A 57,671-nucleotide genomic window follows, 5' to 3' on the forward strand; every position below is an offset into this window, starting at 1 on the left:
TCGTTGAAACCCAAAGTATCGCCGAGGCCTCCCGTCGGCTGCACATTGCCCAGCCGTCTATATCTATCGCCATCAAGAACCTTGAAGACACCTTCGACCAGCAGCTGTTGATACGGCATCATGCCCAAGGGGTGTCGCTGACACCAGGAGGTCGCCGCTTTTATGAAAAAGCCAAAGAGCTCCTGCGCCTCTCCTATGAATTTGAGCAAAATTCACTGGCCAGCAGTGACCAGACCTCAGGCAAAATCACGGTTGGCAGCTTTGAATCCGTTGCACCGCTGTATATTCCCCGGCTGATTGCCGGATTCAAGAAAGTGTACCCGGGCATCGATGTACAACTGCATGATGGCGAGCAGCACGAACTGATGATCGGTTTGCACCGGGGCCAGTTTGACCTGGCGTTTCTGTACGACCTGGAGCTGGACAACTCCATCCGACGGGAAGCCCTGAATGCGCCCCATCGCCCCTATGCCCTGCTGCCCATCGGCCATCCGCTGGCCCAGCAGCCGTCAGTGACCCTGACCGAACTGAGCCGGGAGCCTATGGTGTTGCTGGATGTCATTCCCAGCAGAAACTATTTTTTAAGCCTGTTTACCGAAAAAGGACTCCACCCGGAAGTCGCCTACGCTTCGCCGTCTATTGAAATGGTCCGTTGTATGGTGGGTCAGGGACAAGGGTTTTCAATACTGGTTACCCGGCCACTGACCAATACAACCTACGACGGCCAGGAGCTGGCTCATGTGGAAATTGAAGATGAAATGGAAAGCTCTACCCTGATTATGGCTTATCTTAAAAACAATGAACCCACTCACCCTGCCCGCTTGTTTATGGACTATTGCCGTAATTACAATCTGGGCGAATCCACCATAAAAAAAGCTAATAATTATTAGCCTGAGTGATCACTACTGGTGCGAGATATTTTTTCTATCGAGATCGTATATTTATAATAATTTACTGAATTTATTGTCTGCCATAACCTAGCTTTATTCATCCCAAGGTAATAAAGCCTGGCATTTAGAAGGCATGCAGACATGACAGAAAATATGACAAACATCGATACCCTTATCGTTGGGGCTGGTCAGGCAGGCATCGCCATGAGTGAGCATCTGACGCGCCTGGAGGTACCTCATCTGGTTCTGGAAAAGAATCGTATTGCTGAAGCCTGGCGCAGCGTTCGCTGGGATTCTCTGGTCGCCAATGGCCCAGCCTGGCATGACCGTTTCCCGGGCATGACCTTTCCCGGAGCCGATGCTGACAGCTTTGTCCCCAAAGACAAGGTGGCTGATTATTTTGTCTCCTATGCAGAAAAATTCAACGCGCCGATTCGTACCGGCGTCGAAGTCCTGAGCGTCGTGCGCAACGAAGGCGCTGGCGGTTTTACCGTCACGACATCCGACGGCATTATCCAGGCCCAGCGGGTGGTATCGTCCACTGGCCCCTTCCAGATTCCGGTGATTCCTGCCGCGGCCCCGCAAGACCCGGAATTATTGCAGATTCATTCCGCCCACTACCGTAACCCGGAACAGCTGCCAGAAGGTGGGGTACTGGTAATTGGTGCCGGTTCGTCCGGCGTACAGATTGCCGACGAGCTGCAACGGTCAGGCAAAAAAGTATATCTGTCGGTCGGACCTCACGACCGTCCACCCCGCAGCTACCGCGACCGCGACTTTGTGTGGTGGCTGGGTGTGCTGGGTTTGTGGGATGCCGCTGCCAACGAACCCGGTAAGGAACACGTTACCATTGCGGTCAGTGGTGCCCACGGTGGCCAAACCATCGACTTCCGCCAGCTGGCACAACAGGGCCTGAACCTGGTTGGCCGTACTGAGTCTTTCGACAACGGTGTTGCCTGCTTCCGCAACGACCTGGCCGACAATATCAAGGCCGGTGACGCCAATTATCTATCGTTACTCGACCGCGCCGATGCCTACGTCAGCCGTCACGGACTGGATTTGCCCGAAGAACCACAGGCTCGGGAATTCCTTGCCGACCCGGAGTGCATGACCCGACCGACGCTGGAGCTGGATCTCAAGCAAGCAGGTATCACCGCCATTATCTGGGCGACCGGTTATGCCACCGATTACAGCTGGCTGCAGGTCGATGCCTTTGATGACAAGGGACAACCCAAACATCATCGCGGCGTATCCAGCGAGCCTGGTGTCTACTTCCTCGGCTTGCCATGGCTCTCCCGCCGCGGCTCAACCTTTATCTGGGGCGTATGGCATGACGCCAAATACATCGCTGACCAGATCGTTATCCAACGTCAATACCAGTACTACCGTCACAGCTGAAACAGGAATCATCATGGTAACGCATACCCGTATCCGCATGTTCAACACCAAAGAAACCTACCCGAACCAGACGCTGGATAACGATCTATGCCAGGCGGTACGAGCGGGTAATACCGTCTATGTTCGTGGTCAGGTCGGTACCGACTTCGAAGGTAATCTGGTTGGCCTGGGAGACCCGCAAGCCCAGGCCGAGCAGGCAATGAAAAACGTTAAACAGCTACTGGCAGAAGCCGGTAGCGACCTGAGTCATATCGTCAAAACCACGACCTACATTACCGACCCGCGTTACCGTGAGCCGGTGTACCGGGAAGTGGGCCGCTGGCTCAAAGGGGTTTACCCTATCTCTACCGGACTGGTAGTGGCCGGTCTGGCACAGCCTCAGTGGTTGATGGAAATCGACGTCATCGCCGTGATTCCAGACCAGCCATCCAGCCAACCAGCAGACAAGGAGCCAGCATGACCGTCTCCCTGTCCGCCTATTGCCCGGAAACCGGCCAACTGGGCGTAGCAATCAGTTCATCCAGTATTGCCGTTGGCGCCCGCTGCCCCTGGTTGCAAGCAGGCATTGGCGCGGTTTCCAGCCAGAACATCACCTTGCCCGCACTGGGGCCAGCCATTCTCGCCCGACTGGAGCAAAACCAGTCGTCCGAACAGGCCTTGAAAGCTGCTCTGGCCGACGACCGTTTCAGTGCCTATCGCCAGGTGACAGTAATCGACAACAAAGGGGTCAGCGCCTGTTTCAGTGGTACCGAAACCCTCGGCACATCCGCCATGAAACAAGGCCTGCACTGTGTTGCAGCGGGAAACATGCTCGCGAATGACGGTGTTATCGATGCCATGATCAGTGCCTTTGAAGCCTCCTCCGGTGAGCTGACCGGCCGCCTGATCCAGGCGCTGGCGGCCGGGATTGCCCAGGGTGGCGAAGCCGGGCCGGTGCATTCTGCGGCCGTCAAGGTTGTCGATGATTATATCTGGCCGCTGGTCGACTTGCGTGTCGACTGGGCAGACGAGAACCCCATTGGCGTACTCGAACAACTGTGGCAAGACTATGAACCACAAATGCAGGCTTATGTAACTCGGGCACTGGACCCCCGCGACGCCCCCAGCTATGGCGTTCCCGGCGATGAATAACCCGACCACCAGCCAAGCCAGGCCAACACTGAGCGAAGAACTTCGCCATTTGTTGGCCATGCTACTGGCCCACGACACCACCAGCCGCGAGTCCAATCTGGCGCTGATTGAATCAATCCGGGACTACCTCGATCAACAGGGTATCCCATCAGAGTTGATCTTCAACCCAGAGCGCACCAAGGCCAACCTGTATGCCCGGCTTGGCCCGGCTGGGGACGGCGGCGTCATGTTATCCGGCCATACGGATGTGGTGCCGGTGGATGGCCAGTCATGGTCTTACCCACCCTTCCAGCTGACCGAAGACGAGGGCCGTTGTTACGGCCGTGGCAGCGCCGATATGAAAGGCTTTATTGCCTGTGTACTGGAGGCGGTTCCCCGCTTTCAGCAATCCGCCCTGACCATGCCTTTGCATCTGGCTTTCTCATACGACGAGGAAGTCGGCTGCCTTGGCGTACCCGGTTTGATTGACCATATCCAGTCATCACCCGACCATCCTGCCATGTGCATTATTGGCGAGCCAACCAGCATGCAGCCGGTTTATGGTCACAAGGGCAAGGTCGGTATGCGCTGCAAGGTCAAGGGCCATGCCTGCCATTCGGCCTACGCGCCCGAGGGAGTCAATGCCATTGAGTATGCAGCCAGGCTGATCGGCAAGCTGACGGATCTGGCCGAGCCGCTGAAGCAGCAACAGGATCGCCGTTTTGATCCCCCTTACAGCACGCTGCAAACGGGCAAGATCCAGGGTGGCGTGGCGCTCAATATCGTACCGGAAGCCTGCCAGTTTGATTTTGAAATGCGCTATCTGCCCGATACCGATGTCAACGCAACACTGGACAAACTGAAGGACTTTGCCGCTTCAACCCTGCAGCCGGCAATGCAAACCGTGCACCCGGACGCAGGGATTCATTTTGAGATGTTGGCATCCTACCCGCCGTTGCTCACTGATCCGCAATCCCGCTTTGCCCAATGGCTCAGCGAATGGAGCGGCAGCCATGACTTCACCACCGTCGCTTTTGGTACCGAAGGTGGACTGTTCGATCAGGCTGGTGTGGCCACGCTGGTCTGTGGCCCTGGCAGTATGGATCAAGGACACAAGCCGGATGAGTTCGTCACGATCGGGCAGCTTGGGCGCTGTTGCGACATGCTGGAAAACTTGCGTAACTGGATGGTCAGCCACTGAGCCACCCGGATAACGAGGCACCGGCAGCCATTGTGCAGCCGGTGCATTGACTCTGGCCAGAATCACCGCTGGCCGACGCTTGCGCTTCCTGCAGCCAGCACGGAGAATGACGCCCGAACCGACACTCTGAGTAATGCATGGCCAAACGAAAACTCACCAAAAAACAATCCTGGCGTATTGCCAAGATTCAGGAAGAAAAAGCCCAGCGCGCCCAGCAAAAAGAGGCGGTGATTTCCGACCAGCTCAACGCCGGTGAACTCGGCGACGAGATGCACGGCCAGGTGATCGCCCACTTTGGTGCCCAGGTAGAAGTGGAAGACAACGACCGCAATACCTACCGCTGTTTTTTGCGGGCCAACCTTGGCTCTCTGGTCACTGGCGACAAAATTGTCTTCCGCCCGGCACCGGCCAATGCCCAGGGAGTCAACCAGGGCGTCGTTGAAATGGTGCAGCCACGTGACTCCGAGCTGTCACGCCCCAACCCGTACAACGAGATCAAGCCGGTAGCCGCCAATATCGACTTTATTGTGCTGGTGATTGCCCCCGAACCACACGCGCACGCCAATCTGATTGACCGTTATCTGGTGGCCGCCGAAAACTGCCACATCGAACCCATTATTCTGCTCAACAAAACCGATCTGCTGGACGACCTCAGTCTGTTCCATCTGGAGCCACTGCTACAGCGTTATGCCGATCTGGGGTATCGCATACTGCAGGTCTGTGCCAATGAACCGGAGAGCCTTGGGGAATTAAAAGAATTCCTTAACGATCGCGTCAGCGTCTTTGTTGGTCAATCCGGGGTCGGCAAGTCATCCCTGATTGGCACCCTGTTACCCGGTGAAGAACTCAAGGTCGGGCCGCTGTCGGAAAATACCCGCAAAGGCAAACACACCACCACCACCGCCCGGCTGTATCATTTTCCCGCCGGTGGCGACCTGATTGACTCCCCGGGAATCCGTGAGTTTGGTCTCTGGCATATGAGCGAAGACGACGTGCTGTACGGTTTCCGCGAGTTACGGGCACTGACGGGGCATTGTCGCTTCCGTGATTGCCATCATGAATCCGAACCCGGTTGTGCCTTGCTGCAAGCCGTCGATGAAGAACTGATCAGTCAGGAACGCTTTATCAGCTACAAACGGATTGTCGAGACCCTGTCGGAGCTCTGAACGCCTGACAGCGGTCTCCGGCTTGGATACACTGCTTCTTTGCGACCTGTTTATCCGGAGTATTATTCATGAGTCCACTGCCACTGCTGCTGGAAGCTCAAACGCTTGCTGAGCAATTGCCGCTGAATAACGTGCTGATCATTGATCAAAGCAAACTCGACAGCTATCTCCAGCATCATATTCCTGGAGCCGTACACCTGGACTTCAAGCGCCTGCAGCTGGGCATTGCTCCAACACCCGGTGCCCTGCCCTCGTTACCACAACTGTCTGAAGTCTTCAGCGCCTTGGGGTTAACCCCGGACACCCACGTTATTGCTTATGACGATGAGGGTGGCGGTTGGGCTGGTCGCTTGATCTGGGTACTCGATATGATTGGCCATCGTCATTACAGCTATCTGAATGGTGGTATCAAGGCCTGGCTGCAGGACGGTCTGCCCACAGAAGCCGGTAATGTAGCCCCTGTACCTTCCAGCTATCAGGTCGAACAGCTGTGCGATGGTTTCTCGCTGAGCAAAGACGATATCCTCGCCCGTATTGGCCAGCCAGACTTCGCCATCTGGGATGCCCGTTCCCAGGCGGAGTACTGCGGCGACAAGGTTATTTCCAGCCGAGGTGGCCATATTCCCGGTGCCGTCAACTACGAATGGACGCGGGGAATGGACCCGGAAAATGGTTTGCGTATCAACCCGTTGGAACCCTTCCGTGTACTGCTGTCAGACATGGGACTGACTGCCGACAAGGAAATTGCCACCCATTGCCAGACTCATCACCGCTCTGGCTATACCTACTTGGTGGGCAAGATTCTGGGGCTGAATATCAAAGCCTACCCTGGTTCCTGGTCTGAGTGGGGCAATGACCCCAACACCCCGGTGACCACTGGCGATCAGCCCTGAGTCGACACACGAGTAATGATCACCCATTCCGGCCAAGGACGTGCCTGGCCTAATAAAAGAGAGTCCCCCTTTGTTAAAAGATGATCTGTTTATTGCCAGCCAATACGTGCTGCCTCACCACTGGCTGTCTCGTCTGGTTGGCAAATTGGCTGCCTGTGAAAGCCGCTGGCTCAAAAACCAGCTGATCACCCGCTTTATCCGTCAGTACGACGTACGCCTGGATGAAGCCCAGCGTCAGCACCCGCAGGACTTTCGCAGTTTTAACGACTTTTTTACCCGTGAACTGCTGCCCGAAGCCCGACCCCAGGATCAAGCCGTTGACAGCCTGTTGTCACCGGTTGACGGCACGGTTTCCCAATTGGGCCGGATTCAGCACGGGCGTATTTTCCAGGCCAAGGGTCAGGCTTTTTCCCTGACTGAATTACTGGGTGGCTCGCGTCAGCGCGCTGAAGACTTTGCCGGTGGCCAGTTTGCCACCCTGTATCTGTCGCCACGGGATTATCATCGTGTCCATATGCCGATGCCCGGCAAACTGCGAGAAATGATCTACGTCCCCGGAGCACTGTTTTCGGTCAATCAGACCACTGCTGAACGGGTTCCCGGTCTGTTTGCCCGTAACGAACGACTGGTCTGTATTTTTGATACCGAACACGGCCCCATGGCCATGGTGCTGGTGGGTGCCATGATTGTGGCGGCCATTGAAACCGTCTGGGCTGGCCAGATCACCCCGGCCTCGCGCAAGATCAAGGTAACGGATTATCGTGATCCGCAACCGGTGGAACTGGATAAGGGTGAAGAAATGGGCCGCTTCTGCCTTGGCTCCACTGTGGTGCTGTGTTTCCCGGATGGCATGGTCGACTGGAGCAAGGAGCTGGAGGCCGGTAGCCCGATTCGAATGGGTAGCCGACTGGGCTCAATCAGTGCACTGCGCCCTGATGAACCGGAAACAACAGAGCCAGAGCCAGAAACAGAACAAGCTGAAGCAGAAACAGACACTCACAGCAGCCCAAGCAGCACTTCAGCAGCACAGGAAACCCTGACACCGGCAACAGAGCAGCCGGTAACGGATACGGTTGAAGCTGTTGAAGCTGTTGAAGCAGAAGAGATCAAAAAAGAAGAAACACAGGCTCCCGACGGTACCGACCAACCGTCACCTGTTGATGAACACACCCCGGAATCAGACACCGACAAACCCCGTACCTGATAACGTCAGCGTCTATTTATCGGTATCTCTTTATCAGTGCCGACTGGCCACAAGGCAACCACCGGGCATATCCGGCAAGCTGCCTTGTGGCCGGATACGCAAGACCAGCCACTGCTGACTACCATCCAGATGCATATCAGCAAAACGCCATTGCTCGCTCTGTTGCTCATGACCCGGCCAGATAACCCGGCTGAGTGACGTCATCAAATGGGCAATCTGTTCGGCGTCAGCCGACTTCAGGTGTTGCAGGGTTTGCTGATCCTCAGCCACCATACGGGTTAATGGCACCCGGACTTGCAAACCACCGCCAACGCCCACCCGGGCAATCATCAGTTCACAATCAATTCCTGCAGCTGCCACCAGCGGTGAATGCATGGCCATCACCGCGCCCGTCACAATCCCCACCATCAACAGCAACCGGCTTAACGCCTGCTTTCCAGTCATCCTATCTACCCTCACTACGTGAGGGGAAATCTGACCATAACCTTCTGTCAATCAGGTCTGGCAAGCGGTAAGTTACTGAAAATGTTTGCGCGAAAATGTCAGGCCTGCAGCCAATCGAAGCTTAATACCTCAGCAATTGTGGAGACCTGTAACCGCTGCATCAATAACCGATCCAGTCCCATGGCTACCCCGGCACATGGCGGCAAGCCGGAACCCAGTGCCGCCAGTAGCCGCTTATCAATTGGACGACCGTTAGCTTCCTGCTCAAAACGGCGCGTCTGTTCAGCAACATCCGTCAATTCATGATAACCATTGGCCAACTCTGCACCGTTCCAGAACAGCTCAAAACGCTCAGCCACATCATGACCATCGACCGTCCGGCGGGTTTTAGCCAGTGCCGCCTGGGATGCCGGAAAGTCGTAAACAAATACCAGGGTATCCCGTGGCAAGGCAGGCTCAACCGCATGACTCATGATAACGTCGAGCCAGCCATCCCGATCCAGCGACAGATCTTGCCCAGCCAGCTGCTGGCCACACTCAGCAATCGTCACATCACGGCACTGCAACGGGTCCAGACCGGCGTACTGCAACAATGCCTGCTGATAAGTCAGCATCACCCGGGGCGGTGTTGATGGCAGTCCCAGCATCAGGACGGCAATATCCGCTACTTCATCCATCAACTGATGCTCGTTCCAGTCCAACCGGTACCATTCCAGCATGGAGAATTCCGGGTTATGGCGGCGACCGGCTTCACCCCGGCGGAAAACTTTACAGATCTGGTAGATATCACCACTACCGGCACATAACAGCCGTTTCATCGCATACTCCGGCGAGGTATGCAAATAACGGCCATCGGCTGTGGCCATGGGTTCAATATTCGGATCACTCACCGGAGCCTGGGCCAACAGCGGTGTTTCTACTTCCAGCACCTGCCGCTCGGCGAAAAACTGACGGATCTGTTGATACATCAAGGCTCTGGCTTGAAGCGCGGCAAGGGAAGCCGTCGGGGTCCAGCATTTGGTCATAAGATTCTCTACGCATGTATCCAGTCATGAAATGATAAAGTCAGGTCAGACTATCGGCCAGCCGCACCAGACGCCGACAAAAAAAGGAGCCGTCAGGCTCCTTTTGGATCAGTCACGGTTATCGATCAGGCACGGCTGACGTATTCACCTGAGCGGGTATCAATCCGCAAGATGTCGCCGATATTGATAAACAGTGGGACTTTCACGACCGCACCGGTCACCAGCGTCGCCGGCTTGCTGCCACCCTGTGCCGTATCCCCTTTCATGCCCGGGTCGGTTTCTGCCACTTCCAGCTCAACAAAGTTGGCTGGCGCAACGGTCAGGATGGCACCGTTAAACAGAGTGACGACATACTGGTCTTGCTCTTTCAGCCATTTGACGGTATCGCCAACCGCTTCAGCAGAGGCACCGTGTTGTTCAAAAGAACCATCGGTGGCCATGAAGTGCCAGAATTCGCCATCGTTGTAGAGGTATTCCATGTCGACTTCCATCACGTCGGCACCTTCGAGTGATTCGCCGGACTTGAAGGTTTTTTCAATCACCCGGCCAATACGCAAGTTGCGCAGTTTGACGCGGTTAAATGCCTGACCTTTGCCGGGTTTTACATATTCGTTCTCAATAATGGAGCACGGCTCTCCATCCATCATGACTTTAAGACCGGGTTTAAATTCGTTGGTAGAATAGTTCGCCATTTCGCAATCCAATTAGAGTAGGACATTGTTATAAAGTGCACATCATAACGCGATCTGCTGCCATTGAGCAGCAAGACTGGCAACAGATTCTGGCCAGCGCCATTCGTAGCCCCGAACAATTGTTCTCGGCACTGCATCTTGCTCCGACTCATTTGAGCGACCGACAGCTGGCTGCCAGTACGTTTCCGGTGCTCGTTCCTGCGCCATATCTGCAAAAAATGGAACCTGGCAACCCCCACGATCCCTTGCTGCGCCAGGTACTGCCAGACGCTGAAGAGCTTATCGCCATGCCGGGTTATGTCAGTGATCCACTGGATGAGCAACACGCCAATATCACCCCCGGTATCGTTCACAAATATCAGGGTCGGCTCTTGTTACTGGCGGCGACGGGCTGTGCAGTTAACTGTCGCTACTGCTTTCGCCGTCATTTTGACTATGCCGACAATCGTCTCAGCCGCCGGCAATGGCAAAGTGCGCTGGATTATGTTCGTGATGACCCATCCATCAGTGAGGTGATTTTGAGTGGTGGCGACCCATTAATGCTGAAAGACGAGGCGCTGGCAGAGTTGGTTGATACCATCGGGCAGATACCTCACGTGCGACGCTTGCGTATTCATACCCGTTTGCCGGTGGTGATTCCCCAGCGCCTGACCCCGGCCCTGGCGCAGTTGCTCGGCCACAGCCGCCTGTCGATCAGTGTGGTATTACATATTAACCATACCCATGAGATCGACGAGCTGTTTCGTCAACACCTCCAGACACTGCGCCAGGCGGGCATCACCTTGCTGAACCAGTCGGTACTGCTGCAAGGCGTCAACAACCAGGCCGCTACCCTGATCGAACTGAGCCAGTCGTTATTTGATGCCGGCATCCTGCCTTACTACCTGCATCTGCTCGACCCGGTCACAGGCACACACCAGTTTGATACTCCGACTGCCGAGGCGCTGGCTATTTACCAGCAACTGCATCAGCAATTGCCCGGCTACCTGCTTCCCAGGCTGGTACGGGAGGAGGCTGGCAAAGCTGGCAAGTCTCTAATTATGACTAATGACAAATTTTGACAGACATTTCCCTCTTTAATGGTCATATACCGCTACAATCATGATTGTGACAATATCTGTCTGTTATTATTGTTTATTGTCACAAAATGCGCACAAACAGCTATTTGTACTGCCTTCGCCGGTTTTTGATCAAAACCGGCTTTGATAACCCATTTGGGCAAAACTGACAGGAAGGTCGGACCCGAACAATAAGACTGAGTGACCCGAGTCATGGCGACCAACCAAGAGACACTACACCTGCTGATTCATACCCAATCCCAGAATGATGCAGAGGGTATTGTCAGCCTGCTACGAAATTCAGGCAATGCCACTCGCGCGCACCAGATCAGCTCGCTGGAAGACCTTGACGAACAGCTGGAACAAAAATCCTGGGATCTGCTGATTGCCGAGGATGGCGCCAACGGCGTTCATTACCCATCCCTGCAAGAGCGCATTCGCCGCCTAAACAAAGACTTACCCATTATTCTGATCAGTAAAGAGATTGATCTGATTGCCATGGAAAACGCGCTCAGACACGGTGTCTGCAGTGTTGTCCCCCGGGATGAAAGCAACCTGATGGTACTGGCCATTCAGCGTGAACTGCGTCATCTGAAACATCGCCGGGAATTACGATCCATCGAAGTGCGCCTGCGTGACGCCGAAAAACGCGCCCAGGCCCTGCTGGAAAGCTCTCGCGATGCCGTTGCCTATGTCCATGACGGCATGCATATTTTTGCCAACCCGTCTTATCTGTCCATGTTTGGCTATTCATCCGTCGATGAGCTGGAAGGCATGCCCTTGATGGATATGGTCGATAGCTCTGGTCAGAGTGACTTCAAACGCTTCTTCAAAAAATACCTCAACGCCCCTCATAAAGAGTCCGAGCTCAGCACGCTTGGGGTCGACGGCGATGGGCAGCTGTTTCCGATGCAAATGAATTTTTCACCTGCGAGCTATGCCGAAGAACGTTGCACCATGGTCACGATTCACTCCCACGCCAAGAATACAGCTCTCGAAGACAAGCTGCGCAAAGTCAGCAATATCGACATGATGACGGGCCTGTACAACAAGCCCTACTTTATCGCCCAGCTGGAAATTGCCGTCGATAATGCCGTACTTGGAGGCAGCAACGGCGCCATTATTTATATGAACATCGATGGTTTTGGCAAAATCAAAAGTGAGGTCGGCATCAGTCGTGCCGATACCGTACTGTCCGAACTGTCCCAATCACTCAAGAAAACCATTGGCTCCGATCACAGTCTGGCCCGCATCAGCGAAGATATTTTTGCCACCATCCTCACTGGCTACAGCTCTGACCAGGCGATGAAACTGGCAGAACAACTGCGCAGCCATGTAGAAGGCCTGCTTATCGATCTTGGCGATCGTACCATCACCGTCACCACCAGTATCGGTGTCGCCTTGATCAACGACACCTGTTCACGCCCGGAAGATGTGCTGCAAAATGCCCACACCGCCAGTGAACAAGTACATCAACAGCCAGATCATCACAATGGCAATGGTGTCATGTTATTTGTACCGGACATCCCTGAAGATGTCGTCGTCGCGGATGTCAGTATCGAAGAAGCCGTGACCGACGCTCTGCGCCAGAACAGCTTCCAGCTCTTGTTTCAGCCCAAAATCAGCCTGCGTGGTGAGGACGTTGAACATTACGAAGCGCTGATGCAACTGCCTCTGGCCGATGGTCGCTGTATCAGCTCTGATGAGCTGATGAACAACCCCGATATCAATGAGGGCCTGAAACGCAAGGTCGATCGCTGGGTCTTGCTCAATACCCTCAAGCAGCTGGGAGAACATCGACAACAGGGTCACAACTCCCGTGTTTTTGTTAATCTGGCGACCCCGTCCATCCAGGATGACAGCCTGCCCAACTGGATCAGTGTTGCGATGCGAGCAGCCCGCCTGCCAAAAGGCTCACTGGTCATACAGCTGGCCGAAGACAGTGCTACCCGCGTACTGAAGCAGGCCCAACACTTTGTTTCCGAACTGAATGCCAGCAGTATTACCACCGCGCTCAATCACTTTGGTTGCTCTCTGAACCCCTTACGTACATTGCAACATCTGGCGGTTGAGTACGTTAAGCTCGATGGCTCTTATACCAGTGAGCTGGGCCAAAGCCCGGAAAATCAGCAACAGCTGCAAACCCTGTTAACCGCTTTGCACGAAGCAGAAAAGAAAACCGTTATCCCGATGGTCGACAGCGCCTCAACCTTGGCCAGTCTATGGCAAATGGGGGTTCATTTTGTGCAAGGGGATTATGTACAAGCGCCACAAAGCAGCATGAATTACAACTTCGAAGAAGAAAGCAGCTTCTGATCAGAAGCTGCCTGACAAGCTCGCCAACCCAACGATGGGGTCAGCCACATAAGCAGTAACAGTGGTGTTTATACCTGTTCAGTCGCACCGGGTTCAGCAATATCCCGATCCCGATAACCCAGCAGATACAGAATGCCATCCAGCCCCAGCGTCGAGATCGAATTGCGGGCGTTTTTCCGCACCAGAGGTTTGGCGCGAAACGCAATGCCCAGGCCAGCAATACTCAGCATCGGCAGGTCATTGGCACCATCCCCTACTGCGATTGTCTGCTCCAGGCGAATACCTTCTTTTTTGGCCAGCTCCCGTAACAGATCGGCTTTACGCTGACCATCCACCACCGGCTCGATCACACGTCCGGTAACCAGGCCATCTTCTATTTCCAGCTCATTGGCAAAGACATAATCAATGCCCAGACGCTGTTGCAGATAGCGGCCAAAATAATTGAATCCACCCGACAAAATAGCGGTCTTGTAGCCCAGCGCCCGCAGATTGTAGATCAACCGCTCGGCCCCTTCGGTGATAGGCAAGCGCTCAGCGATACCGTCCAGTACACGGGTATCCAGGCCTTTCAGTAGCGCCATGCGTTCGGCAAAACTTTGTTTGAAGTCCAGCTCACCCTGCATTGCCCGCTCGGTGATGGCGGCAACCTGATCACCCACACCGGCAGCACGGGCCAGCTCGTCGATAACTTCGGTTTCAATCAGGGTGGAATCCATATCAAAAGCCACTAACCGGCGCGTACGGCGATACACGTCGTCGGCCTGAAACGCCACATCAACCCCCAGCTCATTCGCGATATCCAAAAAGCGGGCGCGTAATTCACTCTGGTCAGCCTCGCCCCGAACCGAAAATTCGACACAGGCACGGGTGTTGTCGTGGCAACTTTCTGCCTGATCCAGCGGTACCCGGCCAGACAGTCGGCTGATCTGATCGATATTCAGGCCATGCTCAGCCACAATCGCGGTCACACTGGCAATGGCATCGGCCTCAATGGTACGGGCCAACAGCGTAATGATATGACGGGATTTACCCTGACCAGCCACCCAGTGTTCGTAACTTTCGGCGGTGACCGGCGTAAAGCGGATAGAAAGCCCCAGCGCGTGTGCTTTGAACAACACATCTTTTAATACCGGAGCGGATTCTGCACTGTCAGGAATCGCCGCGAGAATACCCAAAGACAAGGTATCGTGAATTTCAGCCTGGCCGATATCCAGTATGGTGACACCATACTGGGCCAGAATCGCGGAGATACTGGCGGTCAGGCCGGGTTTGTCAGCACCGGTTACCCGGATAAGAACCAATTCAGTCACAATGCGTTCCTGTTGCCCTCAGGCGGTTGTCGGTTTACAGCTTGCCCAAATCGGTCTTGGCCGCAGCCAGCACGATACGCAGCTCTTCAATCAGATCGGTAGTTTCATGAGTAGACAATGCACGGTGGCGGTCAACACTCATCAGAAACAGGCCTTTTTCCAGCTGTTCCAGTTTTTCTTGCAGAGATTGCTTGGTGTCGCTCATGGCGGTTCCTCTTGGGTTCTGTATGGGTCGTCCGAAGCCCGACGGGATTGGCATCACGGCCGCTCGGTTCTGGCCATCTATCGGGCGGCGCCTATAATACCACCTCAGACACCTCTGACTATCACTGCGATGGTACTGATTGTGACCGATGAAATATTTCCAACGTTACCCGCGTTGGTAACGACCGGTACGACCTCCCGGTTGTAACCTCATCACCCTTATCGTCAGTGATCTCCGGTCAGAGCCAATTCCAAGACCGTAATGGCGGACCCGATGCAGCTCAAGTTGCCCTGTAGTTTTCATTTCAGCCTGCTCTGCGGTTGCGCCGCAGCCACACAAGTACTGATATTCGGACTACTGCTCGCATTTCTGACCTATAGCAATCTCAGCAATCAGCTGGAACAGCGACTGGAACAGGATGCCACCCAGCAAACCCAACGCCTCGCCATGACGCTGGCCCACAGCCTGATTCAACGTGACCGGATCAGCCTCAATCTGGCGCTGACAGAATGGCATCGTGGTGAAGAAATCAGTGCCCTGCGAGTGCTCGATACCGACGGCGTGGTTATTGCCGAAATAGGTAAAACCCTGGACGACCGTATCAATATCAGCCGCTCCATCACTCAGGATAATCAGGTGGTCGGGATTATCCAGGCGGATATCAACCTGGCACCTGCTCGCCGAGACAGCGGCCATTATTTGTCCCTGGCACTGATAGCAACCGGCCTTGGTGCCATGCTGGCCGGGCTGGCGGGCTATTTTCTGGCAGAACAGATCGCCCATTATTTACAGCAGTTGTCCCGAGCCCTGAAAAACAGCCGTCACAACCAACCGCTGCAGCTACCTCCACCACCGGCAGCGATAGAGGAGTTTGAGCAGTTACACGGCGGCCTGTCAGTCTTGCGCGACGACCAGCGTCACCGTCAGGCCATGGCCCAAGCCCTCGGCCAGTTTCGTTATCAGGGTACTCCCCCATCAGGCCAAACCCTGTGCTATCAGCACTGCGCTTTGATCTATATCGAAATGACCGAACTGGCGACCCTGCAGGCCCAGCTCGATACGGATGAGCTGGTGCAGCTTCTGAATGAATATCATCGTTTGTTAAATCAGGCCGCCAAACTCTATAACGGCAAGCTGGATCATTATCAGGACGACGGTGTTGTGATGATTTTTGGTCTCAACGATGAAAGCGAACGTGACACGCTGCACTGCGTCTACGCGGCCCAGCTGTGTCTGGGACTGATGCGTAACGCTAGCCAGAAAAACCCGCAACTGGCCGATATCCGTTTTCGGGTAGCGGCGCACTGGGGGCCGGTCTTACTCACGCCGACCGGTCCTGCTGACGACAGCCATGGCCACCGGCTGGTCGGTGATAGCCTGTATTGGGCATCCACCCTGGCCCGCCGCAGCGAAGCATTCCGGCTACTGGCCAGTCAGGCTCTGATCAGTGAATTACCGCCCGAATACGGGCTGGAATGGGAAGCCGGCGCCGCAGTACCGGATTTGAATGGTGATAACCAACCGGGCTATTGGCTCACAACGTTACCTGAAAAAAGTCAGGCTCTGATTGATCGCCAGATCTTACGGATTGCCAATATGGCAGGGCAAGCCTGACGTGCCACTGAGCTCGGGTTAGCCCGCACTTACTGGCCCGGTGTTTTCCGGGCCGCTAACTGCAACTCCACCAACCGGTCGAGTACCCCCACCACGTCATCAAACCCAGATGTCCCCTGCAGACGATTCAGTCCTGCCACCGCAGCCTCCAGCGTTGACAGGCCATCCGGCCGGGGGGATTTACGAATGGGGTGATAACGGCTGAGCTCTGCCGGAGTGAGCTGCAAATATGGCAGACGGGTCAGCCAGGGGTTTAACAACAGCAAGCGCCTGACCTGCCCTCCAGTGGAAACAACAGCACCGTATTCTGATGCCAGTCTTGCCCGAGCAAAGCGACCGGATCACACCGGTCCGCCACCACCAGCCGACTGTTGATAATGCTTTTATGCAGCAGTGGCGCCGTCGACAAACGATGCCGCGCTTCATTCGGATCTTGCCAGATCACCAGATCCAGTGGCGCTTCCCGCCGCACCAGCGCCTCACACAAACAGACGCTGACGGGGCGTTCACAAGCGCGACAAATCAACCGCCCGGCCATCAGCTCTGGCGTTGCCGGGCCACGTCCAGCAATGGTTCAAGGAAACGGCCAGTGTAGGATTGTTCACTCGCGGCGATCATTTCCGGCGTACCTTCCACAATGATATACCCCCCTTTGGAACCGCCTTCCGGGCCAAGATCGACCACCCAGTCCGCGGTCTTGATCACATCCAGATTATGCTCAATCACCACCACGGTATTACCGTCATTACGCAAGCGATGCAGCACCGCCAACAGCTGCTCAATATCGTGGAAGTGCAACCCGGTGGTTGGTTCATCAAGGATATACAGGGTTTTGCCGGTATCTCTCTTCGACAGCTCTTTCGCCAGTTTGACCCGTTGCGCTTCGCCCCCTGACAAGGTCGTCGCAGCCTGCCCTAATCGAATATAGCTCAGGCCAACATCCATCAGGGTTTGTAATTTACGCGCCACCGCCGGGATGGCATCAAAAAAGTCGCGGGCATCTTCTACCGTCATATCCAGCACTTCGTGGATATTTTTGCCCTTGTAGCGCACATCCAGTGTTTCACGGTTATAACGTTTGCCGTGGCAGACATCACATGGCACATACACATCGGCCAGAAAGTGCATTTCCACCTTGATGACCCCGTCACCCTGACAGGCTTCGCAGCGGCCACCCTTGACGTTAAAGGAAAAACGACCAGCCTTGTAACCACGGGAACGGGCTTCCTGGGTACCGGCAAACAGCTCACGTACCGGGGTAAAAATACCGGTATAAGTGGCCGGGTTGGAACGCGGGGTACGACCGATCGGACTTTGGTCAATATCGACCACCTTGTCGAGCAGGCCCAGCCCTTGAATGCTGTCGTGCTCAGACGCCTTGAGTGTTGTGGCGCCATTCAGGGCCGTGGCCGCCAGTGGATACAGAGTCCGGTTAATCAGCGTCGACTTGCCTGAGCCGGATACCCCGGTGATACAGGTCATCAGCCCCAGCGGAATGGTCAGGTCAACATCGTTCAGGTTGTTGCCACGAGCACCCTTGAGTTTCAGTTCCTTGCTCAGTGGGTACGGCGTCCGTGTTTCCGGCACTTGGATAGCCCGTGCCCCCGACAGGTATTCCCCCGTCACCGAGTTCGGATCCGCTGCCACTTGTGCCGGCGTCCCCTGGGCAATCACCTGACCGCCATGCACACCGGCACCAGGGCCAATATCGATCAGATAGTCCGCGCTGCGCATGGCATCTTCATCGTGCTCTACCACCAACACGGTGTTGCCGAGATCCCGCAAATGAAACAGCGTCTGCAGCAGACGGTCGTTGTCACGCTGATGCAAACCAATGGAAGGTTCATCCAGAATATACAAGACTCCCACCAGCCCGGCACCGATCTGGGAAGCCAGACGAATCCGCTGGGATTCTCCCCCGGACAAGGTATCGGAACTGCGGTTCAGGCTCAGATATTCCAGCCCGACATTCACCAGAAAGCGTAATCGCTCGCGGATTTCCTTGAGGATTTTCTCGGCGATATCGCCCTTGTTACCCGCCAACACCAGCTGGCTAAAATAGGCGTGGGCATCTTCAATCGACATGCTGGTACAGGCATGGATGTTCTTGTCTTCAATAAAGACATTGCGGGCTTCCTGGCGCAAGCGCGAACCACCACAATCCGGGCAGGGCTGTACACTCAGGTACTTGGATAACTCTTCCCGGACGGTTTGTGATTCGGTCTCGTGATAACGCCGCTCAAGGTTGGGCAACACTCCTTCGAAAGGATGCTGTTTGCGAATCTGGTCGCCGCGTGAATTGACATACACAAAACCGATTTCTTCATCACCACTGCCGTACAGCAGTTGCTCCTGGGCCTGCACGCTCAATTCGGCAAAGGGGACATCCAGCTGAAAGCCATAATGCTCGGCGACGGCGCTCAGCAGCTGAAAATAATAGACGCTGCGGCGATCCCAGCCACGAATCGCCCCTTCGCCAATCGACAGGCTCGGGTCGGTAATCACCCGGTCCGGGTCAAAAAACTGTTTGACCCCCAGACCATCACAGGTGGTGCAGGCACCAGCCGGGTTGTTAAACGAAAACAACCGGGGTTCCAGTTCCGACAGGCTGTAACCACAATGAGGGCAGGAAAATTGTGATGAGAACAATAACGGCTCGGCATCGTCGTCATCCATCGGTGTCACCAGCGCCAGGCCACCACTGAGTTCCAGACAGGTTTCGATGGATTCCGACAACCGTTGCTCAAGACCGGGTTTGACCTTGAAGCGATCGACGACCACTTCAATGCTGTGTTTGCGCCGCTTGTCGAGATCCGGGGTATCGTCCAGATCATAGATACGGCCATCGATACGTACACGCACATACCCTTGCGCCCGCAGGCTATCGAAGATATTGGCATGCTCACCTTTGCGGTCACGCACCACCGGAGCCAGAATCATCTGCTTGCTGTCTTCCGCCAGCGTCAGGATGCCATCAACCATCTGGCTGACGGTTTGGGCTTCCAGGGCAACCCCGTGATCCGGGCAACGCGGCGTGCCGACACGAGCAAACAGCAAGCGCAAATAATCGTAGATTTCGGTGACGGTACCCACCGTGGAACGAGGATTGTGCGAGGTGGACTTTTGCTCGATGGAAATCGCCGGGGACAACCCTTCGATCAGATCGACATCGGGCTTCTCCATCACACTCAGAAACTGGCGGGCGTAGGTTGATAGCGACTCAACATAACGGCGCTGCCCCTCGGCATACAGCGTATCAAATGCCAACGAGGACTTACCCGACCCGCTCAGGCCAGTAATCACCACCAGTTTGTCGCGTGGAATATCCAGATCAACGTTTTTGAGGTTGTGAGTGCGCGCACCCCTGACCAGAATCTTGTCCATGCAGCTCTTTACACCAAGGCAAAAGCGCTATTGTAATAGAACCTGTGCCCAGATACAGGATTGATCTGTTTATTCGGCCAACAGAGCCGCCATCCAACGCTGCCATGCCTTCCGTATCAAGCATTGATGCGCCATTGATACACGATTGCTGCCCCATTGATGCAACGGAAGTCGCCAGCAATCCCCAGCAATACGGTAGCCATCCAGCTTAACCTGCCAATCAGACAGTGATACTGCTGAGGTGCTCCTTGGCCCAGTTAATGGCCTGCACCCGGTTCTTGACGCCTATTTTTTTAAACAGATTGTATAGATGCGTTTTTATCGTATGGGTACTGACTTCCAGGGCATCGGCGATATCCTGGTTGGTGGCACCCGTTTCTACCAGATGCAGAATTTCAGCTTCCCGCCCCGTCAGTGACACAGGAGGCGGCTCAAGCGCCCTTGGCCGCTGCCGCGTCCGTTCAAGGTGATCATTCACCAACTTGCGAGGCAGCCATAATTCGCCATTAAACACGGCCTTGATACCCTCAAGCAGCAGACTCTGGCTTGTATGACGATAAAACAGGGCACTGACTCGCGGCCAGCAAATAAACTCTTCCAGTGCATGATGCTCCGGCACATTAAATAACCCGATCAGCGACACGGCATCGGCCTCGTAAATCTCATCCAGGATTCTGGCCAGCCGCTCTGGCCGGACACCATCGGTGTCAAACATCAGCAGAGTCTGTCCATCAGCAGGAAAATGCGCGGGAGGCCAGGCCAGTTTATGCACCAGCTGGGCATGCAGCCCAAGGTGGGTCTGAATATAATCCAGCAATATCGCGTTCTGCAGATTCTGGCGTCCGAATAACAGGATGTAGCGCCTGTCGGTACTGTATTGCCGATCCATAACGTCTCTCCTTGACCTGACTTGCCACCGGCACACCCTGCCCATGACGGTTGAGAATAATTCTACCCAATCAAACGCTCAAAAAAAGAGCATGAAACAGACACAATTCCTAGTTTTCAAAAAATTCCAACGGAACCACGAACTCCCCTACGTCATTACTGAAAACTGGCTGTTATTCCTGTTAAACTGGCGCACTTTTTAAACTCGACTGCCGTTACCGACCCCGGAAGCCAGGGCTGGCTCCTCTCACTGGACATCGCATGACCGCCATACCTGAATCCGCACAACAGCGCGCCATCGCCTCACTCGCTGCCCTTTACGCCCTGCGTATGCTGGGCCTGTTTATGGTACTGCCCGTCCTTATGCTGGACGGCCTGACGCTGAAAGATGCCACCCCCGAGCTGCTTGGTCTGGCCATGGGGGTCTATGGCTTGACCCAGGCACTGCTGCAAATTCCTGCGGGCGCCTTGTCTGACCGTATTGGCCGCAAACCCGTGATTATCGCCGGGTTGCTGATTTTTGCCGCTGGCAGCCTGATTGCCGCCAATGCCGAGAGTGTCTATGGCCTGATTATTGGCCGCGCCCTGCAAGGAGGCGGCGCGATTGCCAGTGCCATCATGGCACTGGTCACCGATCTCACCAATGAACAGAGCCGCATGAAAGCCATGGCCTTTATTGGTGCCAGTATTGGCTTGTCGTTCTCGGTCGCGCTGGTCGTTGGCCCCTGGCTGGCCGGTATCGGCGGACTGTCACTGATTTTTACGCTAACCGGTGTTTTGGCGCTGGGCGGTATTGCTGTCACCCTGCTGCTGATTCCTTCGCCACCACGAACCCGCCACCGTGACTCCGTCGCCGTGCTCAGTGAAGTGCGGCTGCAGCTCGCCAACAAATCTCTCTGGCCATTAAATATCGGCATCTTTGTGTTACACGCCCTGATGGTGGCTATTTTTGTCGCCATCCCGTTGCAACTCAGCAATCTTGATCTGCCACCAGAGCACCATAGTTACTTGTATTTGCCGGTACTGATACTGGCCTTTGGCCTGATGATTCCACTGATTATTATTGCGGAAAAACGCCGTCAGATGAAAAATGTGGTACTGATCGCTGCCGCTCTGATTCTGCTTGCTCTACTGTTGATGACACAAGCAGTTTCGTTATGGCACTGGGCCGTATTGATGCTGTTGTACTTCCTCGGCTTTAATCTGATGGAAGCCAGCCTGCCGTCCTGGCTCAGTAAAATTGCCCCGGCTGGTTCCAAAGGCAGTGCCATGGGGATTTATTCCAGCATGCAATTCCTGGGTGCCTTCGCCGGTGGCACTATCGGTGGCTGGGTGCTGTCTCATTGGGGGGCAAGCAGTGTATTTGCCATTTTTGCTGCCGCCGTGTTGTTATGGGGATTATTGATGCTGATGACACCTGCTCCGCGTCACCTCAGCAGTGTGCGAATCACCCTGCCGAGCCCATTATCCCAGTATCAGCACCGGGCTTTGCTGGCGCTCAACGGCGTCGCCGAACTCACCGAATTACCAGAAGAGCAGGCTGTTTATCTAAAAGTGACTGCCAGCGAGTTTGATCAGGAACTGGCACGCGCCATTACACATACCACAGGAGAATCTCATGGGTCGCAGCGTTAACAAAGTGACACTGATTGGTACTCTGGGCCGAGACCCGGAAGTACGCTACATGCCGAATGGCAATGCCGTTGCCAACATGACGATGGCGACCGATGAAAGCTACAACGACAAACAAACCGGCCAAAAGGTAGAACAAACCGAATGGCACCGTTTGACCGTGTACGGCAAATTGGCAGAAATCTGCCAGCAGTATCTGAAAAAAGGTTCCAGAGCCTACTTTGAAGGTCGTTTGAGAACCCGCGAATGGGAAAAAGACGGCGTCAAACGCTACACCACGGAAATCATCTGTAACGACATGATGATGCTCGACAGCCGCAACAGCAATGGTGGCGACATGAGCAACGGTATGGGCGCTGGTGCTGGCTACCCGCCACAAGGGGCTGCAAGCATGATGAACCCGACTCCACCAGCCCAGGGTGGTATGGGAGGTCAGGGTTATGGCCAGCAACCACAGCAAGCGCCGCAACAGCCTGCACAGCGACCAGCACCACAAGCCCCCATGCATAACAACCCTCAGGGGGGGTATCAGCAGCCGTATCAACAACCGGCTCCCCAACCTCAACAACCACCAATGCAACAGCCGCCACAACAAGCACCACAGCAGGCACCGCAACAGCCCCAACAACGGGCTCCACAGCAGCCAGCCCCCGGTGGTTATCAACAAGCCCCTGCACCTCAAGCAGCACCGGCACCACAACAGGGCAACAGCTTTGATGATTTTGACGATGATATTCCGTTCTAGTCATTCTTGTTTATAACGCTGAATAACTCTAACAAAGCCCTGTAACCACAGGGCTTTGTTATTTCCACAGGAGCCAGGATAAACATTGGGTATTATCTGGTGTACGGTCTGATAAATAAATTCAGCCGTCTCTGATTGACAAACGGCCATAAACACGAAAACCGATAACCGATAACCAGACATATCGATATCCATCGCACGCCGAGTCATGAATTTATCATGTAATAACATCCGTTTTTTGATAGCAGCAGCGCGACATATCGTTGTTATGGGCTGGCTGCCCGCATGGACCTGCACCTCATATTTAATAGCCTGCAACGGCGATAATTATTAAATAATGATATTAATCTGAAAGCATATCCTGGCTACATTGGCCACAACACAACCCTTGTCAGTGAAGCAGATCCGCTGTTCTGAATCCCGCTATATTCAGGGGAGCAGCCTTCTCTTTTATCAAGCTTCCGCCTTGTCTGGGAACTGTAATACAGCCTGAGATCCGTTGGCTTATTGCTTAATCAACAACATTGGTCATGGGTTTTAATATCCTCCGGTCTTGTTTTAATTATGCACACAAATGGCGCAACGAGCACATTGATGGCGCATATCTGAATACTATTTTCAAATGTTATAAGAACATTTTTAATATTTTATTTATCAGTTCCAGTCGGACACTATTCATTTCAAGCCTTCCCTCCAGACACATAAGCCACACCGGTGCTGTACGTGTTGGAGGTACACGTTGCCTATTTCAACTTCTAAATCAAGGAGCCTCTAATGACGCAGTTGAACAGTCCAAAGCCAGTCGGTGAGCTTGTTGCTGCTCTCCGTGAGAATTGCGATTTGGATTTTACGAATGCCCGATCCATGCCGCCAGAGGTGTACACATCTGCGCAATTTACCGATCTGGAACAGAACAATATTTTCCGTAAGCAATGGTTGTGCGTTGGCCACGTATCGCGCTTGCCGAATGTCGGGGATTACCTGACGAGTACTATTGGCGATCAACCAGTCGTGGTGCTGCGTGACAATAACGAGCACATACGTGCGCTCTCCAATGTGTGCCTGCACCGTATGTCCGAGCTGTTGCAAGGCACAGGCAACGTCAGCTCAATTGTATGTCCCTACCATGCCTGGGGCTACAACCTTGAAGGGCAACTACGGGGAGCCCCGCAGATGAACCAGCAAAATGGTTTCTGCAAAAGTCACTATCAGTTGCCCGCTGTGCGTTGCGAAGAATGGCAAGGCTGGATCTACATCACCCTGAATGAAGCACTGCCACCGGTCAAGGAGCAGCTCGCAGCGCTGGCCGATTTGGTTGGACACTACCATATGGAAGGTTATGTCGAGGCGTTCCACGAAGAGCACGTCTGGGACTGCAACTGGAAAATTCTGGCTGAAAACTTCATGGAAAGTTACCACTTGCCCATTGTGCACAAGGCGACCGTGGGACCACATACACGCCTGAGTGAAGTGGAATGCCCTCCTGGACACCCAACGTTCAATTATCACTGGTTTACCAAGGAAGCGACCCTGGCAATCGGTAATGCCCATCCCGACAACCACCACCTCGAAGGCCATTGGCGCAAGACATCGGCGTTAATCTCTATCTATCCAAGCCATCTGATTACCCTGACGCCGGGATATTTCTGGTATCTGGTGTTGCAACCCCGCGGCGCTGATCAGGTAAGCATAAGCTTTGGCGGCGGCATGGCACCGGAATACATCAATGATCCCAAAGCCGCCGAGTATCTGAGCGCTCTGAAAGACATGCTGGATGTGGTCAATGCAGAAGATCGCACAGGGGTTGAAGCGGTAATGCGTGGGGTTCGCGCACCGCTGGCCAAGGCCGGACAACTGAGTCATCTGGAGCGTCCGCTCTATGATTTCGCCCGCTATATTAGCGAGCAGGTGGGCAGCGCATGAGTGTAGCAATGAACCATGCAGACCAGCCTCAGGATTCACAAGCCTTTATCAATCTGAGCGATGTCTGCAAGTCATACGACGGCAGAGACTATGTGGTGTATGACCTGAATCTGACCATCAACAAGGGCGAGTTTGTCTCACTGTTGGGGCCATCAGGCTCCGGCAAGACCACCACCCTGATGATGCTGGCCGGGTTCGAAACGCCGAGCCAGGGCGAGATACGTATGGGTGGCAAACGTCTGGATGATCTGCCGCCTTATAACCGCGATATCGGTATGGTTTTCCAGAACTACGCCTTGTTCCCTCATATGACGATTGCGGAAAACGTAGGTTTTGCCCTGTCGGTACGCAAGGTCGGACGCGAGCAGATCAAAACCCGGGTCAAACAGGCACTCGATATGGTGGAGCTGTCCCATGTGGCGAACCGCCGCCCGTCGCAGCTATCCGGTGGCCAGCAGCAGCGGGTTGCACTGGCCAGGGCACTGGTGTTCGAGCCCAGTCTGGTCTTGATGGATGAACCCCTGGGAGCGCTGGACAAGCGCCTGCGCGAACAAATGCAGTACGAAATAATGCGTTTGCACCGTGAGTTGGGGCTCACCACCGTCTATGTGACACACGATCAATCCGAAGCATTAACCATGTCCGATCGTGTTGCCGTGTTCTTCGATGGTCGTATCCAGCAAATTGCGCCGGCCCATGAATTATATGAGTCTCCACACAATGCCTTCGTTGCCAACTTCGTTGGTGAAAATAACGGGCTCGATGGCCGGATTACTGAGATCGATCACGCCACAGCCACTTTGACGTTATCAAACGGCACAAAAATTCGTGGTGGCGTCAGCCAGAACCTGCGACAGGACACACCGGGAATGCTGTTTCTTCGCCCGGAGCAAGTTCGCATCGCGGATGGTGATCTCAATCTCGGCAACCGCGTGCAAGGACTGGTGGAAGATATCGTCTACTGCGGTGATCACCATCGTGTTCATCTGCGTCTGAGTGAGTCGGATCGACTACTGTGTAAGCTCCCCAATAGTCGGGAACATTGCCTGCCAATTGCCGGAAGTACAGTGAACGTCACCTGGCGAATCGATGATTGCAAGGTTTTATCCCCATTGCTTGCGTCTCATCAAAGCACCTCCTCTCCCTGTTAACTCTAACTGATAGAAGGACTGATATGAAAACCATGCCCAAAACCAATTTCCTGGCAGGCGCTTCAATGCTAGCCACTTTACTCGCTGCCGGGCCTCTCCATGCAGAGACAACGTTATCGGTGGTCACGTACGGTGGTGCCTTTGAGAACGCTGTGCAAGAAGCCTATTTTAAGCCTTATGCAAAAGCGACAGGAACTGAATTCAGTCTCGAATCCTATGACGGCGGCTTGGCCAAGCTGGCTGCGATGGTTCAGGCCAACAATACCAGCTGGGATCTTATTGATCTGGAGTCCAACGACGCCGTTGCCGGCTGTGATGAAGGGCTGCTGATGCCACTGGATGAATCCATTCTGGGAGACACCAGTGATTTTATTCCCGGCTCCATTGGCGACTGTGCCGTTGCCAGCATGATCTGGTCGACCGTATTTGCCTATGACAAAGAGGCGCTGGCCACTGGCCCTACTCTGATCAGCGACTTCTTTGACACGGACAAATTCCCTGGCAAACGTGGCTTGCGCAAAAGCCCCAAAGGCACGCTGGAATGGGCTCTGCTGGCCGATGGCGTCAGTAAAGACAAGGTCTACGACGTCCTGGCAACCAAAAAAGGGCTGGACCGTGCATTCCGTCAACTCGATGCCATCAAGCAGGATATCATCTGGTGGGAATCCGGCGCACAAGCTCCTCAACTGCTTGCCGATGGCGCGGTTGTGATGACGCAAGCCTATAACGGCCGTATTCATGATTCCGTGAAAAACGATGGCAGTGCCTTTGTCACGGTCTGGGACGGACAGATCTACGATTATGAATGGTGGGGTGTCCCGGCCGGTGCCCCGAATGCTGAAGAGGCATTTGAGTTCATCGCCTATGCATCTCGCGCGGATGTCACCTCCCAGCTCTCCCGTTACATCTCTTACGCGCCGCCGCGCAAAAATGCTTTGCCATTGATTGAGAAGGACATTCTCGAAGACCTGCCAACGGCTGATGCCAACTTCAAGAATGCAGTCCAGATTGATGTGGATTTCTGGGTCGATAACTTTGACGTCATCAACAAGCGCTTCCAGGTGTGGCTAGCTCGCTGACAGACCTCGGCTGGCCACCAATCGGTGGCCAGCACCGATGCTTGCATTATCCCGGAGTTCCGTATGAATGAGACTATACCCACGCCAGAGGGTGGCCTGGCTGCACCCGACGCATTGAATGATGCCGAACGGCTTCAGGCGTATCGCCGAGTAAAACGGCAGGAATCACGCAAAGCCTTATTGCTGGCCGCCCCTCTGCTGCTGTTTTTATTGATTACCTTTATTGCTCCTATCGGCACTCTGCTTCTGCGCAGCATACAAAATCCAGAAGTGCCGCTGGCGCTGCCAGAGGCCACCAAGCTGTTACAGCATTGGGATGAGGCCGCAATGCCTGGTGCTGATATTTATGCCGCGATGGCACAGGACCTGGTGCAGGCCAGCAAACAGGGGAAGCTGGGGCGGGTTGCCCGACGCATGAATTTTTACAACCCGGCCATGCGCAGTTTGCTGTTGAAAACAGCACGAAAACTGAAACGGGATTCACGCGATGATCTTCAGGCAGCGTTACTGGCCAGCGATTCCCGCTGGGGTGACAAGGAAATCTGGCGCGTACTCAAGCGTGCCGGACAATCCCCGACCCCTGATTACCTGCTCAATGCGGTAGACAGCTATGTCGACAAGACCGGGAGTGTGGCCAGTTTACCGCCAGAAGAGTCGGTCTACCTCGCCGCCTTCTCCCGGACCATCTGGATCAGTACCAGCGTGACCCTGCTGTGCCTGCTGCTGGCATATCCAGTGGCCTGGTTATTGGCGAATTTGCCCGCACGTCAAGGCCGCAAGCTGATGCTGCTGGTCATCATCCCTTTCTGGACATCGCTACTGGTACGCACCACCGCCTGGTATGTGTTGCTGCAACCCAATGGCGTAATCAATAGCCTGCTCAGTGGTCTCGGACTGGTAAGCCAGCCCATACCGCTGGTCTTCAACCGTACCGGCGTGTTGATTGGCATGACGCATATTATGTTGCCGTTCATGATATTGGCCATTTATTCGGTCATGAAAGGCATATCACCCGTCTATTTACGGGCTGCCCAGTCGTTGGGTGCCAAGCCACTGACCGCCTTTATCCGGGTCTACGTACCACAAACCCTTGCCGGTGTCGGTGCCGGCTGCTTTCTGGTGTTTGTTCTATCGTTGGGCTACTACATCACGCCAGCGCTACTCGGTGGTGCAGGTGATGAAATGATCAGCCAGCTGATTTCGATACAGACGAACCAGCAGTTGAACTGGGGCCTGGCTGGAGCATTATCGGCTTACCTGGTGATTTTCACCGCCATCTTTTACTTCATTTTTAATCGCCTGGTCGGTATTGACCGCCTGCGCTTCGGCTAACCGGAGAAGTTTATGAAATCTCATTACTGGTCGCGCCTTGAGCGCTGGAGTGCACGCTGGGTTCGAGTACACACAGCAGTGGTGCTGTTTTTCCTGATCGCACCGATCCTGATCATCATCCCTTTGTCGTTCAATACCAGCACCTACTTTTCCTATCCGATGGATGGTGTATCGCTGCGCTGGTACCAGGCTGCCCTGTTTGACGATCAATGGCAGCGGGCCTTGCTGAACAGCCTGGGGATTGGCTTTGCCTCCACACTGCTGGCCACCATACTGGGGACACTGGCAGCACTGGGGCTGACCCGGCCCGGATTCCCCTTGCGCGGGTTAATCATGCCGCTGCTGATCTCGCCGATGATTATTCCCATTGTGGTGGTGGCCGCCGGCTTCTACTACATTTTTGCGCCGTTCGGCCTGGTGGACTCATATCTGGGTGTAATTCTCGCTCACACCGTACTGGGCACGCCGTTTGTGGTGATTACCGTGTGTGCCGGCTTGCAGTCGTTCGACCACAGCCTGACCCGCGCCGCCAGTGGCCTTGGTGCCACACCCTGGGTCTGTTTTCGCCGCGTCACCCTGCCATTGATTACCCCCTCCGTTGCCACCGGAGCCATCTTTGCATTTGCCACCTCATTTGATGAGGTGATCGTCGTGCTGTTTATCGGCGGTGCCGAACAACGCACCGTGCCACGCCAGATGTGGAGCGGCATCCGCGATCAGATTGACCCGTCAATCCTCGCGGTTGCCACATTGCTCATCCTCTTTGTTCTGGCGCTGTACGGCTGTGCCAGCTGGCTGAGCAATCGTCACCGGAACGAGATGCCGTAAGAAAACCTGAAACCATGATCAGAACCAAGGAGCAAACTGTGAACAAGACATTACGTGAGGATTTTGCCCGTGATGGCGCCGTGGTCATTCGCGGGCTATTCAAAGACTGGATTGAACCGCTGCGGGAAGCGGTCGATTACAATCTGGCGCACCCAGGGCCTTTCTTCAAGAACTACACGCCAGATCAGAGCAAAGGGCGCTTCATCGCAGACTACTGTAATTGGGCAAATAACCCGGGCTATCGCCAATTTGTACAGGAAGGACCAGCAGCAAGTGTGGCCCAGCAGGTCATGGGATCGAAGCAGGTACGGATTTTTCATGAACACGTGCTTATCAAGGAGGCGGGCAATACCAAACTGACCCCTTGGCACCACGATGAGCCATATTACTGTACCAAAGCCGATCAAACCGTCAGCATCTGGTTGCCTCTTGACCCGGTACCACGCAGCTCCAGTGTTGAATTTGTTGCTGGCTCCCATCGCTGGGGCAAGCTGTTTCGTCCGCGCAAGTTTACCGGGGTGGATTATGACCACAAGGCAACCAACCTCGAAGTCATGCCCGATATTGAAGCCAACAAGGACGACTACACGATTCTGGGCTGGGATCTGGAGCCTGGTGACGCAATCGCGTTTGACTACCTGACGGTACACGGTGCGCCGGGTAACGCATCCAGAGACACGTCACGACGTGTGATTTCCACCCGCTGGCTCGGCGATAACGCCTGTTATGTCGACCGCGGAGGTGAAACCTCCCCCCCCTTTCCAGAGCTGATCGGCCGCCTGAAAAACGGTGATCCTCTGCCAGAGGACGAGTTCCCTTTTATCCTCTAAAACCCTGGCTGGTATCGCAGGAGACACGGTAGCCACAACCACCGGGGATACCGTCTCCTGCAAGGGAGGAACTGACACCCCGGGCCAGAGACTGGCCCACTTCAATCTTTAAATGAGAAAACCGATGGCTGATAAAAATATAGTCGCACTGGTGCATGGGATTCGTTATGAAGCACAAGGGATAATCCGTATTGAATTGCGCCCTTTGGCTGATGCTGTATTCCCTTCATTTGAGCCGGGAGCGCATATTGATCTGCACTTGCCTTGCGGTATCAACCGCAGCTATTCCTTGCTGGGTTCACCGCACACCCTGGATCGCTATGTGGTCGCGGTATTGAGAGACCAGAACAGTCGCGGTGGTTCAGCGTGGATCCATGACAAGTTGCGGGTCGGTACTGAGCTGGTGATATCAGCGCCACGTAATCACTTTCCGGTGGATGCATCAGCGCAGAAAAATGTACTGCTTGCAGGCGGCATTGGTATAACGCCTATCTTTTGTATGTACCGGGAGCTGCTTCTGAAGGGGAGTTCCCCAGTGCTGATATATTGCGCCCGGTCGCGGGCAGAGGCAGCCATGCTGGACGAAATCACGGCTCTGGGTGGCAAGGTTTATTATCATTTCGACGATGAGTCCGGCTCCACTCCAGACCTTCAGGCGCTCTTGCGCGGATATGATAAAGACAGCCATTTTTACGGTTGCGGCCCGGTGGCCATGCTGGATGCCTTTCACGCTGCCTGTGAGCAACTGGGCTATGAGTTTGTTCATATCGAACGCTTCACAGCAGCAGAGATAGCAGCGTCAGCGGATGCTCGGACAAGTTATGAGGTTGAACTGGCCCAATCCGGCCAAACGTTGCAGATCCAGGCTGGAGAAAATTTGCTGAATCGCCTTCTGGATGCTGGCGTTGATGTTGGTTTTGCCTGTCAGGAAGGGCTCTGTGGTTCCTGTGAAGTGACCGTTATCGACGGCGAAGTAGATCATCGTGACAGTGTTTTGTCACCCAGCGAACAGGCAACAAATACCACCATGATGGTCTGTGTCTCGGGCTGCAAGAGCGCCAAATTAACGCTCGATCTCTAAAAATATCAGGCGGACATCTTTTTTGTGTTTGTCCGCCAGATCATTGCAGTACCCGACATCATGACGATCCCCAACAGAGCATCGACAGCCAATCTCTGGAAGTGCCGTTCAACCAGCTTACCTTTCCTTGTAAAACACCTTGCCCTGCTCACTCTGCTGTTTGTACTTGCGCCGATCAGGAATCAGCACAGTGCCAACCCCTACAATAACGCTCCCTACAATAACAGCCCATCAAACAGCTCAATACGGACAGGTTGGCCTTTCTCCAGACTGGAGCTATCGCCATCCAGCAAAATATACGCGTTGGCTGCCGACATGGTACTTAGCAGTGCGGATCCCTGACGTGCCAATGGTGTGACTTGCAGCACTCCGTCTTCGGTCGTTGAGACCACGGCACGCTGAAACTCCAACCGCCCCGGACGACGGTGTAACCCACAGGTCAGACGAGCGCGCAGGGCAAGCCGTGGTGGAGTATTGTCTCCTGCCAATGTTGTTAATATCGGCACCACCAGCTGATCAAACGTCACCATGGTCGATACCGGATTGCCCGGCAAACCGGCAAACCAGCTGTTTGGCAAACGACCGAAGGCAAACGGTTTGCCCGGTTTGATGGCCAGTTTCCATAATCCCACCTGGCCCAGCTCATCCAGCACCTGCTTGCTGAAATCCGCTTCCCCCACTGAGACGCCGCCAGAAGCAATGACCAGATCCGCCTGACTGTCGGCATTCTGATAGGCTTGCCGTAATGCCTGCGGGTCATCCGCGATAATGCCGAAATGAATGACGGTGCAGCCCAACCGTACCAGCAAGGCGGCCAGTACCTGGCTGTTGGACTCATAAATCTGCCCGGTCTGTAACGGCTGCCCCGGTGTCACCAGTTCATTACCGGTGGCCATAATGGCAACTCGTACCCGACGGCGTACCACTACCTGGTCAATACCAAGACTGGCCAGCAATCCGATGTCAGCCGCCCGTAAACGCCGCCCCGCGGCCAGAACGATATCACCAACGGCCACTTCTTCTCCGCGCCGCCGAATATTCGCTGATGGTTTGACCGCCGCCAGAAAGCGCACCTTGCCGTCGTCATCCAGTTCGGCATCTTCTTGCATGATGACGGTATTGGCGCCTTCCGGCAGCATCGCGCCGGTCATGATACGCGCGCATTCTCCGGGTAATATCGGTTGGGTTGCGGCATCTCCCGCCAGGATACGCTGGTTAACGTCCAGCCAATCAAATTCGGTCAGATCCTCTACCCGCACGGCATAACCGTCCATGGCGGAGTTATCGGTCGGTGGCAAGTCCAGACAGCTTTGCACATCGGCAGCCAATATGCGGCCGTCAGCCTGGGACAGTGGCACCCACTCTTCTTCGGTCAGAGGCGTCAGCGACGACAGGATTTGTTCCAGAGCCTCATCCAGGCTTTGCAGGCCCGGGGCATCACAAGAAGCCATTATTGACCTCCTTGTGTGGCACTGGACGGTCGAGCCGCTACCTGACATGAGACCGACAACCAGTCCTGCAAGGTCGCAGTCAACTGATCCCCCGCTTCCAGCGGCCCAACTCCGGCCGGGGTGCCGGTCAGCACCAGATCCCCGGGGTTAAGCGTAAATTGCTGGCTGATCGCGACCAGCAGATCCGCCACTGGAAACAACATCGCCTTGCTGTTGCCCTGCTGCTGCAAGGTACCGTTTCGCGTCAGGGACAGCTCCAGATCCCCCCAGTCACTCACCTGTTCTGCGGCAATAAAACGGGATACCGGGCAAGCACCATCAAATGCCTTGGCCCGTTCCCAGGGGTGGCCTTTCTTTTTGAGCCCGCTTTGTACATCACGCAAGGTCAAATCCAGAGCCAGGCCCACCCCGGCAATGGCAGCCAGAGCCTCATCGGCACTGGCCTGGGACAGTGTCTCTCCAATCAGCAAGGCAATTTCTAGTTCATGATGCACGGCCCCCATACCGTCGGGGATCGAGAGGTCCCCCTCCATGGCGACCACAGCATCGGCGGGCTTGATAAACAGCAGCGGCTGTTCCGGGATGGGGTTATTTAATTCAGCGGCATGAGCAGCATAGTTGCGACCCACACAGACAGCCTTGCCTGTCGCAAACGCAAAGGGTGCATCATTCAGAAATGGGTAGTACACGGCAAACCTCGACTGACAGCAAAATCAAGCTGCTACTATAACGCGAAATCGCCTAAAACCGACCATGAGCACCGATACCAAACCCGCTCCAGCCACCCGTGTTCCATTCAGTGGTTGCAACAGCGCTCTTTGTCCTGGTCGCCGCCATGACTCCTGACTATTTCAGCGGTTTGTTTCAGCGGCCTGTTCCGACTGACGCCCCCGACCTTGGCAGCTGACTATCGAACGTTTTTTAAACAATAGTCAGCAAATGGCTGGCCCCAAATTGCCTGTTGCCTCGGCAGGCTGCAGTATTCACCTTTATATTCCTGTATCAGCAAATGGAGACCGCCATGGGCAGTGCCGTAGCAGCCAACTTTCCGTCCTCTTCGCAGCCAAACAACGCGGCCATCCGCAATGACTGGACTCTGGACGAGGTACAGGCATTGCTGAATCTGCCGTTTAATGACCTGCTGTTCCAGGCTCAAACCGTACACCGCCAGTTTTTTGATCCCAACGCCGTACAGGTCAGCACCCTGCTGTCGATCAAAACCGGCGCTTGCCCGGAAGACTGTGCCTACTGCCCGCAAAGTGCCCGTTACGATACCGGCCTCGAAAAAGAACGCCTGATGGAAGTGGAAGCGGTACTGGAAAAAGCCAAGGCCGCCAAAGCCGCCGGTTCCGACCGCTTTTGCATGGGAGCCGCCTGGCGCTCGCCGCGTGAAAAAGACATGCCTTACGTATTGGCCATGGTAAAAGGCGTCAAGGAGCTTGGTCTGGAAACCTGCATGACCCTCGGCATGCTTGATGCCGACAAGGCCAACCGTCTGGGCGAAGCCGGTCTGGATTATTACAATCACAACCTGGATACCTCACCCGACTATTACGGTGAAATCATCACCACCCGCAGCTATGGCGACCGTCTGGAAACTCTTGATAACGTCCGTAAAGCCGGTATGAAAGTCTGCTCTGGCGGGATTCTGGGAATGGGTGAAAGCCAGCGGGACCGTGCCGGTCTGTTACGCCAGCTGGCCAATCTGCCACAACACCCGGACTCCGTACCCATTAACCAGTTGGTGAAAGTCGCCGGTACGCCACTGGAACATGAAGCCGACGTTGACCCACTCGACTTTATCCGCACCATTGCCGTGGCCCGTATCCTGATGCCCAGGTCCCATGTGCGGTTAAGTGCCGGACGTGAAGAAATGAGCGAAGAAATGCAGGCCATGTGTTTCTTTGCCGGTGCCAATTCCATTTTCTACGGTGAATGCCTGCTGACCACACCCAACCCTGCTGCCAACAAAGACCAGCAGCTGTTTCGCAAACTGGGTATCAACTCGGAACACAAGGTCACCCAGGCACCACAGCAACTGGATGACCTGATTCCAGAACCCCGGGATGAATCGGAATTATATGAACGTTTAGGCGCCTGATCAGCGCCCACTGAGACCGATAGTGCTGGCAGAATCTGCCAGCATATAGGCCATCACCGCCCGGAACATGGTTCTGCTTTCCTTTATATGCTGCTTGGCAGTACCATGGGAATCAGGTTCCAGTCACAAGTGATCGCCATGATTCCTGACTCTGCCAGTCCCCGCTCCTCCACAACTGCCCGACTGAGTCCACAACGTCTGCAGTTACTGCAGAATCGTCCAATTTTTGGCGCTCTCAGTGCGGATGCCATCAATTTTATCGAACAACGCTGTATCCCGAGACAACTCAAGGCACAACAAGTCTTTTTTTACGAAGACGATCCGGCCAGCTCTATTTTCATCCTGGAAACCGGCCGTGCTGAAGTAATGAAACAATGCGGTGACGAGATGCGCCAGCTACGGCAACTTGGGCCGGGTGACAGTTTTGGCGAAATGGCTGTTGTCGACATGAACCCTCGTGGTGCAACCGTGCGGGCAATTACCGACTGTATCGCCCTTGAGTTACCCACAGCAGCACTCTATGAGCTGTATCAATACGATCTCGAACAGTTCACCCTGATTCAAATGAATATGCTGCGGGAAATCAGCCGCCGCCTGCGCTTCCTTAATGCCAAGTTAGCCGCCACTCACCCGGATATCCTCGAAACCGCTTCAAAATTCTAGCGGTCCGGTTCCCGACCGCGCTTCTTTCTTGCCATCCCCCTGCCTGGAATGATCCGGAGATCACCCAAGACAACTTTTGCCGGGCGCCATACGGTCTGTCGGTTTTTGCGATCCCGGTTAACCAATCTCGCCAGCACGCGGCAAAAACTTGCCGTTCTCTGATAGCCCGATGCCGGATTAAGGTCACAATAGCCGTTTCAATATTCGCCAGGAGCAGATCATGATTACAGGTTATGCGGTATTTGAAGCCGGTGGAACATTACGCCCCTATCAGTACGACCCCGGCCCATTAGGCAGCCATCAGGTTGAGATTGCCGTGGAATATTGCGGCCTGTGCCATAGTGATCTGAGCATGATCAATAACGACTGGGGCGTCAGCCAATACCCCTTTATTCCTGGCCATGAAGCGGTTGGCCGCATTGCTGCGGTTGGTGAACTGGTCACACAGTTTACGGTGGGGGATGCCGTTGGCTTGGGCTGGCAATCCGGCTTTTGCCATACCTGCGATTGCTGCATGAACGGTGACCACAACCTGTGTTATTCCGTTGAAGAAACCATTGTTGGCCGCCACGGTGGTTTTGCCGACCGTGTTCGGGCAGCAGCCAGTAGTGTGGTTGCGATCCCGCCCGGTATTCCGCTGCAACAGGCCGGGCCATTGTTTTGTGCCGGTGTAACAACCTTTAACCCCTTGATGCAGCAGCAGTTATCTCCTACTGCCCGAGTCGCTGTGATTGGTATTGGTGGCTTGGGGCATTTGGCGCTGCAGTTTCTTAAAGCCTGGGGCTGTGAGGTCACTGCCTTTACCTCATCACCAGACAAAGCGGAAGAAGCGCGTCGTTTTGGCGCTCATGAAATTATTAACAGCCGCGACAGCAGCGCTCTGAAGGCCGCCCGCAACCACTTCGATCTGATTATTTCGACCGTCAATGTCAAACTCGAATGGCAACGTTATATCGCCACGCTCAAGCCTAAAGGAAAGCTGGTTTTGTTGGGGGTGTTGCTGGAGCCACTGGATATCAGCCTGATTGGCCAACGGGCGGTGATGGCATCGGAAGTGGGCAGTCCGGGTACCATCAAGACCATGCTTGATTTTGCCGCCCGCCACGGCATCGTACCGCAAACAGAAGTGATGCCAATAAGTGCCATCAATCAGGCACTCAGCCATCTGGAGGCTGGCAAACCACGTTACCGTATTGTGTTGCAACAGGACGTTGTCCAACCCGATGTGATATCCGGGCTGGATTCAGCTTCCGCATAATGCCGGGCCAATCCTGGCGGCGAATATTGAGAGGCTCTGCCGTTCATCTGGCAGGGCTTTTGACAGGGCTTTTATTGTCGCTGGCCGTTGGCCAGGATAACAGGCGAGATCAGGGCTCAGAAAAAGCGCCCCAGAAAACCTTGTTTATGCTGCAAGCGTAACTTCAACTTGCCTTCCGCATGCTGGACCAGGGTCTCAAATTGATTGGCTATAAATTCACTTTTACCGGAGCTGTGAATAACACGGTCTTCCAGTTTGGCGAAGGTGGTGCTCCACAAATGCTTGGGACTCCAGTCCTCAGGGACATTACCAACCGGTATGACCATACCAGCGTCACGCAGGAAAAATTCCACGGACAGACTGATTCTGGGTTTAAAAGAAGCTACATGAGTACTGACACTGCTAACGGATTTCCATTCCCCGGTAGGGAACACAGTCAGCTGGGTGTTTTTGTGCGTCGCACCACGAATACTGAATTTTTCAAACTGAAACGTGTGGCTTCCTTGTCTGGCCTGAGCCGGTGAGCGGACTGTCGATTCTTCCATTACGCATCCTTACAGCTTACGGGGCTTACAATACGGAGTGCCTATAAAGCGGCGAGGTAGCCAGTAAGTGTTACCGGTCCTGAGAGGGGAAACGCGGCAACACTTACTGACAGATTACATATTACATTGTAGAAATTTCGGAATAAAGTCTGATGCTTATAACACCATTGATGCAAATCAGCAGCCAAGTGCCCATCATTTAACGCCAAGCCTGATGGTCAGGGACCTGCTCCTGCAAGTATCCCGCAGATCCCGCCGTTTTTCAGCCAACCGTCGCGATGGAATTAACCACTTTGTCTACGGTAAAGCCAAAGTGAGCCATCAAATCAGCGGCCGGAGCGGATTCGCCAAACGTATCCATCCCGACAATAGCACCCTGCAACCCAACAAATTTGTACCAGTAATCCTTGTGCAACGCCTCAACAGCTACTCGTGCTGTTACTGCAGCAGGCAATACGGACTCTATATAACCAGCTTCTTGTTTACAGAATATTTCAGCGCACGGCATGGAAACCACACGAACGGCTTTATCGGTCACTTGCTCTGCTGCCGCCATCGCCAAACCAACTTCTGAACCGGTGGCAATTACAATCACATCCGGAGTGCCATCACAGTCTTTCAGAATGTAACCACCCCGTGCCACATTGGCGAGTTGGTCTTCAGTACGTGCTTGATGAGGCAACCCCTGACGTGAAAAGATCAGCGCCGATGGGCCGTCAACCCGCTCTACTGCCGACTTCCAGGCAACCGCGCTTTCCACGGTATCGCATGGACGCCATGTTTCCAGGTTTGGCGTATTACGCAGGCTGGCAACCTGCTCGACCGGTTGGTGAGTCGGGCCATCTTCACCCAGACCAATGGAGTCATGGGTATACACAAAAATAGCACGCTGCTTCATCAGTGATGCCATGCGCACCGCATTACGGGCGTATTCCATAAACATCAAAAAGGTCGCACCGTAAGGGATAAAGCCCTTGTGTAATGCCACGCCATTCATCATGGCACTCATGCCGAATTCACGGACACCGTAAAACAGGTAGTTACCGCTGGCATCCTCAGCACTGATACCAGTGGCGCCCGACCACAGGGTCAGGTTGGAACCCGCCAGATCCGCCGAACCACCCAGGAATTCTGGCAGCAAGGGGCCAAAGGTATTCAACGTATTCTGGGAAGCCTTACGGGATGCGATCGTTGCACCATTGGCCTGACATTCGGCGATGTAGGCTGTGGCCTGCTCGCTGAAATCCGCAGGCAAGTCGCCTTTCATACGGCGTTCAAACTCAGCTGCCAATTCCGGATAGGCAGCCGCATAGGCAGCAAATGTTTCCTTCCAGGATTGTTCGACCGCGGCACCTTTTTCTTTGGCATCCCAGCCGGTATAGATATGAGCCGGAATATCAAATGGGCCATGTTCCCAGCCCAGGCGAGCACGGGTTAACGCGATTTCGTCATCGCCCAATGGAGCGCCGTGGCAATCTTCCTTGCCTTCCTTGTTGGGTGAGCCAAAACCGATAATGGTCTTGCAGCAAATCAGCGTCGGTTGCTCAGTGTTGGCACGAGCTGTCTCGATAGCCATACGAATTTCTTCCGCATCGTGACCATCCACATGACGTATCACTTGCCAGCCATAGGCTTCAAAACGAGCGGCGGTATCATCGGTAAACCAGCCTTCGACTTCCCCATCAATGGAAATGCCGTTGTCATCGTAGAAGGCAACCAGCTTGCCCAACCCCAGAGTGCCGGCCAGTGAACACACTTCGTGAGAGATGCCTTCCATCATGCAGCCGTCACCCATAAAGACATAGGTGTTATGGTCAACAATTTCATGCCCTGGACGGTTGAACTGGGCAGCCAGCACTTTTTCGGCTACGGCCATACCGACACCGTTGGCAATCCCCTGACCTAAAGGTCCGGTGGTGGTTTCAATGCCAGGGGCATAACCATATTCCGGATGACCCGGTGTTTTGCTGTGCAGCTGACGGAAATTTTTCAGGTCGTCGATCGACAGGTCGTACCCGGTCAGATGCAGCAAGGAATAAATCAACATGGAGCCGTGACCATTGGAAAGGATAAAACGGTCGCGGTCAGCCCATTCGGGGTTGCCCGGGTTATGTTTCAGGTAGTCGTTCCATAACACCTCAGCGATATCAGCCATGCCCATTGGCGCACCGGGGTGGCCACTTTTGGCCTTTTGGACTGCGTCCATACTTAATGCGCGGATGGCGTTAGCCAGTTCTGTACGAGAGGTCATGTTACGACTCCTGGTTTGTGTCAAGGTTAGCCAGCACAGGATAGCAGACGGGTCGTCGGGCGATAGGAATCACTCTCCTGACAATTGCTCTGGCGTGTAAAGGCGCGCATTGTCGCGCAGAGCTACAGCAAGGGCAATGCTGATCCTTCTATCCCGTGTGCGCTGACCTTTATTTACAGAATAAAAAGCCGTGGCACCGCTCGGATGTCCCGTTTGATTCAAGTATTTCATTCGTGTGTTTTCCTGACAGCAACAGGTACAATCACGGCCTTCACTTTTTTTGCGGATGGTTCATGAGCGACGATATCAATTACAAGAACAACCCATTACATGGCGTGGGATTAAAACAGATGCTGGTTGAGCTGGTCGGCCATTATGGTTTTGATATTCTGTTTGCGTACTTGAACATCAACTGTTTCAAAACCAACCCCAGCATCGACGCCAGTGTGAAGTTTTTGAAAAAAACCACCTGGGCTCGTGAGAAGGTGGAAGTCTTTTACTTGTATCAGTTCAAGAATCTGCCCAAAGCGTCGTCCACCCAGTTTGCCCTGCCCCCCCGAGACCGGATTATTCCAGCCCACCAGCAACCTGGTGAACCGGCGATTCTGAGTCTGGAAGATGCGGAACGGTTACGGGAAAAACGAGCAAAACAGGCGGCGGAACACGGTAAAAAACCACGTTCGGACAACAAACGTACCAGCAACCACGCCCGTTCAAGCAGCTATCGACACAGCACGTCGACATCGGCTGAACCGCCGGCTTCTTCAGCTCAACCTTCCAGTGGTTCTGACAGTAACAGCAAGCCGGATCCTTGGGCCAAGGCACGCAACAAGTTCGAATAGGCCTGATGTCTGTACCTTCTGTTTCGAGCTGTTCTGGTTCCTGCGCAATCAACCGATCAGATCAACAAAGGTCTGCGGTTAGCTGGTGCGGTAGCAGGCGATAGAGCTTGGTATCGGTGGTTACAATATCCGCCAACGCCGCGACCTGACACCGCTCGGCATCGATAACTTCTATATCGAAGGTTGCCTGATACAACCCCAGCAATTCCTGGTCGATATCAAACAGCTGTTCGTGCTCATCCGGGTCTTCTACCGTCAGTAAATACACCGGACATTGCCCGGCTGGCAGAATGTCGTGCATGTGCTGTACATAAAGTGGACGAATCGCCGGATTTAATGCTGTCAGCGAAGCCCGGTCAAGCACCAGATCAATCACTCCTAACTGCGCCATGGTCAGCTGGAAAAAATCGCCACTGAGTATGGTGATATGTTCACTGCGCCAAACAATAAAATCGCCCTCACGACTGCGGTGATAATCGATCCGGTTCTCGACAAAAAAAGCCTTGGCAGCAATCTGGCTGAGTTCAACTCCGATCACCTCATATCCCTGCTGTGCCAGCCAGAGCAGATCCAGACTTTTGCCACACAAGGGCACAAAAACCCGGCATCTCCCCGCCGTTGTCTGCTCAGGAAAGTGCCGCACCAACAAATTGCTGGTTATTTTCTGATGAAACTCGATCTGGTCGTTACGCCACATCGCCAGCCAGGCCTGGTTATCCTGCCCGGTACTGGCGGTTTTACGTTTACTCATAAGTGATCCGGTGAGACAGATGGCACACGCGAATCAAAACCGGCACAGAGTGTGGCAGTTCAGGCTTGTGGTGCCTCACCCTAGCACATCAATGATTACTGTTTTGCCCAACTCCAATATCCACACAAAAATAATGGTTTTAACCAGCGCAATCCGAACATTGTGCAGTCATTCTGTTTTATGCCTCTCATACCGCACAATCGACCAACGATCATTACATCGTCATCGTGTCTGGCTTTTACCCACAAATCTTGTATTTTGTGGTCAACCCTTGGGGACATCTATTTAATCCGGTGCTCACTCTGGGCTACCGGATGGTTGCGAATCACGAAGCCGACTTGCAGGCCTGACGGGTCAAGTCAAACGTCGGCGACACCGAGTCGAGATCATCCTGCAGCCCCCGAAGGGCGAATGTTGCCGCCGTGCAGGATTAAATAGATGCCCCCCTTGTCTTGTAACGACCACCACAGCCCGCACAGGATATTCCAATGAGTAACGATCCAATCGATCCACAGGTTTACGATTTATACGATGAGTATTGCCACTCCGACATGAGTCGCCGCAGCTTCCTTTCCCGTGCTGCCGCCCTCACACTGGCCGCTGGCTCCGGACTGATAATGGCGCAGTCGTTGCTCCCCCGCTACGCCGAAGCCGAAACCATTTCCTTTACCGACGACCGTATCAAGGCCAACTATGTGCACTACGATTCCCCTGGTGGTACGTCGGGCAAAATGCGGGGGTATCTGGTGCAGCCCAGCGGCGACGGCCCATTCCCCGCGGTAGTGGTTATTCATGAAAACCGGGGGCTGAACCCTTATATCGAAGACGTGGCCCGACGTCTGGCGGTAGCCGGTTTCCTCGCTCTGGCTCCGGATGGTCTATCACCGGTTGGCGGTTATCCCGGAAATGATGACGACGGCAAGCAGCTACAAGCCAGCCTGGATCAGGGCAAACTGTTTACCGATATGCTTAACAGTGCGTATTTTGTCAAACGTCACGCTCTCTCCACTGGCAAGCTGGGAACCACCGGTTTCTGTTATGGCGGCGGCGTGGTGAATCAGCTGGCGGTGACCATGGGGGGTGACCTGAACGCAGCCGCGCCTTTTTACGGCCGCCCGGCCAATAGCCAGGATGTCCCGGCCATTCAAGCGCCGCTGGTGATTCATTTTGCCGAAGATGACCCGCGTATCAATGCCATGAGCGCGGACTATAAAGCCGCATTAACGGCCAATAACAAAGACTTTGCCATGTACCAATATCAAGGTACCCGGCATGGTTTCCATAACGACTCCACCCCACGTTTTAATCAGCAACAGGCCGATCTCGCCTGGAAACGCACTCTGGATTTATTCCAGCAACAGCTGACCTGAGGCATATTCCACAGCTCAGCCAGGTTGATTCCACTGGCTCCGGGATAACGCTCTGCGCTACAGTCGCGAGCGTTATCGATTATTGGCAGATCAGGAGCCTGAATGACGTATGCGTTTTCTTTCTGTACCTTGTTACTGAGCCTGCTGTTCAGCCATACGGTACTGGCGGCTCCCCTGACACCCACACCGCCGCAGGCCTCTCCTCTGGACTGGCTGGCCAGCTTGCCGACACTGCATTACCACCGGCTCGAATATGGCTTTCAGGATGAGTTGATTCCGACCACCGAGCCACTCTTGTTGGGCCAGCATCAGGTACTCGCCACCGGGCTGGAGCTGCCACACTACGATCACCCGGTCCGTATCGACCTGCACTCATTAATCGACGAATACACTGTCTTTTATCCCTCTGTTCTGGTACTCGATGCGCAGTTTAACGCCGTAAGCATCTACAACAGTCCAGTGCTGGCCAATCCGACCCGGACTCGCACAGAGGCGGTGTATCTCCCTTTGGAAATCGCCCCGGGCGACCGTTATCTGGTGGTATTTACCGAGGCTGACTGGTTGGGACGGCTACTATTGATCCAAGAAGACAGCCGGCTGCTGGCGGTGGGTGAGCCCTACCGGCCACAATATCACCACCTTTACCGGGATCGTTATTTCACCACCGACAGTCCACTGCTGGATCTGGCGATTCCAGCCCGTACCGATACCGCCCCCAACTACTTGCATCACGGCTGGGAAGCCGGCCTGGGAATGGATTCAAACCACCAGGGCAACAGCCCCGGCCTGCTGCTCTATGGTGGCTACGCCATGCCTGTCAACCCGCGTATTGAAACCAGAGCCAGGCTTGGTATGCGTTATGCCAGTGGTGATAACCGTCATCGGGGGCTGATGATGCAATTTGATAGCAGTTACCAGCTACCCGACTGGTCAGCCGGTGTCGGCCTGCAGCTCGACATTGCCCATCACCACCAGAGCAGGGATGATAGCCGCCCGATACGCAGCAACACACTCAGCCCACGACTGTTTATTGAATACAAGGCCAGTCGGGCCATACGGTTCGAGTTGGCGTATCGATCCATCGCGGCTCAAACCGGCTGGGAAGTTCAGAACCGCGACGCCATCGGGGTAGCAATGACATACCATTATTATTAAATGCGTGTGTTTGAACCCGATGGATCACTATATTTTGTATTGGAGTGCCAACCATGACCACGTTTCTACGTACCACCCTGCTGGGCCTGATTCCCTTGATGTCTGCCATGACCCAGGCCGAAGTTGTCGGAGAAGTTGATACCGTCTTCAAATTGATCGGCAAGAACCACAAGATTGTGATCGAAGCCTTTGATGACCCCAAAGTCTCCGGCGTCACTTGCCATTTGAGCCGCGCCCAGACCGGTGGCATCAGCGGCACATTGGGACTGGCAGAAGATACCTCCGACGCCTCTATCGCTTGCCGCCAGATTGGTCCAATCCGTTTTCTCGATGATCTGGAAGACGGCGACAAGGTGTTCACCAAGCGTACTTCGCTGTTGTTCAAGAGCATGCAGGTGGTACGGTTTTTTGACCAGAAACGCAGCACACTGATCTATCTGGTCTACTCCGACAAAATGGTCGATGGCTCACCCAAAAACAGTATTTCGACGGTGCCGATCCAGGAATGGCACGCTCCGGCCACCACCGGTTATAAAGACTGATAGCACAACGAGTCAGGACGCCTCGGTGCAGACGTCATAAACCCGACACCGGGGTTATACCGGGGCTATGTATCAAGACGGATCCTGTAAACGCTGGCGCAAGCGCGGCACCATCCAGTCAAGACATTGCCGTACCCGGGGCGACACCAGACGATTGTGCGGGTAGACAAACTGCACCGGAAAAGGAGCCGGAGCATATGGCTCCAGCAGCGACAATAGCTGCCCATTCTGGATCGCCCCCTGTGCCTGATACGACATTACCCGAGCCACACCCAGACCATCCACCGCAGCAGCCAGCACCACATCCACCTGATTGCTGGTCAGGACCGGGGTAACAGCCTGGATAACCAGCTTCTCATGATCAATAAAACGCCATTGATTGCCCTGCGGCGCAAACAGAATCCCGGGCCAATTGGCCAGGTCAGTCGGGTGCTGTGGTTGGCCCAGCCGCTGAATCAATGTCGGGCTGGCGCAAATGCGCGTGTGAGTAATACCCAGCGGCAATGCAATCAGCGAGGAGTCCGCCAGATGGCCGATGCGCAAGGCCAGATCAAACCCTTCTTCAATCACATCCACCATCCGGTCCAGCAGGACCAGCTCTGCCGCCATACCCGGATGTTCCACCAGCCACTGGTTCAGCAATGGCGCCAGATGCAAACGCCCGAACATCACCGGAGCCGTAATCTGGATTGAGCCGGTGAGCGTGGTTTTACGTACATCCAAACGAAACTCGGCGGCTTCAACATCTGCCAGAATCCGGCGGCAATATTGCAAATATTCACGCCCTTCATCGGTCAGGGCAATGCGGCGGGTGCTGCGATTTAACAACCGTACTCCCAGATATTTTTCCAGCTCCGCCAGCGCCCGGACAATCGCCGCAGGAGAGCGGTTCATGGTATTGGCAGCGGCGGTCAGGCTGCCGTTATCCACAATCGCCACAAAAGTCGCCATCGCTCTGAATTTATCCATGCTTGTCCCACTTGTGCAAAAAACGTAATAAACCTATCAGGATAATCCTATTTATTGCGATTATCGAAGAGTGTTTACTGAACAGCATCCACGTCATAAGACAGGTCGACACCTTGATAAATGCCCGCAACCCGCAACCCGTTCTGCAATACGACCACGTCGGCATACGAGTGAGTGACAAGCAGCGTTCCGTGCATTTTTATGAACGACTGGGGTTTCGGCAAACCGCCCTGTTCGAGCACCATGAAGCCAATGAGATGGAGTCCCCCAGCGGGGTCAGAATCAACCTGATTTTTAACGCCACCCGACTGCATCATGGTCGCAATCCACTGCTGGATGAACCGGTGAAATTACCCGGCATCACCCACCCAGCGTTTGTGATCGAAGATATTTATGCCCTGCAAGACTGGCTCAAGGCGGAAGGCATCGCCATTACCGAAGGCATCCATCGCATTGGCCCACGGCGAATTACGCTGTTTATCCGGGACCCGGATGGCAATGTGCTTGAATTTAACCAATTGCTGCCGGCAGTGCCTGACAGCGACTCCGATGCCGTACTGTAACGGCATCACAGCCCCAAGACCCCGACAACAAATACAATAAGGAATACCTCATGCAACTTTATGATCTGGAACCATCCGGTAACTGCTACAAGGTGCGGCTGTTTGCGGCACTGATCGATCTGCCACTGGAATTGATCGCCGTTGATTTTCTCGATGGAGCCCACAAGCGTGCCCCTGTAACGGATCTGAACCCTTGGGGAGAACTGCCGGTATTAGTCGATGGTGATGTCACGCTGCGTGATTCCCAGGCCATTCTGGTGTACCTGGCCCGGGAATATGGCGGTCATCAATGGTGGCCAGACGGTGCGGCCCAACAAGGTGAGGTAATGCAATGGCTGTCTACGGCAGCCAACGAAATCCAGCATGGCCCCAACTCCGCGCGACTGGTCGACAAGTTTGGTTATGCTTTGAACAAGCAACAGACTCTGGACACCAGCAACCGTATTCTGGCTTTGCTGGAGCAGCACCTGACAACCCATGACTGGCTGGCATTGCAACGTCCAACCATTGCTGAATGTGCGGTTTTCCCATACGTTGCCATTGCCTGGGAAGGCGGCATTGATCTGTCGGGCTACCCGCACATCAACCAATGGATGGCCCGTATCAAGGCGTTGCCCAAATTTATTCCGATGCCGGGTATCTAAATCCAGACCCTGCCCATGGCGGGCAAGGGTTTGATGGTGTATTCAACAACGGTGATGAGGGCCACAGCACTGATCACCGTAATAGTTGTCACTGTAGTTACACCCCTGACGCGACGGGCGGTCAACCTTAGGGGAAGTGGTGGTTGGCGATGTTGCCGTTACAGCTGTCAGATTGGCTTCGGGTTGGGCCACCACGGAGATATAACGCAAGATACTGTTCATAACGAATCCTCTGTTTGTCTATCAACACAGTCAGATTAATCGCTATTTTCTATCACTAACAATGGCATATATCTCTTGCATTAATAGCCTTTGACAATCAATAAATTACTATCAATCTTCATCAGCTATTAATACATCACCAACTATCGCCATCACCAACTATCAATCTTCACTGACTATCCATCCCCACTGGCGATTCATTTCACTTCAGCTGGTGACCGCATCAGCCAGCGCCGCGCCGACCGGCACTGCCCGTCGACGTAATCGCCAGTCCAGCAGCAGAATCAACCCTGTACTCAGCAATGCCACCAGATCCACAGCCAGGCTTGCCCCGGTCACTGCCGCAATATCCAGATCCCCCGACAACACCAGTAACATGCTGCAAGCCGGAATCAGCAAAATACTCACCGCCGTGGCCTGCAGCAACTCGCTACCGGCCCGTTCACTGCCCCGTACACAGGCCCATAACAACCAGACCAGCCAGGTCAGGTAATATCCCCATAACAGCAGGATATTCGACGGATTGCCTTCACTGTTTTCAGCCAGCATCCCCTCCGACAGCTTGCTCACCGCCATGGCTACCGCAACCCCGGCGATACTGCCAAGACAAACCCCGGTCGTGGCATTGGCCATCCAGCGTACCGAGCGTGGCTGCTCTGCCATGGCTAATGCCGCCTTGCCGGATTTTTTGCGCCGACTCTGGATCCACAGCACATTGCCGCTGTAGAAAATAAACGCACCACTGAGACCAAGCGCAAAATACAGCCACTTCACTCCGGTGCCTCCAAAGCTGCCAAAATGCATACCAAAGAAGCTGCTCACCAGCATACTCCAGTCATCCTGTTGCCCAGGCAAAACACTGGTGTTGATCACCTCCAGGGTATAAGGATCAAGAATGACATAGCCTTCCCGTGCGCCACGGGTCAGGTAGCTGTCATGAGTAACCGCAACCCGGGCAATCGCTCGCGACGAATCCAGATTCATCAGCTCGACTGCCTTGACCTCAAACCCCGGAGCTTGCTGCTGCACTTGCTCCAGTAGCTGACTGATCGCTGGCAGCTCGGTGACCGACTGCTCCGTCGCTTCCACCCGTACACCAAACATGGATTTGTCACCGTACACTACCTCTTGCAAGGCATCGTAAAGCTCGTCATGGAAGGCAAACACCACCACCGTCACCGCAATCATCAGATGAAAGGGCAGGCTGGTAATACCAATCAGGTTATGGCTGTCCAGCCAGAAACGCTTGCGGCTCTTTTCCGGCCGCACAATCAAAAAATCCCGAATCAGTGTGGGCAATACCAATACGATGCCCGACACCAGCGCCAGGCAGTACAGCAACGATGCCACGCCCATCAGATACAGGCCAATCCAGCCATGGCCCCACTGTCCCGGTATTCCGGCAGTACGATGTAACAGATCAATCAATTCCCCCAGCTGACCAGGGGTCTGCTGCTGGACCTGCAATTGCCCGTCGTTATCCAGACTCGCTTGCCAGCGTGCCGCCGACAGATTCAAATCGCGGCTCCGCCCTCCTCCTTGCCAGAACAGCGGTGCATTGCCTTGTGGATGCTCCCCCAGCTGCAGCGTCATCCCCCGGTGGGCTGCCGGATACTGCGCCAGCACCTGATCCACCAGCGAGTCCAGCTCAACCGGAGAAAGCTGTGATGTCGGCTGCAGCTTGTCACTGGCCGTCTCCGACCACTGCTGGATTGGCTCTTCGAACATAGTGAGTGCACCGGCAAAAAAGCAGATAAACAGCAAGATGCCAGAGCTGATACCAACCCAGGTATGCAGGGTCTTGTACATTTTCAGAATGTCGCCCCGCACCTTGAATCCGTTTTTCATGCCATACCTCCGGTGCGAACAAAATACAGTGCCGTATGACTGATCAGCGCCAGGCTCCCCAATACCAGCCAGGCCCGGACACCATTACGAAACAAATACACGGTTGCCAGCAAGGGTACCCAGACCAGCACGATCAACCACATGTTGAATTGCACCTTGTTAGTGGCATCAATCCCTCCCGGCCCCCACCAGGCAAACAGACCACTGATGCCCAGTGCCAACAAAAATCCGGCGATGATGCCGCTGAGGCTTTTTGACCACCAGTCATAACGAAAATCCCGTGCTGCCATCAGTCGGCCCTCCACCACAGTAAAAACAGCGCCGGGAGTAACCCCAGCGCAAGCATGACCACCACCAGCCAGGCCAGGACTGCAGTCAGTGGCGGCACGGACAGCAGCCACCCCAGTAACGGCACTCCCTGTGCTACCAGCACCAACGGCCGATATCTGGCCGGTAGCGGTCGTGCCAGCCAGCGCTGGTTAGGCAAACTCAGGTACAACAAAGCCACCGCCAGCGTCGTCAGGCCAATAAGCAAGGTGATTGTGGTCATAAGAACATCCATCAGAAGTAGTAAGTGCCGCCAAAGTAATAGTTACGGCCCAGCTCGACAGTGGAAATATTGTCATCCATATCCGTCAGATTGATATCACCGATATTGTTGACGCCAAATTTGAGCTGTACCGCTTCATTCATATCCATCAGGAAACCCAGATCCGTGCGGTAATACGACAGCTTACGCACATTGGTCTGGGAGTCGGCCCAGTAGGAATAGGTCATACCCCCTACATAATTGACATTAAGACTGGCGCTGAGGGCATCCGTCGCCTGCATTTTGATACCGAGATTCGATTGATGCTCAGGACGATACTCAATCACGGCGTCGTCTTCGTCCTTGACGATCAGTCGGGTGTAATTACCGGTAACCACCAAACTATCGGTCAGGTCCAGATCACCGCTTACTTCATAACCTTTCGACGTGACCTTGCTCAGGTTGACCCAGACCGGGGAGTACACACCATCCTCATCGGCTTCGCCCAGTTCCCGTTCGATCTTGTCTTTGACCTCGGTATCAAACACATCCGCACTCAGACTCCAATAAGGCTGGCGTACTTCCACCCCCAGCTCTTTGGTGATACTGGTCTCTGGTTCCAGATCCGGATTACCGGGAATGTAGCAGCTGCCACCACAACTGATTTCGTTGTATTCCGGGCTTAACTTACGGCCATCCGGGGCTTTGAACGCCTTACCAACGCCCCCTTTTAATGTCACGGCATCATTCAGTTGGTAAACCAAATAGCTTTTCGGAGAAAAGTGACCACCAAAGATTTCGTGATGATCCCAGCGGCCGCCCAGCGTCAGGGTCAGCTGATCCGTCAGCGCCAGTTCATCCTGCACAAACACACCAGCCTGATCGATGCTGTATTTGCCGGTTTCCACATAGTTGACCGGGTCTTCCAGTTCCTGATGGCGGAAATCGAACCCGGCTACCAGATCGTTCATTCCCAGAGATGTATGGCCATAGGCCTTGGCGTACAGGTTGGTTTCCTTGGTGTGATGCTGGGGGATGTCATAACTGGTGTTGTAGTCGTCAACATCGCTGTGCTCATATTTGATATAAGCGGTGGTTGAAGCATTGCTCCATTGACCCGTATGAGTCAGTGCCAGGTCATAACGATTGATGGTCTGATCACGGTACGAGCTGGTGCCGTACAGCTGATAGGGACGATCATCATGGTTATAACCAAGGTCAATATCGATGCTTTGCTGTTCATCCAGATCCACGGTCAGCGTTGACGTCAGATTGCTGGCCGTTTTTTCTTCCTGCTCCGGTACCTCATCAGCATCATTGGCGTACCAGGCATCACGGCTGTACTGGTCCGCCGATACTGACAGGCTGACCTTGTCATTCAGAGACCCCATAACCGTCCCGCCCAAACGGTAACGGCCGCCATCTTCACCAGAGTCGACCACGGTGTATTCACCACTGACACTGCCGCGCCACTCGCCAGCGGACTTTTTGGTGATGATATTAATCACCCCACCAATGGCATCAGAACCATACAAGGCCGCCATCGGCCCACGAATCACTTCAATGCGTTCAATCGAGGACACAGGAATTGAGTTGAAATCAACATCACTGCCTTTGGCAAATGCACCGCCGGATGACACCCGCTTGCCATTGATCAGGATCATGGTGTAATCGCTGTCCAAACCACGGATCTGGATATCATCCCGACCATTACTGTCCGTCAGATTATTCAACCCTGCATTGGCTCGCAGCAAGTCACCCAAACTATCAACCGGAGCCGATTCAATTTCTTCAGCACTCAAAACGGTTGTAAAAGCCGGTGCGGTTTCGATTGGCCGTGCACTCATCGTGGCCGTAACCACCATGGACTCGAGTTCGATGTTCGATGAATCATCAGCCATCGCAGTAGCAGACAAGCAAGAACCAAGGGTCAGACAAGCAGGCGTTAGCCAACTGTGGGCTCCTTGAGAAAAGACAGAACGAGAACGGAACTTGGGCATATATTTCTACTCTTAGTGGGTGGTTAGACGTCGACGTCCCTATCAAACACAAATGATATTACCTATCATTTGTATTGTCTTCTGGTAAATACACCCACTGACAGCACCTTACAATTCTCTGCACTAGCGTTCACCCAGTGCTTCCTCCCGGCACAACCTCTCCGTGGCTGCTCTGGCCTGTCTGATATTTCCGACCTCTGAAGCCGGCCAATTCTGTTACAGTGGCGGCCGCTCTGACAAAGATGACATTCACAGAGGTTATTATGAAGTTCTTCTGGTCCCTGTTTGCGACAGCCTTTCTATTAATGGCCCTGATGCAATCCGCCGAGGCAGCCCCCAAAATAGACAGTGACAGCTTTACCCATCACACCTTCACAGCCGCGGTTCCAGCCAAGTCGGCACTCCTGGCCAGCCAGACAGATGCCGCTACAGGACCGTGGACCCAAACAAGTACAAGCAGCTTGATAAAAGACCTGTTGAATGGCTTGTTCAGTGGCAGCCTGTTTGCTTTTCTGTTTGCCAACGGCGCTTTTGATGGCATCCAATGGATCGATATCCTGTGGCTGGTATTAACCGGACTGGTCTTGTTGAAACTGTTTCGCAGACAACCTGCACACCCTCCTGGTGCAGACCAACACCACGGCACCTTCCTGTCCTCGGTCGCCGATACCATTGGCTCTCAGCATCACCCGCGCCAGGATCTCAGCGTGATAATGAACCAAACCATCAACAACGAACCTCCGATCAACCTGCCTCAGGACTTTGACCGCACAGCCTTTGTCCAGCGAGCGCTGGATCACTATCGACTGGTACAACAGGCCTGGAATGATGGTGACATGCGCACCCTCAGGGAATACGTCGTTGCCGAGCTGTACACCTTGCTGGCCCGTCAACGGGCTACCATGGCGGCAGCGCCACCCCAGACGGAAGTCCTCGATCTTGCCGCGGATATAGTACTGGCACGCCAGGTTGGTTCCGTACGCAAGATCAGCTTGCTGTTTCATGGCCATAGCCGGGATCATGGCGACCACAGCGAAGACCGTATTCGCGATACCTGGCACCTGGAACGGGATATGTCGATTGACGATGCCCCCTGGCTGATCACCGGGATTGAAGCCAGCGAATAACCGCCATACCGCAGCCACCGCCATACTTTTGTCATAATGACCTGCTCTTTCCGATGTCAGCAGGTATAATCACCAGCACTTTTTCACGGCAGCTGTGGCTGCCTGTCGTTGTCTTTGTTGGTGTCACATGAATCCAGACCTGAGCAAACTCCAGCCCTACCCATTCGAAAAACTGGCGAAACTGAAAGCTGCTGTCAGCCCCAATATGGCTCTGGAGCACATATCCCTGTCGATCGGCGAACCCAAACACCCTTCGCCCGTCTTTGTCCAACAGGCCATGATCGACAGCATCCGGTCACTGGAAAACTACCCCACCACCAAGGGTCTGCCAGAGCTCAGCAGCGTTTGTGCCGATTGGCTCGGCCGCCGTTTCAAGCTGAACGCCATCGACCCGGTAACCCAGGTTATTCCGGTTAACGGCACCCGCGAGGCCATTTTTGCCTTCGCCCAGGCCGCTGTGGATCGCAGCCAGCCACAGCCGCTGGTCCTGAGCCCAAATCCCTTCTATCAGATTTACGAAGGGGCAGCGTATCTGGCCGGTGCCGAGCCTTATTTTCTGCCATGTCTCGAAGCCACGGGATTTAACGCCGATTATGCATCTGTTCCGGCTGACGTTTGGCAACGTTGCCAACTGCTGTTTGTCTGCTCTCCAGGCAACCCGACCGGCTCGACCCTGAGCCTTGCCCAATACAAGGAACTGATTGCCCTGGCCGATCAGTACAACTTTATTATCGCCTCTGATGAGTGTTACTCCGAGCTCTGGGTCGATGGCAAAGAAGCTCCCGCCGGGCTGCTGCAAGCCTGCGCGGAACTGGGCCGCGACGATTACGACAAGTGTGTGGTCTTCCACTCCCTGTCCAAGCGCTCCAACCTGCCCGGCCTGCGCTCCGGTTTTATTGCCGGTGATGCCAAACTGCTGAAGCCCTTTCTGCTGTACCGCACCTACCATGGTTGCGCGCAACCCGTACAAACCCAGATGGCCGCTATTGCCGCCTGGAAAGACGAAGCTCATGTGGAAGAAAACCGCCGCCAGTACACCGAGAAATTCAAAACCTTTATCGAGATTCTCGAGCCGGTGATCGATATTCAACAAACCGATGCCAGCTTCTACTTGTGGTTAAAAACCCCGATTGCCGACGACCTGTTCGCCCAGCGCCTGTTTGCCGAGCAACACATCACGGTATTACCCGGCTCCTATATTTCCCGCGCCGTCGAAGGTATTAACCCCGGCGCCGGTCGCGTTCGCATGGCTCTGGTCGCCAGCGTCGAAGAATGCCGTGAAGCCGCCCAACGTATCCGCAGCTTTATCGAAACACTGAACGCCGAGCTGGCTGAATCAGCCTGAGGAGAGCACCGTGAGCCTGACCCCGAATCCCTTCGGCAGTGAGATTACTACCGACGATATTCTTGACACCCTTGGCTTTTTTGACGATTGGGAAGAGCGCTACAAATACATCATCGAGCTTGGCAAACAATTACCGCCAATGCCCGATGACAAGAAAACCGAACAGCATCTGATTCGTGGCTGCCAGAGCCAGGTCTGGATTGACTCCGATATCATTGACGGCAAGCTGGTACTGGAAGCTGACTCCGACGCCCATATCGTCAAAGGCCTGCTTGGCGTGGTACTCAGTGCCTACAATGGCAAAACCCCGGCAGCGGCCAGCGCCTTTGATATCGACGGCTACTTTGGCGCCATTGATCTGATCAAACACCTGAGCCCCACCCGAGGTAACGGTATCCGCGCCATGGTGCAACGGATTCAAGAGATTGCGGCAAACGCCTGAGCCAGTACACATCCACAAAATCATATCGACTCGACAGACACCCCTTGCCACAAGGGGTGTCTGTCTTCTTCATGCCAACACTGGCGGCGGTGATTGCGGTGATTGCGACGGTATGGCGTATGGCATGCCTGATTATCCGCAGTAACACCAAAACAACACCAAAACAACACCAAAACTGACTGGCCACCAGCCATTAAAAAGGGCGCCGAAGCGCCCTTTACCAATAGTCATGCTCTGCTGCGAGTATCAGTCAAGCTGATAGTCGTAGGTCATATCGTAGTCGGAGAGAACATCCACAGAAGAGCCGCCAACATCGACGGTTGTTGTCAGCGTAAAGCTCAGTGTAAAGGTCTTGCGTGTATCGGTATCGGTTAGCGTGGTGACTTCCAGATTGCTGATTTCAGAACCAGATGTCTCAAAGCTATCACTGACCCGATCTTCAATTTCAGGCAGGGAATCCGGTGCCTCCAGCCCATCGATAGTAACCTCAGGAATAACCGTCGTCGTTGCTCCAGACCTGAATGTACCACTGAAGGTCAGCGTCCACTCGCCATCCAGGTCACTGTCATCACCGCCAATAACGATGCCGCCGTTATCCGTACCTGCATCAATATCCATGTCGTAGTCATACACCACACCATCCACCGCCACGGTGAAAGAACTGGTGCTGAAGTTGATATCAATACTGATCAGATCCAGTACCGCATCGAAGCCATTGCCGTTGGCGCTGAACTCCGTAGTAAAAAAGTCGTAGCTGTCGGCATTCAGGCCATTGTCAGAAAACTGTTCGCTGAAATTGGCATTAACCTGCGCCTGGGCATCCTCAAGATCGTCGCTGGAGAAACTGGCAGCGGCATCAGACCAGCGTTGCTGCAGCACTTCCAGGCTGATTTCACCATTGGCCAGGAACATCGCCAGTGTCGTCAACTGTGTAATGTTGGCAACGCTGTTGGCGCTTGCGGCAAACGAATACTGTACGTCCGAGCCATCATCAGGAATAGCACGCAGCAAGAAAGGGGCTGTCATGCCGGTAACGGTAATGGTGTAGCTGCCATCATCCTCGGTCGCGACATTGACCTCGGTACCACTGGCATCGGTGACATATACAAAACCGTCAATCGCCGCACCGGTGGCCGCCGTACCTTCCAGTGTTGCATCTGATGTGTTGTCGTCACTGCTGCTGCCACTACTATCACTACCACCGCAACCAGTGATGGCCAACGTACTACTGAGCAGAGCGACAGACATCCAGCTCGTCAATGAATGTGTCCAGTTCATGATTTGATTCCTTTTTGCTAATCACAGGGTGCTTTATTTGGGCCTGGGCACCGGTAAATGGGGATATATTCCAATGTTTATGGTGGCCAAATAATAACCAGTAATTACATATCAATACAATTCATTACCAAATAAATACATTTTTATGCGTAAAGGATCACACCTTCACCGAATTGCGGCAGAAAGAAAGCTGGCTACGGTCGTGATTGGCAGTGGTCGTTATTGGCAGTTGCTATCAAGAGTTGTGATTGGCAGTTGTGAGAGGTAATCGACAGGAGCAATACGGGCAGTGATACAAAGCGGGAAAGATAAATATTCAGAGGACAATCATGCAAACGCCGCTGACAGTCAAGGCGCTCAAACACCCCCCTGACTGCCAGCATGGCTGCTGATATTGGCGCGCCGCAAGGATACGGCCCACCATCAGCTCATCATAAACCCAGCCATGGCTGGGCTTCAGATCAAACGATCTTTGGATCCAGCTCACCGGTCAAATAACGCTCATACATCACATCAAGGCAATCCACCTTGATTTTGCTGGCGTTACCCGCGGTACCAAAGGCTTCGTAACGGGCGATACAAATGTCAGACATCGCAGTAACGGTTTCTTTCAGGTATTTACGTGGATCAAACTCACTCGGGTTGGCCGCCATAAAACGACGAATCGCACCCGTAGAAGCCAGACGCAGGTCGGTATCGATATTCACCTTGCGCACGCCATACTTGATACCTTCAACGATTTGCTCAACCGGCACACCGTAGGTTTCTGGAATGTCACCACCAAATTCGTTGATGATGGCCAGCCATTCTTGCGGCACAGACGATGAACCGTGCATCACCAGGTGAGTGCCCGGGATACGCTGGTGAATCGCCTTGATGCGGTCGATGGCCAGAATGTCATCTGTTGGTGGACGCGTAAATTTGTAGGCACCGTGTGAAGTACCACAGGCGATAGCCAGAGCATCCACGCCAGTTTGCTTGACAAAATCGGCAGCTTCTTCCGGATCGGTCAGCATCTGGTCGTGGCTCAGAATACCTTCTGCGCCAATACCGTCTTCTTCACCGGCCTGACCGGTTTCGAGAGAACCCAGACAACCCAGCTCACCTTCAACCGACACACCACACGCATGCGCCATTTCAACGGTACGACGGGTAACGTCGACGTTGTATTCATAGCTGGTGGGGGTTTTGCCGTCTGTACCCAGCGAGCCGTCCATCATCACGGAGCTGAAGCCCAGTTGAATGGAGCGCTGACATACATCTGGCGAGGTGCCGTGATCCTGGTGCATACACACCGGAATGTGTGGAAATTCTTCCACCGCGGCCAGAATCAGGTGGCGCAAGAAAGGAGCACCTGCGTATTTACGTGCACCGGCCGATGCCTGCACGATCACTGGCGAATCGGTTTTGTCGGCGGCCATCATGATGGCGCGCATTTGTTCCAGGTTGTTGACGTTGAACGCCGGTACGCCGTAGCCGAATTCGGCGGCGTGATCCAGCATCTGACGCATACTGATAAGTGCCATAAATTACTATCCTTCTAACTGATTATGCTGACTGACCTGCACATCAGGTCAGTCCGTTTATATGTTGTGATTCTTATTTGGCGCGTTGTTCCAGTACCGCAACCGCAGGCAGTACTTTTCCTTCAACAAATTCCAGGAAAGCGCCGCCACCAGTGGAGATATAAGACACCTTATCGGCAATGCCGTATTTATCAACAGCTGCCAGGGTATCGCCACCACCGGCAATCGAGAAAGCATCGGATTCTGCAATGGCCAATGACAGGGCTTTGGTACCTTCACCAAACTGGTCGAATTCGAAAACGCCCACCGGACCATTCCAGATAATAGTACCGGCCTGTTTCAGTTGTTCGGCCAAAGCGGCGGCAGAATCCGGGCCAATATCAAAAATCATATCGTCTTCGGTGACATCCGCCGCCGGTTTTAATGTAGCAGCGGCGGTTTCAGAGAATTCTTTACCACATACCACGTCGCTAGGTACCGGGATGGAAACTTTTTCCATCAGAGCCTTGGCGGCTGGAATCAGTTCGTCTTCACACAGTGATTTACCCACCGGCTGACCAGCAGCGGCGAGGAAGGTATTGGCGATGCCACCACCCACAATAATTTGATCGCAAATATCTGACAGGCTCTCCAGCACTTGCAGCTTGGTTGACACCTTGGAGCCACCGACAATGGCCACTAACGGGCGTGCGGGTGTTGCCAATGCCTTGCCCAGTGCATCCAGTTCTGCCGCCAGCAATGGCCCTGCGCAAGCAACCGGAGCAAATTTTGCCACGCCATGGGTAGAGGCCTGGGCACGGTGAGCAGTACCAAACGCATCCATTACAAACACATCACACAACGCCGCATA

The 57,671-nt window shown here is 54.2% G+C and carries 54 protein-coding genes and 1 pseudogene (2 of these 55 cut by a window edge); 32 read left to right on the forward strand and 23 right to left on the reverse strand.

All coding sequences use genetic code 11. The annotated features are described in order from the left end of the window. The 8 genes from Q8W24_RS07045 to asd form a co-directional block, all read left to right on the forward strand. Positions 1-890, forward strand: the 3' portion of a protein-coding gene (locus Q8W24_RS07045; RefSeq protein ID WP_305474847.1) for a LysR substrate-binding domain-containing protein. The gene continues 43 nt to the left of window position 1, outside the view; the window shows 890 of its 933 coding nt (coding positions 44-933); the start codon falls outside the window, past its left edge; the stop codon is at positions 888-890. Between the two features lie 153 nt (positions 891-1,043). Continuing rightward, the gene (locus Q8W24_RS07050; RefSeq protein ID WP_305474849.1) at positions 1,044-2,288 is read left to right on the forward strand and encodes an NAD(P)/FAD-dependent oxidoreductase; all 1,245 of its coding nucleotides are present in this window, start codon (positions 1,044-1,046) and stop codon (positions 2,286-2,288) included. A gap of 13 nt (positions 2,289-2,301) precedes the next feature. Further along, positions 2,302-2,748: a RidA family protein gene (locus Q8W24_RS07055; RefSeq protein ID WP_305474850.1), complete on the forward strand. Its 447-nt coding sequence runs from the start codon at positions 2,302-2,304 to the stop codon at positions 2,746-2,748. Then, on the forward strand, positions 2,745-3,419 hold the full coding sequence (locus tag Q8W24_RS07060; protein ID WP_305474852.1) for a DUF1028 domain-containing protein: 675 nt from the start codon (positions 2,745-2,747) through the stop codon (positions 3,417-3,419). Before Q8W24_RS07055 ends, Q8W24_RS07060 begins: the two co-directional genes overlap by 4 nt. Further along, complete coding sequence (gene argE, locus Q8W24_RS07065; protein ID WP_305474854.1) at positions 3,412-4,599, forward strand: acetylornithine deacetylase; 1,188 nt, start codon at positions 3,412-3,414, stop codon at positions 4,597-4,599. The genes Q8W24_RS07060 and argE overlap by 8 nt, the downstream gene beginning before the upstream one ends. A gap of 137 nt (positions 4,600-4,736) precedes the next feature. Beyond that, the gene (rsgA, locus tag Q8W24_RS07070; RefSeq protein WP_305474857.1) at positions 4,737-5,765 is read left to right on the forward strand and encodes a small ribosomal subunit biogenesis GTPase RsgA; all 1,029 of its coding nucleotides are present in this window, start codon (positions 4,737-4,739) and stop codon (positions 5,763-5,765) included. Between the two features lie 68 nt (positions 5,766-5,833). Continuing rightward, positions 5,834-6,658, forward strand: a complete 825-nt coding sequence (locus Q8W24_RS07075) for a sulfurtransferase (protein WP_303433162.1) — start codon at positions 5,834-5,836, stop codon at positions 6,656-6,658. A 70-nt stretch (positions 6,659-6,728) separates the two neighbouring features. Further along, positions 6,729-7,862, forward strand: a complete 1,134-nt coding sequence (gene asd, locus Q8W24_RS07080) for an archaetidylserine decarboxylase (protein ID WP_370693311.1) — start codon at positions 6,729-6,731, stop codon at positions 7,860-7,862. A 33-nt stretch (positions 7,863-7,895) separates the two neighbouring features. Here the strand turns inward: asd and Q8W24_RS07085 are convergent, their stop codons facing one another. The 3 genes from Q8W24_RS07085 to efp form a co-directional block, all read right to left on the reverse strand. Next, positions 7,896-8,306 (reverse strand): hypothetical protein, encoded by a 411-nt coding sequence (locus Q8W24_RS07085; protein ID WP_303433161.1) that lies wholly within the window; start codon positions 8,304-8,306, stop codon positions 7,896-7,898. Between the two features lie 98 nt (positions 8,307-8,404). Beyond that, on the reverse strand, positions 8,405-9,331 hold the full coding sequence (epmA, locus tag Q8W24_RS07090) for an EF-P lysine aminoacylase EpmA (RefSeq protein WP_305452025.1): 927 nt from the start codon (positions 9,329-9,331) through the stop codon (positions 8,405-8,407). A gap of 125 nt (positions 9,332-9,456) precedes the next feature. Further along, positions 9,457-10,023: an elongation factor P gene (gene efp / locus Q8W24_RS07095; protein ID WP_303433158.1), complete on the reverse strand. Its 567-nt coding sequence runs from the start codon at positions 10,021-10,023 to the stop codon at positions 9,457-9,459. A gap of 35 nt (positions 10,024-10,058) precedes the next feature. Here efp and epmB point away from each other — a divergent pair, with 35 nt between their 5' ends. Then, entirely contained in the window at positions 10,059-11,084 is a 1,026-nt protein-coding gene (gene epmB / locus Q8W24_RS07100) for an EF-P beta-lysylation protein EpmB (RefSeq protein ID WP_305474860.1), read from the forward strand. 210 nt (positions 11,085-11,294) lie between these two features. After that, positions 11,295-13,397, forward strand: coding sequence for an EAL domain-containing protein (locus tag Q8W24_RS07105; protein ID WP_305474863.1), 2,103 nt, complete (start codon positions 11,295-11,297; stop codon positions 13,395-13,397). Between the two features lie 68 nt (positions 13,398-13,465). Here Q8W24_RS07105 and serB read toward each other — a convergent pair whose 3' ends face one another. Together serB and Q8W24_RS07115 are read right to left on the reverse strand one after the other, a co-directional pair. Next, positions 13,466-14,707, reverse strand: a complete 1,242-nt coding sequence (gene serB / locus Q8W24_RS07110) for a phosphoserine phosphatase SerB (protein ID WP_305474866.1) — start codon at positions 14,705-14,707, stop codon at positions 13,466-13,468. A 34-nt stretch (positions 14,708-14,741) separates the two neighbouring features. Next, the gene (locus Q8W24_RS07115; protein WP_303433152.1) at positions 14,742-14,912 is read right to left on the reverse strand and encodes a hypothetical protein; all 171 of its coding nucleotides are present in this window, start codon (positions 14,910-14,912) and stop codon (positions 14,742-14,744) included. A 273-nt stretch (positions 14,913-15,185) separates the two neighbouring features. On the opposite strand from Q8W24_RS07115, the gene Q8W24_RS07120 reads away from it, so the two are divergent. After that, entirely contained in the window at positions 15,186-16,526 is a 1,341-nt protein-coding gene (locus Q8W24_RS07120) for an adenylate/guanylate cyclase domain-containing protein (protein WP_305474868.1), read from the forward strand. A gap of 29 nt (positions 16,527-16,555) precedes the next feature. Here Q8W24_RS07120 and Q8W24_RS07125 read toward each other — a convergent pair. From Q8W24_RS07125 to Q8W24_RS07135, 3 genes and pseudogenes are all read right to left on the reverse strand, one after another. Next, positions 16,556-17,064, reverse strand: a pseudogene (locus Q8W24_RS07125) (DTW domain-containing protein). Beyond that, positions 17,064-19,910 carry an excinuclease ABC subunit UvrA gene (uvrA, locus tag Q8W24_RS07130; RefSeq protein ID WP_305474870.1) on the reverse strand — a complete coding sequence of 949 codons (2,847 nt, stop codon included), beginning with the start codon at positions 19,908-19,910 and terminating at the stop codon, positions 17,064-17,066. The pseudogene Q8W24_RS07125 and the gene uvrA overlap by 1 nt, the downstream one beginning before the upstream one ends. A 220-nt stretch (positions 19,911-20,130) precedes the next feature. Beyond that, positions 20,131-20,799, reverse strand: a complete 669-nt coding sequence (locus Q8W24_RS07135) for a LuxR C-terminal-related transcriptional regulator (protein ID WP_305414741.1) — start codon at positions 20,797-20,799, stop codon at positions 20,131-20,133. 260 nt (positions 20,800-21,059) lie between these two features. Between Q8W24_RS07135 and Q8W24_RS07140 the strand changes: the two genes are divergently transcribed. The 9 genes from Q8W24_RS07140 to Q8W24_RS07180 all read left to right on the forward strand — a co-directional run bounded on the left by Q8W24_RS07140 (position 21,060) and on the right by Q8W24_RS07180 (position 31,399). Beyond that, complete coding sequence (locus tag Q8W24_RS07140; RefSeq protein WP_303433143.1) at positions 21,060-22,433, forward strand: MFS transporter; 1,374 nt, start codon at positions 21,060-21,062, stop codon at positions 22,431-22,433. Next, on the forward strand, positions 22,417-23,175 hold the full coding sequence (ssb, locus tag Q8W24_RS07145; RefSeq protein ID WP_305452030.1) for a single-stranded DNA-binding protein: 759 nt from the start codon (positions 22,417-22,419) through the stop codon (positions 23,173-23,175). Before Q8W24_RS07140 ends, ssb begins: the two co-directional genes overlap by 17 nt. An 840-nt stretch (positions 23,176-24,015) precedes the next feature. Beyond that, on the forward strand, positions 24,016-25,098 hold the full coding sequence (locus tag Q8W24_RS07150; RefSeq protein WP_305474873.1) for an aromatic ring-hydroxylating dioxygenase subunit alpha: 1,083 nt from the start codon (positions 24,016-24,018) through the stop codon (positions 25,096-25,098). Further along, positions 25,095-26,249 carry an ABC transporter ATP-binding protein gene (locus tag Q8W24_RS07155; RefSeq protein ID WP_305414745.1) on the forward strand — a complete coding sequence of 385 codons (1,155 nt, stop codon included), beginning with the start codon at positions 25,095-25,097 and terminating at the stop codon, positions 26,247-26,249. Before Q8W24_RS07150 ends, Q8W24_RS07155 begins: the two co-directional genes overlap by 4 nt. 23 nt (positions 26,250-26,272) lie before the next feature. After that, entirely contained in the window at positions 26,273-27,328 is a 1,056-nt protein-coding gene (locus tag Q8W24_RS07160) for an ABC transporter substrate-binding protein (protein ID WP_305474875.1), read from the forward strand. 63 nt (positions 27,329-27,391) lie between these two features. After that, complete coding sequence (locus tag Q8W24_RS07165; RefSeq protein ID WP_305474876.1) at positions 27,392-28,660, forward strand: ABC transporter permease; 1,269 nt, start codon at positions 27,392-27,394, stop codon at positions 28,658-28,660. Between the two features lie 12 nt (positions 28,661-28,672). Further along, on the forward strand, positions 28,673-29,488 hold the full coding sequence (locus tag Q8W24_RS07170; protein ID WP_303433137.1) for an ABC transporter permease: 816 nt from the start codon (positions 28,673-28,675) through the stop codon (positions 29,486-29,488). 38 nt (positions 29,489-29,526) lie between these two features. Continuing rightward, entirely contained in the window at positions 29,527-30,318 is a 792-nt protein-coding gene (locus tag Q8W24_RS07175) for a phytanoyl-CoA dioxygenase family protein (RefSeq protein ID WP_303433136.1), read from the forward strand. 124 nt (positions 30,319-30,442) lie between these two features. Further along, positions 30,443-31,399, forward strand: a complete 957-nt coding sequence (locus Q8W24_RS07180; RefSeq protein ID WP_305474877.1) for a PDR/VanB family oxidoreductase — start codon at positions 30,443-30,445, stop codon at positions 31,397-31,399. Positions 31,400-31,614: 215 nt separating this feature from the next. On the opposite strand, the gene glp is transcribed toward Q8W24_RS07180, so the two are convergent. Further along, positions 31,615-32,850 (reverse strand): gephyrin-like molybdotransferase Glp, encoded by a 1,236-nt coding sequence (gene glp / locus Q8W24_RS07185; RefSeq protein ID WP_305474880.1) that lies wholly within the window; start codon positions 32,848-32,850, stop codon positions 31,615-31,617. Then, positions 32,850-33,539 carry a fumarylacetoacetate hydrolase family protein gene (locus Q8W24_RS07190; RefSeq protein WP_305474883.1) on the reverse strand — a complete coding sequence of 230 codons (690 nt, stop codon included), beginning with the start codon at positions 33,537-33,539 and terminating at the stop codon, positions 32,850-32,852. The genes glp and Q8W24_RS07190 overlap by 1 nt, the downstream gene beginning before the upstream one ends. 332 nt (positions 33,540-33,871) lie before the next feature. On the opposite strand from Q8W24_RS07190, the gene bioB reads away from it, so the two are divergent. The 3 genes from bioB (at position 33,872) to Q8W24_RS07205 (ending at position 36,872) form a co-directional block, all read left to right on the forward strand. Beyond that, on the forward strand, positions 33,872-34,951 hold the full coding sequence (bioB, locus tag Q8W24_RS07195; protein ID WP_303433132.1) for a biotin synthase BioB: 1,080 nt from the start codon (positions 33,872-33,874) through the stop codon (positions 34,949-34,951). A gap of 138 nt (positions 34,952-35,089) precedes the next feature. Continuing rightward, complete coding sequence (locus Q8W24_RS07200) at positions 35,090-35,614, forward strand: Crp/Fnr family transcriptional regulator (protein ID WP_303433131.1); 525 nt, start codon at positions 35,090-35,092, stop codon at positions 35,612-35,614. 220 nt (positions 35,615-35,834) lie between these two features. Beyond that, entirely contained in the window at positions 35,835-36,872 is a 1,038-nt protein-coding gene (locus Q8W24_RS07205; protein WP_305474885.1) for an NAD(P)-dependent alcohol dehydrogenase, read from the forward strand. A gap of 116 nt (positions 36,873-36,988) precedes the next feature. Here the strand turns inward: Q8W24_RS07205 and Q8W24_RS07210 are convergent, their stop codons facing one another. From Q8W24_RS07210 to Q8W24_RS07220, 3 genes are all read right to left on the reverse strand, one after another. Further along, a complete protein-coding gene (locus Q8W24_RS07210) occupies positions 36,989-37,417 on the reverse strand; it encodes a hypothetical protein (RefSeq protein ID WP_305414757.1) in 429 nt (142 codons plus the stop codon). A 262-nt stretch (positions 37,418-37,679) separates the two neighbouring features. Then, complete coding sequence (gene tkt, locus Q8W24_RS07215) at positions 37,680-39,668, reverse strand: transketolase (protein ID WP_305414759.1); 1,989 nt, start codon at positions 39,666-39,668, stop codon at positions 37,680-37,682. Positions 39,669-39,737: 69 nt separating this feature from the next. Then, positions 39,738-39,899, reverse strand: a complete 162-nt coding sequence (locus Q8W24_RS07220) for a hypothetical protein (RefSeq protein ID WP_305414760.1) — start codon at positions 39,897-39,899, stop codon at positions 39,738-39,740. A 62-nt stretch (positions 39,900-39,961) separates the two neighbouring features. Between Q8W24_RS07220 and Q8W24_RS07225 the strand changes: the two genes are divergently transcribed. Next, positions 39,962-40,510, forward strand: a complete 549-nt coding sequence (locus Q8W24_RS07225; RefSeq protein WP_303433126.1) for a VF530 family protein — start codon at positions 39,962-39,964, stop codon at positions 40,508-40,510. Between the two features lie 61 nt (positions 40,511-40,571). On the opposite strand, the gene Q8W24_RS07230 is transcribed toward Q8W24_RS07225, so the two are convergent. After that, positions 40,572-41,261 (reverse strand): hypothetical protein, encoded by a 690-nt coding sequence (locus Q8W24_RS07230; protein ID WP_305414761.1) that lies wholly within the window; start codon positions 41,259-41,261, stop codon positions 40,572-40,574. 488 nt (positions 41,262-41,749) lie between these two features. Here Q8W24_RS07230 and Q8W24_RS07235 point away from each other — a divergent pair, with 488 nt between their 5' ends. The 3 genes from Q8W24_RS07235 (at position 41,750) to Q8W24_RS07245 (ending at position 44,328) form a co-directional block, all read left to right on the forward strand. Then, positions 41,750-42,631, forward strand: a complete 882-nt coding sequence (locus Q8W24_RS07235; protein WP_305474886.1) for a dienelactone hydrolase family protein — start codon at positions 41,750-41,752, stop codon at positions 42,629-42,631. 102 nt (positions 42,632-42,733) lie between these two features. After that, positions 42,734-43,786: a MalM family protein gene (locus tag Q8W24_RS07240; RefSeq protein WP_305452040.1), complete on the forward strand. Its 1,053-nt coding sequence runs from the start codon at positions 42,734-42,736 to the stop codon at positions 43,784-43,786. 98 nt (positions 43,787-43,884) lie between these two features. Continuing rightward, positions 43,885-44,328 carry a CreA family protein gene (locus tag Q8W24_RS07245; protein ID WP_370693313.1) on the forward strand — a complete coding sequence of 148 codons (444 nt, stop codon included), beginning with the start codon at positions 43,885-43,887 and terminating at the stop codon, positions 44,326-44,328. Between the two features lie 72 nt (positions 44,329-44,400). Here Q8W24_RS07245 and Q8W24_RS07250 read toward each other — a convergent pair whose 3' ends face one another. After that, positions 44,401-45,297, reverse strand: coding sequence for a LysR family transcriptional regulator (locus tag Q8W24_RS07250; protein WP_303433121.1), 897 nt, complete (start codon positions 45,295-45,297; stop codon positions 44,401-44,403). Between the two features lie 113 nt (positions 45,298-45,410). On the opposite strand from Q8W24_RS07250, the gene Q8W24_RS07255 reads away from it, so the two are divergent. Both Q8W24_RS07255 and Q8W24_RS07260 read left to right on the forward strand, forming a co-directional pair. Then, a complete protein-coding gene (locus Q8W24_RS07255) occupies positions 45,411-45,860 on the forward strand; it encodes a VOC family protein (protein WP_305452042.1) in 450 nt (149 codons plus the stop codon). A 50-nt stretch (positions 45,861-45,910) separates the two neighbouring features. Continuing rightward, positions 45,911-46,504, forward strand: a complete 594-nt coding sequence (locus Q8W24_RS07260) for a glutathione S-transferase family protein (protein ID WP_303433119.1) — start codon at positions 45,911-45,913, stop codon at positions 46,502-46,504. 42 nt (positions 46,505-46,546) lie between these two features. On the opposite strand, the gene Q8W24_RS07265 is transcribed toward Q8W24_RS07260, so the two are convergent. The 5 genes from Q8W24_RS07265 to Q8W24_RS07285 all read right to left on the reverse strand — a co-directional run bounded on the left by Q8W24_RS07265 (position 46,547) and on the right by Q8W24_RS07285 (position 51,103). Beyond that, entirely contained in the window at positions 46,547-46,726 is a 180-nt protein-coding gene (locus Q8W24_RS07265) for a hypothetical protein (protein WP_303433118.1), read from the reverse strand. A gap of 207 nt (positions 46,727-46,933) precedes the next feature. After that, positions 46,934-48,574, reverse strand: a complete 1,641-nt coding sequence (locus tag Q8W24_RS07270) for a PepSY domain-containing protein (protein ID WP_305474887.1) — start codon at positions 48,572-48,574, stop codon at positions 46,934-46,936. Then, positions 48,571-48,864 (reverse strand): hypothetical protein, encoded by a 294-nt coding sequence (locus Q8W24_RS07275; RefSeq protein ID WP_303433116.1) that lies wholly within the window; start codon positions 48,862-48,864, stop codon positions 48,571-48,573. Before Q8W24_RS07275 ends, Q8W24_RS07270 begins: the two co-directional genes overlap by 4 nt. Beyond that, complete coding sequence (locus Q8W24_RS07280; protein WP_305474888.1) at positions 48,864-49,124, reverse strand: hypothetical protein; 261 nt, start codon at positions 49,122-49,124, stop codon at positions 48,864-48,866. Before Q8W24_RS07280 ends, Q8W24_RS07275 begins: the two co-directional genes overlap by 1 nt. Before the next feature lie 11 nt (positions 49,125-49,135). Further along, complete coding sequence (locus Q8W24_RS07285) at positions 49,136-51,103, reverse strand: TonB-dependent siderophore receptor (RefSeq protein WP_305474890.1); 1,968 nt, start codon at positions 51,101-51,103, stop codon at positions 49,136-49,138. 263 nt (positions 51,104-51,366) lie between these two features. On the opposite strand from Q8W24_RS07285, the gene Q8W24_RS07290 reads away from it, so the two are divergent. From Q8W24_RS07290 to Q8W24_RS07300, 3 genes are all read left to right on the forward strand, one after another. Then, complete coding sequence (locus Q8W24_RS07290) at positions 51,367-52,230, forward strand: Tim44 domain-containing protein (RefSeq protein WP_305474891.1); 864 nt, start codon at positions 51,367-51,369, stop codon at positions 52,228-52,230. Positions 52,231-52,357: 127 nt separating this feature from the next. Beyond that, entirely contained in the window at positions 52,358-53,575 is a 1,218-nt protein-coding gene (gene dapC, locus Q8W24_RS07295) for a succinyldiaminopimelate transaminase (RefSeq protein WP_305474893.1), read from the forward strand. A gap of 10 nt (positions 53,576-53,585) precedes the next feature. Continuing rightward, positions 53,586-54,017, forward strand: coding sequence for a SufE family protein (locus Q8W24_RS07300; RefSeq protein WP_303433110.1), 432 nt, complete (start codon positions 53,586-53,588; stop codon positions 54,015-54,017). A 246-nt stretch (positions 54,018-54,263) separates the two neighbouring features. Here Q8W24_RS07300 and Q8W24_RS07305 read toward each other — a convergent pair whose 3' ends face one another. From Q8W24_RS07305 to Q8W24_RS07315, 3 genes are all read right to left on the reverse strand, one after another. Further along, positions 54,264-55,295, reverse strand: a complete 1,032-nt coding sequence (locus Q8W24_RS07305) for a hypothetical protein (protein WP_305474895.1) — start codon at positions 55,293-55,295, stop codon at positions 54,264-54,266. A gap of 461 nt (positions 55,296-55,756) precedes the next feature. Then, entirely contained in the window at positions 55,757-56,821 is a 1,065-nt protein-coding gene (gene fba / locus Q8W24_RS07310; RefSeq protein WP_303433108.1) for a class II fructose-bisphosphate aldolase, read from the reverse strand. A gap of 73 nt (positions 56,822-56,894) precedes the next feature. After that, positions 56,895-57,671: the 3' portion of a phosphoglycerate kinase gene (locus Q8W24_RS07315; RefSeq protein WP_303433107.1), read on the reverse strand. The gene runs 384 nt beyond the window's last position; only the last 777 of its 1,161 coding nucleotides appear in the window; its start codon lies beyond the right edge, outside the window — the gene reads right to left on this strand; it ends in the stop codon at positions 56,895-56,897.

The sequence above is a fragment of the Oceanobacter sp. 4_MG-2023 genome (genome assembly GCF_030689165.1).
GTDB lineage: Bacteria > Pseudomonadota > Gammaproteobacteria > Pseudomonadales > Oceanobacteraceae > Oceanobacter.

Coding starts and splice junctions, on each gene's coding strand:
- Q8W24_RS07050 (WP_305474849.1), top strand. CDS start 1,044: ATGACAAACATCGATACCCTTATCGTTGGGGCTGGTCAGGCAGGCATC.
- Q8W24_RS07055 (WP_305474850.1), top strand. CDS start 2,302: ATGGTAACGCATACCCGTATCCGCATGTTCAACACCAAAGAAACCTAC.
- Q8W24_RS07060 (WP_305474852.1), top strand. CDS start 2,745: ATGACCGTCTCCCTGTCCGCCTATTGCCCGGAAACCGGCCAACTGGGC.
- argE (WP_305474854.1), top strand. CDS start 3,412: ATGAATAACCCGACCACCAGCCAAGCCAGGCCAACACTGAGCGAAGAA.
- rsgA (WP_305474857.1), top strand. CDS start 4,737: ATGGCCAAACGAAAACTCACCAAAAAACAATCCTGGCGTATTGCCAAG.
- Q8W24_RS07075 (WP_303433162.1), top strand. CDS start 5,834: ATGAGTCCACTGCCACTGCTGCTGGAAGCTCAAACGCTTGCTGAGCAA.
- Q8W24_RS07085 (WP_303433161.1), bottom strand. CDS start 8,306: ATGACTGGAAAGCAGGCGTTAAGCCGGTTGCTGTTGATGGTGGGGATT.
- epmA (WP_305452025.1), bottom strand. CDS start 9,331: ATGACCAAATGCTGGACCCCGACGGCTTCCCTTGCCGCGCTTCAAGCC.
- efp (WP_303433158.1), bottom strand. CDS start 10,023: ATGGCGAACTATTCTACCAACGAATTTAAACCCGGTCTTAAAGTCATG.
- Q8W24_RS07105 (WP_305474863.1), top strand. CDS start 11,295: ATGGCGACCAACCAAGAGACACTACACCTGCTGATTCATACCCAATCC.
- Q8W24_RS07115 (WP_303433152.1), bottom strand. CDS start 14,912: ATGAGCGACACCAAGCAATCTCTGCAAGAAAAACTGGAACAGCTGGAA.
- Q8W24_RS07120 (WP_305474868.1), top strand. CDS start 15,186: ATGCAGCTCAAGTTGCCCTGTAGTTTTCATTTCAGCCTGCTCTGCGGT.
- uvrA (WP_305474870.1), bottom strand. CDS start 19,910: ATGGACAAGATTCTGGTCAGGGGTGCGCGCACTCACAACCTCAAAAAC.
- Q8W24_RS07135 (WP_305414741.1), bottom strand. CDS start 20,799: ATGGATCGGCAATACAGTACCGACAGGCGCTACATCCTGTTATTCGGA.
- Q8W24_RS07140 (WP_303433143.1), top strand. CDS start 21,060: ATGACCGCCATACCTGAATCCGCACAACAGCGCGCCATCGCCTCACTC.
- ssb (WP_305452030.1), top strand. CDS start 22,417: ATGGGTCGCAGCGTTAACAAAGTGACACTGATTGGTACTCTGGGCCGA.
- Q8W24_RS07155 (WP_305414745.1), top strand. CDS start 25,095: ATGAGTGTAGCAATGAACCATGCAGACCAGCCTCAGGATTCACAAGCC.
- Q8W24_RS07160 (WP_305474875.1), top strand. CDS start 26,273: ATGAAAACCATGCCCAAAACCAATTTCCTGGCAGGCGCTTCAATGCTA.
- Q8W24_RS07165 (WP_305474876.1), top strand. CDS start 27,392: ATGAATGAGACTATACCCACGCCAGAGGGTGGCCTGGCTGCACCCGAC.
- Q8W24_RS07170 (WP_303433137.1), top strand. CDS start 28,673: ATGAAATCTCATTACTGGTCGCGCCTTGAGCGCTGGAGTGCACGCTGG.
- Q8W24_RS07180 (WP_305474877.1), top strand. CDS start 30,443: ATGGCTGATAAAAATATAGTCGCACTGGTGCATGGGATTCGTTATGAA.
- glp (WP_305474880.1), bottom strand. CDS start 32,850: ATGGCTTCTTGTGATGCCCCGGGCCTGCAAAGCCTGGATGAGGCTCTG.
- bioB (WP_303433132.1), top strand. CDS start 33,872: ATGGGCAGTGCCGTAGCAGCCAACTTTCCGTCCTCTTCGCAGCCAAAC.
- Q8W24_RS07200 (WP_303433131.1), top strand. CDS start 35,090: ATGATTCCTGACTCTGCCAGTCCCCGCTCCTCCACAACTGCCCGACTG.
- Q8W24_RS07205 (WP_305474885.1), top strand. CDS start 35,835: ATGATTACAGGTTATGCGGTATTTGAAGCCGGTGGAACATTACGCCCC.
- Q8W24_RS07210 (WP_305414757.1), bottom strand. CDS start 37,417: ATGGAAGAATCGACAGTCCGCTCACCGGCTCAGGCCAGACAAGGAAGC.
- tkt (WP_305414759.1), bottom strand. CDS start 39,668: ATGACCTCTCGTACAGAACTGGCTAACGCCATCCGCGCATTAAGTATG.
- Q8W24_RS07220 (WP_305414760.1), bottom strand. CDS start 39,899: ATGAAATACTTGAATCAAACGGGACATCCGAGCGGTGCCACGGCTTTT.
- Q8W24_RS07225 (WP_303433126.1), top strand. CDS start 39,962: ATGAGCGACGATATCAATTACAAGAACAACCCATTACATGGCGTGGGA.
- Q8W24_RS07230 (WP_305414761.1), bottom strand. CDS start 41,261: ATGAGTAAACGTAAAACCGCCAGTACCGGGCAGGATAACCAGGCCTGG.
- Q8W24_RS07235 (WP_305474886.1), top strand. CDS start 41,750: ATGAGTAACGATCCAATCGATCCACAGGTTTACGATTTATACGATGAG.
- Q8W24_RS07240 (WP_305452040.1), top strand. CDS start 42,734: ATGACGTATGCGTTTTCTTTCTGTACCTTGTTACTGAGCCTGCTGTTC.
- Q8W24_RS07245 (WP_370693313.1), top strand. CDS start 43,885: ATGTCTGCCATGACCCAGGCCGAAGTTGTCGGAGAAGTTGATACCGTC.
- Q8W24_RS07250 (WP_303433121.1), bottom strand. CDS start 45,297: ATGGATAAATTCAGAGCGATGGCGACTTTTGTGGCGATTGTGGATAAC.
- Q8W24_RS07260 (WP_303433119.1), top strand. CDS start 45,911: ATGCAACTTTATGATCTGGAACCATCCGGTAACTGCTACAAGGTGCGG.
- Q8W24_RS07265 (WP_303433118.1), bottom strand. CDS start 46,726: ATGAACAGTATCTTGCGTTATATCTCCGTGGTGGCCCAACCCGAAGCC.
- Q8W24_RS07270 (WP_305474887.1), bottom strand. CDS start 48,574: ATGAAAAACGGATTCAAGGTGCGGGGCGACATTCTGAAAATGTACAAG.
- Q8W24_RS07275 (WP_303433116.1), bottom strand. CDS start 48,864: ATGGCAGCACGGGATTTTCGTTATGACTGGTGGTCAAAAAGCCTCAGC.
- Q8W24_RS07280 (WP_305474888.1), bottom strand. CDS start 49,124: ATGACCACAATCACCTTGCTTATTGGCCTGACGACGCTGGCGGTGGCT.
- Q8W24_RS07285 (WP_305474890.1), bottom strand. CDS start 51,103: ATGCCCAAGTTCCGTTCTCGTTCTGTCTTTTCTCAAGGAGCCCACAGT.
- Q8W24_RS07290 (WP_305474891.1), top strand. CDS start 51,367: ATGAAGTTCTTCTGGTCCCTGTTTGCGACAGCCTTTCTATTAATGGCC.
- dapC (WP_305474893.1), top strand. CDS start 52,358: ATGAATCCAGACCTGAGCAAACTCCAGCCCTACCCATTCGAAAAACTG.
- Q8W24_RS07305 (WP_305474895.1), bottom strand. CDS start 55,295: ATGAACTGGACACATTCATTGACGAGCTGGATGTCTGTCGCTCTGCTC.
- fba (WP_303433108.1), bottom strand. CDS start 56,821: ATGGCACTTATCAGTATGCGTCAGATGCTGGATCACGCCGCCGAATTC.